This window comes from Azospirillum sp. SYSU D00513, assembly GCF_017356015.1.
Lineage (GTDB): Bacteria > Pseudomonadota > Alphaproteobacteria > Azospirillales > Azospirillaceae > Azospirillum.
Map to the genome: position 1 here is coordinate 55,625 of NZ_JAFIQV010000027.1, position 52,117 is coordinate 107,741.

The 52,117-nt window shown below is 68.3% G+C and carries 43 protein-coding genes and 1 pseudogene (1 of these 44 only partly in view); 19 read left to right on the forward strand and 25 right to left on the reverse strand.

The genetic code is table 11. The annotated features are described in order from the left end of the window. Positions 1-619, forward strand: the 3' portion of a protein-coding gene (locus tag JUB11_RS19785) for a chloride channel protein (RefSeq protein WP_247887178.1). Its footprint begins 1,193 nt before the window's first position; only the last 619 of its 1,812 coding nucleotides appear in the window; its start codon lies off the left edge, out of view; it ends in the stop codon at positions 617-619. A 142-nt stretch (positions 620-761) separates the two neighbouring features. Here the strand turns inward: JUB11_RS19785 and JUB11_RS19790 are convergent, their stop codons facing one another. Then, positions 762-1,616: a polyphosphate kinase gene (locus JUB11_RS19790; protein WP_207460297.1), complete on the reverse strand. Its 855-nt coding sequence runs from the start codon at positions 1,614-1,616 to the stop codon at positions 762-764. Positions 1,617-1,877: 261 nt separating this feature from the next. Here JUB11_RS19790 and JUB11_RS19795 point away from each other — a divergent pair, with 261 nt between their 5' ends. Beyond that, a complete protein-coding gene (locus tag JUB11_RS19795) occupies positions 1,878-5,201 on the forward strand; it encodes a maltotransferase domain-containing protein (protein WP_207460298.1) in 3,324 nt (1,107 codons plus the stop codon). Positions 5,202-5,211: 10 nt separating this feature from the next. Here the strand turns inward: JUB11_RS19795 and JUB11_RS19800 are convergent, their stop codons facing one another. The 6 genes from JUB11_RS19800 to JUB11_RS19825 all read right to left on the reverse strand — a co-directional run bounded on the left by JUB11_RS19800 (position 5,212) and on the right by JUB11_RS19825 (position 9,613). Continuing rightward, positions 5,212-5,580, reverse strand: a complete 369-nt coding sequence (locus JUB11_RS19800; RefSeq protein ID WP_207460299.1) for a hypothetical protein — start codon at positions 5,578-5,580, stop codon at positions 5,212-5,214. Further along, positions 5,561-6,154: a DUF433 domain-containing protein gene (locus JUB11_RS19805; protein WP_207460300.1), complete on the reverse strand. Its 594-nt coding sequence runs from the start codon at positions 6,152-6,154 to the stop codon at positions 5,561-5,563. The genes JUB11_RS19800 and JUB11_RS19805 overlap by 20 nt, the downstream gene beginning before the upstream one ends. 116 nt (positions 6,155-6,270) lie before the next feature. Then, a complete protein-coding gene (locus JUB11_RS19810; RefSeq protein WP_207460301.1) occupies positions 6,271-7,332 on the reverse strand; it encodes a putative zinc-binding peptidase in 1,062 nt (353 codons plus the stop codon). Next, positions 7,329-7,751, reverse strand: coding sequence for a pentapeptide repeat-containing protein (locus JUB11_RS19815; RefSeq protein WP_207460302.1), 423 nt, complete (start codon positions 7,749-7,751; stop codon positions 7,329-7,331). The genes JUB11_RS19810 and JUB11_RS19815 overlap by 4 nt, the downstream gene beginning before the upstream one ends. Positions 7,752-7,909: 158 nt before the next feature. Further along, positions 7,910-8,110 (reverse strand): hypothetical protein, encoded by a 201-nt coding sequence (locus JUB11_RS19820; RefSeq protein ID WP_207460303.1) that lies wholly within the window; start codon positions 8,108-8,110, stop codon positions 7,910-7,912. A gap of 195 nt (positions 8,111-8,305) precedes the next feature. After that, complete coding sequence (locus JUB11_RS19825) at positions 8,306-9,613, reverse strand: DEAD/DEAH box helicase (RefSeq protein ID WP_247887179.1); 1,308 nt, start codon at positions 9,611-9,613, stop codon at positions 8,306-8,308. Positions 9,614-10,055: 442 nt separating this feature from the next. Between JUB11_RS19825 and JUB11_RS19830 the strand changes: the two genes are divergently transcribed. Then, the gene (locus tag JUB11_RS19830; RefSeq protein WP_207460304.1) at positions 10,056-10,331 is read left to right on the forward strand and encodes a hypothetical protein; all 276 of its coding nucleotides are present in this window, start codon (positions 10,056-10,058) and stop codon (positions 10,329-10,331) included. A 21-nt stretch (positions 10,332-10,352) separates the two neighbouring features. Here the strand turns inward: JUB11_RS19830 and JUB11_RS19835 are convergent, their stop codons facing one another. Beyond that, a complete protein-coding gene (locus JUB11_RS19835) occupies positions 10,353-13,109 on the reverse strand; it encodes a PAS domain S-box protein (protein WP_348771470.1) in 2,757 nt (918 codons plus the stop codon). Between the two features lie 386 nt (positions 13,110-13,495). Here JUB11_RS19835 and treS point away from each other — a divergent pair, with 386 nt between their 5' ends. The 3 genes from treS (at position 13,496) to JUB11_RS19850 (ending at position 20,215) form a co-directional block, all read left to right on the forward strand. After that, the gene (gene treS, locus JUB11_RS19840; RefSeq protein WP_207460305.1) at positions 13,496-16,819 is read left to right on the forward strand and encodes a maltose alpha-D-glucosyltransferase; all 3,324 of its coding nucleotides are present in this window, start codon (positions 13,496-13,498) and stop codon (positions 16,817-16,819) included. Between the two features lie 125 nt (positions 16,820-16,944). Continuing rightward, the gene (gene glgB, locus JUB11_RS19845) at positions 16,945-19,206 is read left to right on the forward strand and encodes a 1,4-alpha-glucan branching protein GlgB (RefSeq protein WP_207460306.1); all 2,262 of its coding nucleotides are present in this window, start codon (positions 16,945-16,947) and stop codon (positions 19,204-19,206) included. Positions 19,207-19,789: 583 nt separating this feature from the next. Next, positions 19,790-20,215 carry a rhodanese-like domain-containing protein gene (locus JUB11_RS19850; protein ID WP_207460307.1) on the forward strand — a complete coding sequence of 142 codons (426 nt, stop codon included), beginning with the start codon at positions 19,790-19,792 and terminating at the stop codon, positions 20,213-20,215. Here JUB11_RS19850 and ftrA read toward each other — a convergent pair. After that, positions 20,212-21,318 (reverse strand): transcriptional regulator FtrA, encoded by a 1,107-nt coding sequence (gene ftrA, locus JUB11_RS19855; RefSeq protein WP_348771471.1) that lies wholly within the window; start codon positions 21,316-21,318, stop codon positions 20,212-20,214. The genes JUB11_RS19850 and ftrA overlap by 4 nt on opposite strands. Positions 21,319-21,435: 117 nt before the next feature. Further along, a complete protein-coding gene (locus JUB11_RS19860) occupies positions 21,436-24,405 on the reverse strand; it encodes a PAS domain S-box protein (RefSeq protein WP_207460308.1) in 2,970 nt (989 codons plus the stop codon). A 419-nt stretch (positions 24,406-24,824) separates the two neighbouring features. Between JUB11_RS19860 and JUB11_RS19865 the strand changes: the two genes are divergently transcribed. Then, positions 24,825-26,960, forward strand: coding sequence for a ribonuclease R family protein (locus JUB11_RS19865; protein ID WP_207460309.1), 2,136 nt, complete (start codon positions 24,825-24,827; stop codon positions 26,958-26,960). Between the two features lie 229 nt (positions 26,961-27,189). On the opposite strand, the gene JUB11_RS19870 is transcribed toward JUB11_RS19865, so the two are convergent. Further along, complete coding sequence (locus JUB11_RS19870; protein WP_207460310.1) at positions 27,190-27,399, reverse strand: hypothetical protein; 210 nt, start codon at positions 27,397-27,399, stop codon at positions 27,190-27,192. Between the two features lie 275 nt (positions 27,400-27,674). On the opposite strand from JUB11_RS19870, the gene JUB11_RS19875 reads away from it, so the two are divergent. Beyond that, positions 27,675-28,322: an HAD hydrolase-like protein gene (locus JUB11_RS19875; RefSeq protein WP_207460311.1), complete on the forward strand. Its 648-nt coding sequence runs from the start codon at positions 27,675-27,677 to the stop codon at positions 28,320-28,322. 3 nt (positions 28,323-28,325) lie between these two features. Here JUB11_RS19875 and JUB11_RS19880 read toward each other — a convergent pair whose 3' ends face one another. From JUB11_RS19880 to JUB11_RS19925, 10 genes are all read right to left on the reverse strand, one after another. Beyond that, positions 28,326-28,580, reverse strand: coding sequence for a hypothetical protein (locus tag JUB11_RS19880; RefSeq protein ID WP_207460312.1), 255 nt, complete (start codon positions 28,578-28,580; stop codon positions 28,326-28,328). Positions 28,581-28,619: 39 nt separating this feature from the next. Beyond that, entirely contained in the window at positions 28,620-29,795 is a 1,176-nt protein-coding gene (locus JUB11_RS19885; RefSeq protein WP_207460313.1) for a zinc-dependent alcohol dehydrogenase, read from the reverse strand. A gap of 4 nt (positions 29,796-29,799) precedes the next feature. Then, positions 29,800-30,645, reverse strand: a complete 846-nt coding sequence (locus tag JUB11_RS19890) for an SRPBCC family protein (RefSeq protein WP_207460314.1) — start codon at positions 30,643-30,645, stop codon at positions 29,800-29,802. Next, the gene (locus JUB11_RS19895; RefSeq protein ID WP_207460315.1) at positions 30,645-31,073 is read right to left on the reverse strand and encodes a DUF3775 domain-containing protein; all 429 of its coding nucleotides are present in this window, start codon (positions 31,071-31,073) and stop codon (positions 30,645-30,647) included. Before JUB11_RS19895 ends, JUB11_RS19890 begins: the two co-directional genes overlap by 1 nt. A 123-nt stretch (positions 31,074-31,196) precedes the next feature. Further along, a complete protein-coding gene (locus JUB11_RS19900; protein ID WP_207460316.1) occupies positions 31,197-31,406 on the reverse strand; it encodes a hypothetical protein in 210 nt (69 codons plus the stop codon). 148 nt (positions 31,407-31,554) lie between these two features. Beyond that, positions 31,555-31,932, reverse strand: coding sequence for a hypothetical protein (locus tag JUB11_RS19905; RefSeq protein ID WP_207460317.1), 378 nt, complete (start codon positions 31,930-31,932; stop codon positions 31,555-31,557). Between the two features lie 7 nt (positions 31,933-31,939). Further along, complete coding sequence (locus JUB11_RS19910) at positions 31,940-33,526, reverse strand: GMC family oxidoreductase (RefSeq protein ID WP_207460318.1); 1,587 nt, start codon at positions 33,524-33,526, stop codon at positions 31,940-31,942. A 193-nt stretch (positions 33,527-33,719) separates the two neighbouring features. Continuing rightward, on the reverse strand, positions 33,720-34,451 hold the full coding sequence (locus JUB11_RS19915; protein ID WP_207460319.1) for a ThuA domain-containing protein: 732 nt from the start codon (positions 34,449-34,451) through the stop codon (positions 33,720-33,722). Between the two features lie 358 nt (positions 34,452-34,809). Then, complete coding sequence (locus JUB11_RS19920) at positions 34,810-35,019, reverse strand: hypothetical protein (protein ID WP_207460320.1); 210 nt, start codon at positions 35,017-35,019, stop codon at positions 34,810-34,812. Between the two features lie 130 nt (positions 35,020-35,149). Beyond that, positions 35,150-35,830 carry a hypothetical protein gene (locus tag JUB11_RS19925; protein WP_207460321.1) on the reverse strand — a complete coding sequence of 227 codons (681 nt, stop codon included), beginning with the start codon at positions 35,828-35,830 and terminating at the stop codon, positions 35,150-35,152. 298 nt (positions 35,831-36,128) lie between these two features. Here JUB11_RS19925 and JUB11_RS19930 point away from each other — a divergent pair, with 298 nt between their 5' ends. The 3 genes from JUB11_RS19930 (at position 36,129) to JUB11_RS19940 (ending at position 39,525) form a co-directional block, all read left to right on the forward strand. Beyond that, on the forward strand, positions 36,129-38,186 hold the full coding sequence (locus tag JUB11_RS19930; RefSeq protein ID WP_207460322.1) for an amylo-alpha-1,6-glucosidase: 2,058 nt from the start codon (positions 36,129-36,131) through the stop codon (positions 38,184-38,186). A gap of 530 nt (positions 38,187-38,716) precedes the next feature. Then, positions 38,717-39,025, forward strand: a complete 309-nt coding sequence (locus tag JUB11_RS19935) for a hypothetical protein (protein WP_207460323.1) — start codon at positions 38,717-38,719, stop codon at positions 39,023-39,025. 155 nt (positions 39,026-39,180) lie between these two features. Beyond that, a complete protein-coding gene (locus tag JUB11_RS19940) occupies positions 39,181-39,525 on the forward strand; it encodes a hypothetical protein (protein WP_207460324.1) in 345 nt (114 codons plus the stop codon). Positions 39,526-39,547: 22 nt separating this feature from the next. Here the strand turns inward: JUB11_RS19940 and JUB11_RS19945 are convergent, their stop codons facing one another. Further along, positions 39,548-40,975, reverse strand: coding sequence for a polysaccharide deacetylase family protein (locus tag JUB11_RS19945; protein ID WP_247887180.1), 1,428 nt, complete (start codon positions 40,973-40,975; stop codon positions 39,548-39,550). A 266-nt stretch (positions 40,976-41,241) separates the two neighbouring features. Here JUB11_RS19945 and JUB11_RS19950 point away from each other — a divergent pair, with 266 nt between their 5' ends. Continuing rightward, positions 41,242-41,604 carry a DUF2934 domain-containing protein gene (locus JUB11_RS19950; protein ID WP_247887181.1) on the forward strand — a complete coding sequence of 121 codons (363 nt, stop codon included), beginning with the start codon at positions 41,242-41,244 and terminating at the stop codon, positions 41,602-41,604. Between the two features lie 75 nt (positions 41,605-41,679). Beyond that, on the forward strand, positions 41,680-42,264 hold the full coding sequence (locus JUB11_RS19955; protein WP_207460327.1) for an HPF/RaiA family ribosome-associated protein: 585 nt from the start codon (positions 41,680-41,682) through the stop codon (positions 42,262-42,264). An 83-nt stretch (positions 42,265-42,347) separates the two neighbouring features. Here the strand turns inward: JUB11_RS19955 and JUB11_RS19960 are convergent, their stop codons facing one another. Further along, a complete protein-coding gene (locus JUB11_RS19960; protein ID WP_247887182.1) occupies positions 42,348-43,568 on the reverse strand; it encodes a L,D-transpeptidase family protein in 1,221 nt (406 codons plus the stop codon). Positions 43,569-43,956: 388 nt separating this feature from the next. On the opposite strand from JUB11_RS19960, the gene JUB11_RS19965 reads away from it, so the two are divergent. Then, positions 43,957-44,577, forward strand: coding sequence for a DUF882 domain-containing protein (locus JUB11_RS19965; RefSeq protein WP_207460328.1), 621 nt, complete (start codon positions 43,957-43,959; stop codon positions 44,575-44,577). Between the two features lie 121 nt (positions 44,578-44,698). After that, positions 44,699-45,877: a hypothetical protein gene (locus tag JUB11_RS19970; protein ID WP_207460329.1), complete on the forward strand. Its 1,179-nt coding sequence runs from the start codon at positions 44,699-44,701 to the stop codon at positions 45,875-45,877. Positions 45,878-46,416: 539 nt separating this feature from the next. Here JUB11_RS19970 and JUB11_RS19975 read toward each other — a convergent pair. Both JUB11_RS19975 and JUB11_RS19980 read right to left on the reverse strand, forming a co-directional pair. Further along, a pseudogene (locus tag JUB11_RS19975) lies at positions 46,417-46,668 on the reverse strand (helix-turn-helix transcriptional regulator); the annotation flags it as partial. Between the two features lie 569 nt (positions 46,669-47,237). Next, positions 47,238-47,885, reverse strand: coding sequence for a hypothetical protein (locus tag JUB11_RS19980; RefSeq protein ID WP_247887183.1), 648 nt, complete (start codon positions 47,883-47,885; stop codon positions 47,238-47,240). 163 nt (positions 47,886-48,048) lie between these two features. Between JUB11_RS19980 and JUB11_RS19985 the strand changes: the two genes are divergently transcribed. The 4 genes from JUB11_RS19985 (at position 48,049) to accC (ending at position 51,945) form a co-directional block, all read left to right on the forward strand. Beyond that, positions 48,049-49,512 (forward strand): dynamin family protein, encoded by a 1,464-nt coding sequence (locus JUB11_RS19985; RefSeq protein WP_207460330.1) that lies wholly within the window; start codon positions 48,049-48,051, stop codon positions 49,510-49,512. A 148-nt stretch (positions 49,513-49,660) separates the two neighbouring features. Then, positions 49,661-50,110, forward strand: coding sequence for a type II 3-dehydroquinate dehydratase (gene aroQ, locus JUB11_RS19990; RefSeq protein ID WP_207460331.1), 450 nt, complete (start codon positions 49,661-49,663; stop codon positions 50,108-50,110). A 24-nt stretch (positions 50,111-50,134) separates the two neighbouring features. After that, positions 50,135-50,584 carry an acetyl-CoA carboxylase biotin carboxyl carrier protein gene (gene accB / locus JUB11_RS19995; protein ID WP_207460332.1) on the forward strand — a complete coding sequence of 150 codons (450 nt, stop codon included), beginning with the start codon at positions 50,135-50,137 and terminating at the stop codon, positions 50,582-50,584. 20 nt (positions 50,585-50,604) lie between these two features. Beyond that, positions 50,605-51,945 (forward strand): acetyl-CoA carboxylase biotin carboxylase subunit, encoded by a 1,341-nt coding sequence (gene accC / locus JUB11_RS20000; protein WP_207460345.1) that lies wholly within the window; start codon positions 50,605-50,607, stop codon positions 51,943-51,945. The last annotated feature ends 172 nt before the right edge of the window (positions 51,946-52,117 follow it).

The window sequence follows — 52,117 nt, forward strand, 5'->3', positions numbered from 1 at the left end:
CACCATGGTGCTGCTGGTGCTGGAAGCGACCCAGGACCTGTGGGCGGCGTCCGGCGTGCTGATGGGAGTCGTGATTTCCACCGTCGTGGTGCGGCAGGCCTTCGGCTACTCCTTCGCCACATGGCGCTTCCACCTGCGCGGCGTGCCGATCCGCGGCGCCCACGACATCGGCTGGGTGGCCGAGCTGTCGGCGTTGCGCCTGATGCGTTCCGACGCCAAGACCGCGCCGGAGACGCAGACCATCGAGTCCCTGCGCCGGCTCTACCCGCTGGGCAGCGCCAAGACCGTCTTCGCGGTGGACAACCAGACCGGCTTCGCCGGCATCGTGGACATGGCCGCCGTGCACGACCCGGACATGGACGGCCGGGCGGCCGAGCTGAAGGTCGGCGACCTCGCGCACCATGGCGATGCCTTCCTGCTGCCCGGCGACGACATCCGCAAGATCCTGCGCCGCTTCAGCGAGGCGGAGGTGGAAACCCTGCCGGTCCTGGCCGCGCGCGGCGACCGCCGCATCGTCGGCTATGTCAGCGAGGCCTTCGCGCTGCGCCGCTACAGCCAGGAACTGGAGCGGCGGCGCAGCGAGGAACTGGGCGAGAACAGCCTCTACGGGCGGGATTGATACCGGGTTCGGAAAATTCCGACCTCCGAACCCGGTATAGAGCCGCGACTGCGGCCCCGCGCCCCGCCCCCCGCGCCACGGGGCGCGGAAGTCCTGACCACAGGTCAGGACTTCATGAACATCGTATGAGGAGGGGCGGCCGTCACTCCCCCCGCTTCATGTCGGCGACCGCGCCGATGCGGATGCCCAGAACCTCGGCGGCGGTCTTGGCGAGGGCGAGATCGATGGGGGGCGGGGCGATGGTGACGCCCTCGCGCAGCGTGCGGTTGATGGTTTCCAGCACGTTCAGGCGCGCGTACCACTTGGCGTTGGCCGGGACGGCCGTCCAAGGGGCGTTCGGCGTGGAGGTGTGGTCGAACATGTCCTCGACCGCGGCAACGTATTCGTCCCAGCGCGACCGGTTGCGCAGGTCCTCCTCCGTCAGCTTCCAGCGCTTGTAGGGGTTGGTCAGCCGCTCGCGGAAGCGTTCGAGCTGCTCCTCCGGCGTGATGTGCAGGAACAGCTTGACGATGCGCACCCCGTCGTCGGTCAGCATCTTTTCAAACTGGTTGATCTCGTCGTAGGCGCGCCGCCACTGCTCCTTGGAGGCGAAGCCCTCCACCCGCTCGACCAGCACCCGCCCGTACCAGCTGCGATCGAAGATCGCCAGGGTGCCGGGTGCCGGCAGGCGCGTCCAGAAGCGGTAGAGGTAATGCTTGCCCTGCTCCTCCGCCGTCGGGGCGCTGATCGGCCAGACATGGAAGCCGCGGGCGTCCAGGGGCTCGGTCACGCGGCGGATGCAGCCGCCCTTGCCACCGGCGTCCCAGCCCTCGAACACGATGACCGCACGGCGCTTCTCGTGCCAGTAGGTCTGCTGAATGTGCAGCAGCTCCTTCTGCAGCTTGGCGAGCCGGTCGTCGTACTCGGCGCGGTTCGCAAGCTTGGCGGCGTTCATCTCCATCCGCCCGAGCCGTATGCGGCCGTGCTTCTGGTTCTCGGGGCCGGTGTCGTCTGGCATGCGTCCTCTCTCGTTCATGGTGTAGGGATGGTGCAAGGACCGGGTCGAAGGGACCGCCCGCGAGGGGAGGATGGGGAACCTTCGGCTTTGCGATGGGTTGAGCGCGTGCGCCTCACAGGGTTGCATGCCGGGTCCGGCACCGGTCCCCAACGCAGGTTAGGGGACCGTCGGGAACGGTCAACAGCGAACCCGTCGGGGCATCCCGTTTGCCGACCGTGCGCCTGACGCCGACCAGTCTACCGCCGACCAGAAGGAGCCCCCATGGCCGCCGCCGGACCGCGTATCTACAACCTGTTCCCCCTTCTGATGGGCTCGGTGCGCGACTGGGCCGGGCACCTGCCGCGAATCCAGGAGATGGGATTCGACTGGCTGTTCCTGAACCCGATCCACCAGCCGGGCTTCTCCGGCAGCCTCTACGCCATCAAGGACCATTACCGGCTGCACGACATGTTCCAGGGCGGCGCGCAGGAGCCGCCCGAGGAGCTGCTGCGCGGCTTCGTCCAGGAGGCCGGCCGCCATGGCCAGTCGGTGATGATGGACCTCGTCATCAACCACACCAGCAAGGACGCGCTGCTCGTCGGCGAGCATCCCGACTGGTACCGGCGCGACGAGCGGGGCGAGCTGTACAGCCCGCGCGCGGTGGATCCGAACGACCCCTCCCTGGTCACGGTCTGGGGCGACCTCGCCATGCTCGACTACGGGCGGGCCGAGGCGCGCGGCGCGATGATCGATTACTGGAAGCGCTACATCCGCCATTACATGGGGCTGGGCGTGAAGGGCTTCCGTTGCGACGCCGCCTACCAGGTGGCCGCGGAGATCTGGAAGGAGCTGATCGACGACGCCCGCCGCACGGACCCGGAGGTGAAGTTCTTCGCCGAGACGCTGGGCTGCACGGTGGAGCAGGTGCGCGACCTCTGCGGGGCCGGCTTCGACTTCCTGTTCAACAGCGCCAAATGGTGGGACTTCCGCTCCGACTGGCTGCTCGACCAGTATGAGGAGTTCCGCCGGATCGCCCCCTCCGTCGCCTTCCCGGAAAGCCACGACACCGACCGTCTCGCCGCCGAGGTGGGCAGCCAGGACACCCAGCGGCTCGCCGCCCAGCTCAAGATGCACTACCTGTTCGCGGCCAGCTTCTCCACCGGCGTCATGATGCCCGTGGGCTTCGAATACGGCTTCACCCGCAGGCTCGACGTCGTGAACACGCGGCCGGAGGACTGGGAGGAGCCGAAACTGGACCTCAGCGGCTTCATCGGCAAGGTCAACGCCATGAAGCGCGACACTCCGTCGCTGAACGTGGAGGGGCCGCAGTGGCGTCTGACCGCCCCGCACAACCCGGTCATGGGGCTGGTCCGCACGGTGAACGGCGGGGCGGAGGGGGCTTCGGTCCTGCTGCTGAACCCCGACGAGAACCGCCCGCACCCCGTCGACCCCGGCCCGCTGCTGACCGGGACCGGCGGGCTGTTCGGCGATTTCGAGGATGTGACGCCCGAGGCCGTGCCCCTGGCGCTGGAGCCCGGAGCACCCCTGACCCTGCGCCCCATGGAGCTGCGCGTGTTCCGCGCGCGGGCGGGGCAGGGCAAGCCGATCGAGCTGCGGAGCCGGCCGGACGAGGATCCGGCCAAGCGCGCCTGGATGGACGACGTCGCCTCGGGCCGCATCGTCATCGAGAACCTCCAGCCGGAGCTGGACGCCGGGCGCTATCCCATCAAGCGGGTGGTCGGCGACGTGCTGGAGGTGTCGGCCGACGTCTTCACCGACGGCACCTTCGTGCTGGGCGCCGTCGTTCTCTACCGCCCGGCGGATGAGGAGACGTGGCGCGAGGTGCCCATGACGGCGCTTCCCAACGACGCCTGGACCGCCCGCGTGCCGCTGACGCGCAACATCCGCTACTATTACAGCCTCATGGCCTGGCGCGATGTGTGGGAGAGCTGGCGCGCCGACTTCAAGAAGAAGCACGACGCCAAGATCGACGTCTCGCTGGAACTGATCGAGGGCCGCCGCTTCGTCGAGCAGGCCGTCGCGCTGAACCAGGGCGAGGCGCGCGAGGCGCTGGAGCGCGTGGTCGAGCGGATGAAGGCGCTGGAGGGCGAGGAGCTTGCCGCCTACGCCCTGTCGGACGAGCCGCGCGGCCTGATGGCGAAGTACGGGGAGCGGCAGTATCTCTCGCGCTACGGCCGTGACCTGGAGGTCTACGTCAACCGCACGGCGGCGCGCTATTCCGCCTGGTTCGAGATCTTCCCCCGCTCCGCCTCGCCCGACCCGTCGCGCCCCGGGACCTTCGACGACGTGGTGGGCCTGCTGCCCATGATCCGCGACATGGGCTTCGACGTGCTGTACTTCCCGCCGATCCACCCGATCGGCCGCGCCTTCCGCAAGGGCAAGAACAACACGCTAAACCCCGGCCCGGACGATCCGGGCGTGCCCTACGCCATCGGCGCGGAGGAGGGCGGCCACACCGACATCGACCCGATGATCGGCGACCTGGAGAGCTTCCGGAACCTCGTGAAGGAGTCGCACAAGCACGGGATCGAGATCGCGCTGGACTTCGCCATCCAATGCTCCCCCGACCATCCCTGGGTGAAGGAGCATCCGGAATGGTTCTACTGGCGGCCCGACGGCTCGATCCGCTACGCCGAGAACCCGCCGAAGAAGTACCAGGACATCGTCAACGTCAGTTTCTACCGCGAGTCCTACCCGTCGCTCTGGTACGCGTTGCGCGACGTGGTGCTGTTCTGGTGCCGGGAGGGCGTGCGCATCTTCCGCGTGGACAATCCCCACACCAAGCCCTTCCCCTTCTGGGAATGGATGATCCGCGAGGTGCAGGACCTCTACCCCGACGCGCTGTTCCTGGCCGAGGCCTTCACCCGGCCGAAGCTGATGCGGCGGCTGGCGAAGGTGGGCTTCACCCAGTCCTACAGCTATTTCACCTGGCGCAACACGAAGCAGGAACTGACCGAATACCTGACGGAGCTGACGCAAAGCCCGTCCAAGGAGTACATGCAGCCCAACTTCTTCGCCAACACGCCGGACATCCTGCCGCCGATCCTGGTGCACGGCGGCCGGTCGGCGCACATGTCGCGCGCCGTGCTGGCGGCGACGCTCAGCGGAGTCTACGGCCTCTACACCCCCTACTTCCTGGTCGAGGCCGACCCCTATCCCGGCAAGGAGGAGTACAACAACTCCGAGAAGTACGAGATCCGCCACTGGGACTGGAACAAGCCCGGCAACATCTGCGCCTACGTGAAGAAGCTGAACCAGATCCGGAAGGAAAATCCGGCGCTGCATCAGTTCACCAACCTGCGCTTCTACAACGCCTACGACGACAACATCCTCGTCTACGGCAAGATGACGGAAGCCAAGGACAACATCATCCTGATCGCCGTCAACCTCGACCCGCACAACGGCCACGGCTGCACCTTCGAGGTTCCCTTGTGGGAGCTGGGGCTGCCCGACGTCGCCCATGTCCAGGTGGAGGATCTGCTGAGCGGCGGGCGCTACACCTGGATCGGCAAGATCCAGCACATCTGGCTCGACCCCAACCACAACCCCGCCGCCATCTGGCGCATCCGCCCGCCGGGGGTGTGATGAAGGAGGATCAGAGTGCCAGCTCGTAGCTGAGGAGGTTGAAGTCGGCGTTGAATGAGAACTGGCGGCCGGGGCTGGCCGCCAGTTCCGCAGCGATGACGGGCGTTGCCCTCAACAGAAGATCACGTTGCTGGCTTGCGCGCGTGTCGCCTGGAAAGACGACCATCGGGATGATATCCCGCTGGTCGAACATGATGGCTTCAAAGTCATCGCCGTCCTTCGTCACCAGGACGAAGCCGCCGAGCCTTACAAAGTGGAAGATGTCGAAGTCGGATGCTTCGGGTCCCAAGCCAGGCACCTCGATGCTGCGCTGCGCCGTGTAGACCGATGTCGGGTCCGCGCAGCACTTCGCGATGTTCTCATCGAGGAGGTAGAGCATGTGTCTTCATGCCCCGGCGCTCGATCCTGGGACGTCCACGCTTTGGATAGAGACGGTCGAACAGCAAGGCCAGTTCGATCTGCTCCTCGGTCAGGCCGTACTCCCGAACGATCTCCTCAGGGGGCGTGCCTGACTGCACCATCTGTGCGGCGAGGCGGGGCTTGATGCGCGTGCCCGCGATCACCGGCTCCCCTCCCGCGATACCCTTGGTGATTCGGATGGTGTCCCGAAGCCGCTCCAGGAGATCGAGCTTCGGCGCGACTTCCTGTGCGATTTTCTCGATTGGGACTTGGAAGAAACCCAGTTCCACCAGTGGCTTGCCTTTTTGGTAAGCATCCAGGAAATGCTTGTGCCAGAGGCGCCGGACTTCCGTGCTGATGTGCGTCCGGAAGGGCTTCACGGCCACGAAGTAATACAGCGATGGGCGGGAGATCAGCCTTTCGGCGTTGGATGCTTCGAACACGTTCTGTTCGAATTCGTTGTGCACGGCCTTACTGTCCAGATCGGCCACGTAGGCCGCTTCCGGGACGGTGTACAAGCCGTGAGCAGGGAGGCGTTCGAGAGCGGACGCCATGACGCACCTCCTAAATCAATCCGCGGCCAGGGATCATTTATGCAGCCGGATGGCCAGCGTCAAGGATGCATGCCTCCTTTTGGGCGGTCCAGGCCGTCGGCGATGCTGTGGGGCCGTCAGTGGAAGATCAGGCCATGGATGAAGCGCAGCTTCCCCATGACCGTGGGCGCGAGGACGAAGGGGTAGAGGTCCGGCAGGCCCATGCTGTGGTTCAGGCTGTTGACCGCGTAGGTCAGCGGTAGCCATGCCGCCATCAGGGCGTCGAAGTCGCGCTGCCGGTAGGGGTCGAAGTCGATCGCCATGGAGAGGGCCGGATCGGGTTCGTTCCCGGGCTGGATGCGCATGCCGAAGGCGTGCGCCGTCTCCAGCGTGTCCACGATGTGCAGGTAATGCGCCCAGCTTTCCGCGAAATCCTCCCAGGGATGGGCGCTGGCGTAGCCGCTGACGAAGCGCTGGCTCCAGTCGGCGGGAGGACCCTCGGCATAATGCCTCGCCAGGCTGGCCCCGTAATCCTGCCGCTCGTCGCCGAACAGGTCACGGAAGGCCGCGAGCCAGAGGCCGTTGCGGACCAGCCGGTCCCAATAGTAATGGCCGACCTCGTGCCGGAAATGGCCCAGCAGCGTGCGGTAGGACTCGGCCATGTCCTGGCGGTGGCGCTCCCGTTCGGCGTCGTCCGCCTCGGCGATGTCGATGGTGATCAGGCCCGCGGCGTGGCCCGTGACGATCTGCGCCTGCTCCCGCCCCACCCGTCCCGAGTTGGCCAGGAAATCGAAGGCGAGACCCTGTTCCGGGTCGTCGAACCGGCTGGTCAAGGGAAGACCCAGCCGCAGGAGGCCGTAGACCAGGCGGTGCTTGGCCGTTTCCAGCCGCTGCCAGCGCAGCCGGTTGTCCCAGCGGTCGAGGTCGGGGATCGTGCGGTTGAGCCGGCAGGCCCGGCAGAACGGGTTGGCGTTCCCGGCCGGGATCAGCCAGTTGCAGACGTCATGGACGGCGTTGGCGCAGAAACGCATGGTCCGAGCGGGGTCCGCCAGCGGCTGCCACGCGTCGCCGGCCAGCGGCGCGAGCGCGCTCAGCACCGCGAGGTCCGGGATGTAGCCAAGACGGTGCCCGCAGCGCTCGCAGCGTGTGTTCGCAAAATACACCATCTGGCCGCAATGCTGGCAGCGGAAGATCTTCATGGCCGGGCGCCTTGGCCGGCATCCTCGTCCAGCAGGGCGTGCACCAGCGAGACGCCCTCCAAGTCGGCGCCGGCGAGGTCCGCCCCGCGCAGGTCGGCATGGTCCAGCTTCGCGCCATGCAGGTCGGCGCCGCGGAGATCCGCCCGCCCGAGATTGGCTTCCCACAGCGATGCGCTCGCCAGGCGGGTTCCCCGAAGCGAAGCCTCCCGCAGGTCGGCATGGTCGAGGTTGGCCCCCGCGAGGTCGCTGCCGTCGAGAAGAGCCCCGCGCAGATCGGTCCGCCAGAAGGACCGCCCGACCAGATCGAGGTTGCGCAGATCCGCGCGCGCGCCGTGGGTGCCGCCGGTCGCGGCCCACAGGCGGTGGCTCTCCAGAAGGGACGGCAAGTTGTCCGGGGCGGCGTTCCTGGTTTCGGGCATCGGGGGCTCCTTGGCTGAAGACCGTTCCTCCCTGCACAACAGGGGAAGGCCGCCCTCGGCCCCCGAGCAATGGCAAGGCGGGGAAGGACAATGGCCCGAAACGACGAAAGGGCGGCCGGAGCCGCCCTTTCGGAACACCAAGCGGAGATATGCCGAAGTCAGCCGGCGGCCTTCTCGAGGCTGAGCTTGCCGAGCGCCGCCGCCTGGGGATCGTTGGTGCCGATGACGCCGACATTGTCGCTCGCGGCCGTGACGATGACGGCCTTGGTGTCGGCGGCCTTCACGGCCGGCCAGATCTCCCGCAGCCGGTCAGGAGTTCCCCGGAGTTCGAACGTCTTGCCGGTTTGAAGCTTTGCCATTGGAGCACCCTCGTCGTTGTTCGCTGTTCATTGTACCCGTCGAAGCCTGGGCCGGGATACCGGCTAAAATCAGGACTTCGGCATGCAGTCGCCGCTGGCTGTACTTTATCCCGGCCCGCGCGGTCCAGGGCACGAAGAAAAAAGCGCGCCTCCCGGGGGAGGCGCGCTTTCGTCGGTCGTTACGCTACAATGCGCTTACCAGCGGCCGGCACGGGCCTGGGCCGGCCTGCCCTGGCCACCGTCGCGCTGCCACGGCCTCGCACCGCCGCGGCCACCGGCCGGGCGGCCCGCCGGACGCCCGCTGCCGCCGGTGAAGGGGCGTTGCGGCTCCATGCCGGCGATGGTGTGGATCACCAGCGAGGCGCCGGTGAAGCGCTCGATGCGGGACAGAGTCTCGCGGTCGGCGCGCGAGGCGAAGGACACCGCGATGCCCGAGGCGCCGGCCCGGCCCGTGCGGCCGATGCGGTGGACGTAGTCCTCCGCCGAACGCGGCAGGTCGAAGTTGATGACGTGCGTGATGTCGCGCACGTCGATGCCGCGCGCGGCCACGTCGGTCGCCACCAGCAGGCGGAGCTGACCGGTGCGCAGCCGCTGGAGCGTGCGGTTGCGCTTGGACTGGTCCATGTCGCCGTGCAGGGCGGCGGCGGAGTGGCCCGCGTCGCTCAGCTGCTCGGCCAGCGCGTCGGCGTCGCGCTTGGTCGCGGCGAAGATGATCGCCTTGCCGACCTCTTCCTGGCCGGCGAAGTGCATCAGCAGGCGCCGCTTGTGGTCCATGTCGTCGGTGTGGTGCAGGCGCTGCTCGACATTGATCGCCGTGGCCTGGCTTTCGACGGCGACGCGCTCCGGGTTGCGCAGAAGCTTGCCGGCGAGCTGGGCCATGCGGCGGTCCAGCGTGGCCGTGAACAGCAGCGTCTGGCGATCCGCCTTGCAGGCATCGGCGATGCGCTCGACATCGTCGAGGAAGCCCATGTCGAGCATGCGGTCGGCCTCGTCGAGGATCAGCACCTCGACGGCGCTGAGGTCGATGCGCTGGCGCTCGATGTGGTCGATCAGGCGGCCGGGGGTCGCCACGACGACGTCCACCGGACGCGACAGCATGCGGAGCTGTTCGCGGTAGGGCATGCCGCCGACCACGTCGATGATGTTCATGCGCAGCGGCTTGGCGTACTTGCGCGCCGCCTGGGTGACCTGGCTGGCGAGTTCGCGCGTCGGGGCCAGCACGAGGATGCGCGGGGCGGCGATGCCCAGGCGCGGCAGGTCGGCGACGCGGGTCAGGGCCGGCAGCATGAAGGCCGCGGTCTTGCCGGTGCCGGTCTCGGCGGTGGCGAGAATGTCGCGGCCGGCCAGCGCCGGCGGAATGGCCGCCGCCTGGACGGGCGTCGGGTTGGTGTAGCCGTGTTCCCCGAGGGCCTCGGCGATCTTGGAATGAATGCCGAGTTCGGCGAAGGTCAGCTCGGTAACGGTCAGTTCGGAATCAGAAATGGTCTGTTCGATCAAAGACAAAGGAATGAAACCTTTCCACAGGCATGACGGCGCAAAACGACCCGTGCCCCCGATCGGGGAACGGTCAAGCGCCGGCGATCTCGCCGGGAGGAGGTCGAAAGAGGGAGAGGCGATTTGCTGGGGAACGCGGCAGGATGCCGCATCATGAAACCTGACGCGTCTCGCTCAAGAGACGTTTGAGCCTCCAGCGATCAAGAACTTTCAGATAAGGTATCTTGCCTGAACTTCCAAGTTTATTCGGCATCGGGCGGAAAAATAGATGGAAGGACAGCGGCGGAAAGGCTCCCGCGCCAACTGTTCATTTTTCAAGCAATCCTTTCCCCGCATTCTTTTGCCCGCCGGGATGCGGATGGCCGACCGGCCCCCAATATGCGGGGAACGGCCGACCGCGGACCCGGCCCCCTTCCGGAGCCCGGCCGGGCATGCGGCCGCGGAGACGATCATGACCCACCGCACGGCGACCAGCACCATCACCTTCGCTCACCCCTTCCGGCTGAGCGGTTTCGCCGAGCCCCTGCCGGCCGGCACATACAAGATCGAAACCCATGAGGAGATGATCGACGGCCTCTCCTTCCCGGCCTACCGGCGGGTGGAGACGCTGCTGTTCCTGCCGCCGCCTCCGGGCCAGGCGAACCTGATCCAGGTTGCCGCCATCGACCCGGCCGATCTGGAGGAGGCGCAGCGGCGCGACGGAGAGACCTCGGGCGGACCGGCATAAGCCGCCTTTTTGCGGCGACCCTTAACCGCCGTCCACCATCGCCGCGACCGTGTCGAGGAAGGTGTCGATGGCGACCGGCTTGGCGAGGAGCTGGGTGTTCTCGCCAAGCACCTCCTTCTCCATGGCGGCGTTGTAGGCGTATCCGGTGAGGAAGAGCACCTTCAGCTCCGGGTGGCGCGAACGGGCCATCTCGGCGAGCTGGCGACCGTTGATGCCGGGCAGGCCGACGTCGGTGACCAGGAGGCCGATGCCGCCGTTGGCGTCGAGCGCCTGCATGGCGCCGTTGCCATCTTCGGCCTCCAGCACCGTGTAGCCCTGCTCCTCCAGCGCATCCACCAGCAGCATGCGGATGAGGGACTCGTCCTCCACCACCAGGACCTTGGCCTGGCACGCCGCCCGCCTTGGCGGCTCGGCCGCCGCTGCCGCCGTGGCGGACGTGGAGCCGGTGTCCGCATCCTCCGCCTCGACATAACAGGGCAGGTACAGCCGGACCGTGGTGCCCTTGCCGACCTCGCTCTCCATGCGCACGCGCCCGCCGGACTGGCGGGCGAAGCCGTAGAGCTGGCTCAGCCCCAGCCCCGTGCCCTGGCCGATGGGCTTGGTCGTGAAGAAGGGCTCGAAGGCGCGTTCCAGCACGTCGGGCGGCATGCCGGTGCCGGTGTCGGTCACGCTCAGCGTGACGTAGTCGCCGGGCGCGAGGCCGGGGTCCGTCGCCACCTCCTCCTCGTCCAGCTGGGTGTTGGCGGTGGATATCGTCAGGCGCCCGCCCTCGGGCATGGCGTCACGCGCGTTGATCGACAGGTTCAGCAGCGCGTTCTCGATCTGGTGGGCGTCGGCCCAGGTCGGGCAGATATCCTCGGGAAGGTCCATCTCCACCCGGACCGCCTCGCCGACCGAGCGTTCGATCAGGTCGCGCATGCCGGTCACCAGCGCGTTCAGATCCGTGCGCTCGGGCTTCAGCGGCTGGCGGCGGGAGAAGGCGAGCAGCCGTTGCGTCAGGGCGCTCGCCCGGTCCAGCGCGTTGCGGGCGGCGTTGGCGTATTGCTGCACGTCGGTGCGCCCGGCGGCGAGACGGCGCTCGATCACTTCCAGGCTGCCGCTGATGGCCTGGAGAAGGTTGTTGAAGTCGTGCGCGACGCCGCCCGTGAGCTGGCCGACCGCCTCCATCTTCTGCGACTGGAACAGCGCCTCGCGCGCCTCTTCCAGCGCCTGCTGGGTCTGGCGCCACTCGGTGATGTCGCGCGTGACCTTGGCGAAGCCGACCAGCTCGCCCCCGTCGTCGCGGATGGGGTCGATGACGACCGAAGCCCAGAAGCGGCTGCCGTCCTTGCGGACGCGCCAGCCCTCCGTCTCGAACTTGCCCTCGCGCGCGGCGGTCTTCAGGCCGCGCTGCGGCAGGCCGCCCGTCCGGTCCTCCTCCGTGTAGAAGAGGGAGAAATGCTGGCCGGTGATCTCGTCGGCGCCGTAGCCCTTCATCCGCTCCGCACCGGCGTTCCAGTTCGTGATGCGCCCCTCCGGGTCGAGCAGATAGATGGCGTAGTCGGTGACGCCCTGGACGAGCAGGCGGAAGCGCTGCTCGCTCCGGCTCAGCTCCTCCTGCGCCGCCTTCTTGTCCGTGATGTCGCGCGTGACCTTGGCGTAGCCGATCAGCTCGCCCTTCTCGTCGCGGATGGGATCGATGACGACCGAGGCCCAGAAACGCGTGCCGTCCTTGCGCAGACGCCAGCCCTCCGTCTCGAAGCGACCGTCGGCCAGCGCGGTGGCGAGGCCCCTCTGCGGCAGGCCGTTCGCCCGATCCTCCTCGGGATAGAAACGGGAGAAATGCTGCCCAACGATCTCGTCCTCACGGTAGCCCTTGAAACGCTGCGCGCCCGCGTTCCAGTTCACCACGTTGCCGTTGGGGTCGAGCATGTAGATGGCGTAGTCGGTGACGCCCTGCACCAGAAGACGGAATCGCTCCTCGCTCTGCCGGAGCGCCTCCTCCGCCTTGCGCTTTTCGGTGTTGTCGCGCGTGACCTTGGCGTAGCCGACCAGCCGGCCGGTCTCGTCGCGGATGGGATCGATGACGACCGAGGCCCAGAAGCGCGTGCCGTCCTTGCGCAGACGCCAGCCCTCCGTCTCGAAGCGCCCTTCCGCCAGCGCGGTGGCGAGGCCCCTCTGCGGCAGGCCGTTCGCCCGGTCCTCCTCGGGATAGAAGCGGGAGAAATGCTGCCCGATGATTTCGTCCTCGCTGTAGCCCTTGAAGCGCTGCGCGCCGGCGTTCCAGCTGCTGACGATGCCGTTGGGGTCGAGCATGTAAATGGCGTAGTCGGTGACGCCCTGCACCAGAAGGCGGAAGCGCTGCTCGCTGAGCCGGAGCGCCTCCTCCGCCTTGCGTTTCTCGGTGTTGTCGCGCGTGATCTTCGCGAAGCCGACCAGCGCGCCGTCCTCGTCGCGGATCGTGTCGATCACGGCCGACGCCCAGAAGCGCGTGCCGTCCTTGCGGACGCGCCAGCCCTCCGTCTCGAAGCGGCCGTCGGCGAGCGCCACGGCGAGTGCGCGCTGCGGCAGGCCGGCCTTGCGGTCCTCCGGCGTGAAGAAGCGGGAGAAATGCTGCCCGATGATCTCGTCCGCGCCGTATCCCTTGAAACGCTGCGCCCCCGTGTTCCAGCTGCTGACGATGCCCTGCGGATCGAGCATGTAGATCGCGTAGTCATGGATGCTGTCGATCAGCAGCTGGAACCGCCGTTCACCGGGCAGCGCGCGCAGGCCGGTAGCGGGAGGCTCGACTTTCAGCACAATGAATCTCCGAGGGTACGCGGAACAAAGAGGCCGATACTCCTCCGCGCGCGGTCCGGAGGTCAATTACGCAATGGGTCCTAGCCTTTCCCCCGGTGCGTGCGGAGGCTCGCGAAGGCTTGTGCCGGAGGTGGTGAATCCGCCCGCCGCCCAGCCGAAAGGGAGGGGCTCGGCCTTTGGTCGGATCGGCCGGTGCGAGGTCTGGCGCCGGAGGGCGGATCACGATAGGGGGAATCCGGGGTGGTGATCCGGCGCATCGGCGGGCTAGGGCCTGCCGTTCGGTGCTAACCCCAAGATAATCGCGCGATCTTCCTTCGGTACAGATGTTTCCGACTGACGACCACACGGCGACCCCCCTTGAACAGAGGCGCGAGAGCGCAGACGTCATGATCGATCGGCAGGACCCGCTTTGGTACAAAGACGCGATCATCTACCAGCTGCACGTCAAGGCGTACAACGACGCCAACCATGACGGAATCGGCGATTTCGCCGGGCTGACGCAGAGGCTCGACTACATACAGGAGCTGGGCGTCAACACGGTCTGGCTGCTGCCCTTCTATCCGTCGCCCTTGCGCGACGACGGGTACGACATCGCCGAATACACGGCGGTCAACCCGTCCTATGGAAACCTTGACGACTTCAAGCGTTTCCTGGAGGAGTGCCACAGCCGGGGCCTGCGCGTCATCACGGAGCTGGTGATCAACCACACCTCCGACCAGCATCCCTGGTTCCAGCGCGCCCGCCGGGCGCCGCCGGGCTCGCCCGAGCGCGACTTCTACGTCTGGTCCGACACCGACCAGAAGTACCAGGGCACGCGCATCATCTTCTGCGACACGGAGAAGTCCAACTGGACCTGGGACCCGGAGGCCGGCGCCTATTTCTGGCACCGCTTCTATTCGCACCAGCCGGACCTGAACTTCGACAACCCGAAGGTCCTGGAAGAGGTGCTGAACGTCATGCGCTTCTGGCTGGACATGGGCGTGGACGGGCTCCGTCTCGACGCCGTGCCCTACCTGAAGGAGCGCGAGGGCACCAACAACGAGAACCTGCCGGAAACCCACGACGTCCTGAAGGCCATCCGCGCTGAGATCGACAGGAGCTACGGCGACCGCATGCTGCTGGCCGAGGCGAACCAGTGGCCGGAGGACGTGCTCCCCTATTTCGGCGACCCGGAGAAGGGCGGCGACCAGTGCCACATGGCCTTCCACTTCCCGCTGATGCCGCGCATCTACATGGCGGTCGCGATGGAGGACCGGCACCCGATCGCCGACATCATGCGCCAGACGCCGGAGATCCCGTCGCTCTGCCAGTGGGCCATCTTCCTGCGCAACCATGACGAACTGACGCTGGAGATGGTGACCGACAAGGAGCGGGACTATCTCTGGGACTTCTACGCGGCCGACCGCCGCATGCGCATCAACCAGGGCATCCGCCGGCGGCTTGCCGCGCTGCTCGACAACGACCGCCGCAAGATCGAGCTGCTGAACAGCCTGCTGATGTCGATGCCCGGCACGCCCGTCGTCTATTACGGCGACGAGATCGGCATGGGCGACAACATCTATCTCGGCGACCGCGACGGCGTGCGCACGCCGATGCAATGGTCGCCCGACCGCAACGGCGGCTTCTCCCGCGCGGACCCGGCGCGGCTCTACCTGCCGGCGATCCAGGATCCGATCTACGGATTCCAGGCGCTGAACGTGGAGGCGCAGGCGCGCAGCCCGTCCTCGCTGCTGAACTGGATGCGGCGGCTGATCGCCGTCCGCCAGCAGCGCAAGGAGGTCTTCGGGCGCGGTTCCTTCCGGCTGCTCTATCCGGGCAACCGCAAGGTCCTGGCCTATCTGCGCTGCCTCGACACCGGCGACGGCGCCGACATGGTGCTGTGCGTCGCCAACCTGTCCCGCTCGGCCCAGGCGGTGGAGCTGGACCTGAAGCAGTTCAGGGGCCGCGTGCCGGTGGAGATGATGGGCCGCACGGTCTTCCCGCCGGTCGGCGACCTGCCCTACCTGCTGACCATCCCGGCCTACGGCTTCTACTGGTTCGCGCTGGCCGCCGAGGCGGAGCTGCCGAGCTGGCACGAGACGGCGCCGGAGCCGATGCCCGACCTGCTGACGCTGGTCGTGCGCGAGGGCTGGCATGCCTTTGCCAGCGGCAAGGCCCTGCAGGAGCTGGCGCGCGACGTGCTGTCGGCCTTCCTGCCGCACCAGCGCTGGTTCGGCGCCAAGGACCGCACCATCACCGACATCACCGTCCCCGTCACGGCGCAGCTGCCGGGGCCGGGCGACGGCTACATGCTGACGCGGCTCGACGTCGGGCTGACGGGCGGTGCCGGCGGTGCCGAGACGCAGTCCTACTTCATGCCGCTCGCCATGAGCTGGGAGGAGAACGCCGGCGGCGCCGGCTGGCCGCTGCTGCCCTACACGCTGGCGAAGGTGCGGCGCGGGCCCAGGCCGGGCGCGCTCTACGACGCCGCCCAGGACGACGCCTTCATCCTGACCCTGCTGTCGGGCATGCAGGCGGGGCGGGAACTGCCCGCCGGCGACGGCGCGATCCGCTCCACGCCGACCGCGCGCGGCAAGGAACTCGTCCTGCCGGACGCCCCGGAAGTGCGCCGCATGGGGGTGGAGCAGAGCAACACGTCGGTTCTCGTCGGCGACCTCGCCGTGGTGAAGGTGCTGCGCCGCCTGACCCAGGGCATCCATCCGGAGCTGGAGGTCGGGCGCTTCCTGACGGAGGTCGCGGGTTTCGCCAACACCCCGCCGCTGCTGGGTGCGGTCGAGCATGTCGGCGCCGACGGCGGGGCCACGGTGCTGGCCGTGGCGCACGGCTTCGTCCGCAACCAGGGCGACGGCTGGTCCACGACGGTGGAGGAGCTGGAGCGCACGCTGGACGAGATCCGGCTGGGCGTGGACCTGCCCCAGGAAGAGGGCGAGATGATCGACCGCTTCGCCATCCACATGCAGATGGTGGCGACGCTCGGCCAGCGGACGGCGGAGCTGCACTGCGCCCTGGCGACGAAGAGCGGCGACCCCGCCTTCGAGCCGGAGACGGCCACGGCCGACGACCTGAGGGCCTGGGGCGAGCGCGCCCGCAAGCAGGCCGAGGCCGCCTTCGCCGTGCTGCCGGGCGCCCTGGATCGGGTGCCGGCGGCGCTGCGCCCGGACGTGGAGGAGCTGATCGCCCGGCGCGAGGAGGTGATGGAACGGCTGGCCGGCTTCGAGAGCCTGTCCGTCCCGGTCGTGAAGACGCGCATCCACGGCGACTACCATCTGGGCCAGGTGCTGCGCGCCCAGAACGACTGGTACATCATCGACTTCGAGGGCGAGCCGTCCAAGAGCCTGGAGGAACGCCGCGCCAAGCAGAGTCCTCTGCGCGACGTGGCGGGGATGCTGCGCTCCTTCAACTACGCGGCCTGGGCGGCCGTCTTCCATCTGGACGAGCGCGGCGGCGAGGTCGGCAACGGCGGCCGCGTGCTGGACGCCGCGCGCGACTGGGAGAAGCGCAGCCTCACGGCCTTCTTCGACGCCTACCGGGCGGGCATTGGCGCCTGCGCGAGCTGGCCGCGTGACGAGGCGGCGGCCCAGCGGTTGCTGTCCTTGTTCCTGATGGAGAAGGCGCTCTACGAGATCGGCTACGAGGCCGCCAACCGTCCGGGCTGGCTCGGCATCCCCGTCAAGGGCGTGCTCGGCCTGCTGGACGAGAGCAAGTCCTGAGCCGTCGGGGTTCGGTGTACTTCAAGGCGCGGGGCGTGGGCGGCCGTGGCGTGAGCCATGGCCTCCACCTCCGCGCCGTCGTATGGTCCCAACAAACGTAAGCTTGGCAGCGAGAGGTCAGGGGAATGCAGGTGACGCCCACGAACGATACCCGCGAGGCACCGGCCGCCGACGAAGCGAGGGCCGCGGCGCTCAGGGCCGGGATCGAGGCGATCGTGCGCGCCGACCACGGTGATCCCTTCGGCATCCTGGGCATGCACCAGGAAGGCGAAGGCCGGCCGGTCGAGGTGCGCTGCTTCATGCCCGGCGCGGTCCGCCTCTGGATCGTCGACCGCGCCAGCGGCGACGTGGCCGGCGAGGCGGAGAAGGTCCATGACGAGGGCTTCTTCCTCGCCCGGCTGGACCGGACCCAGCGCTTCGCCTACCGGCTGCGCGTGGAGTTTCCGCTGGCGACGATGGAATTCGAGGACGCCTACCGCTTCGGCACGGTGCTGGGCGAACTGGACATCCATCTGCTGGGCGAGGGCACGCACCTGCGCGCCTACGAGCGGCTGGGCGCCCACCCGCGCGAGATGGACGGGGTGCAGGGCGTCGCCTTCGCCGTCTGGGCGCCGAACGCCCGGCGCGTCGCCGTGGTCGGCGACTTCTGCGAATGGGACGGCCGCCGCCTGCCGATGCGCAAGCGCGTCGAGGCCGGCGTGTGGGAGATCTTCGTGCCGGGCGCCCAGGTCGGGCAGCGCTACAAGTACGAGATCAAGGGGCCGCACGGCGAGATGCTGCCGCTGAAGTCCGACCCCGTCGCCTTCCAGGCGGAGATGCGCCCGGCCACGGCGTCGGTCGTGCATGGCCTTGCCAAGTTCGACTGGCAGGACCAGGAGTGGATGCGCCGCCGCGCCGAGACCTCCTCGCGCGAGGCGCCGATCTCCATCTACGAGGTGCATCTGGGAAGCTGGGCGCGCGTCCCCGAAGAGGACAACCGCTATCTCACCTATGACGAGCTGGCCGCGCGGCTGGTGCCCTACGTCAAGGAGATGGGCTTCACCCACATCGAGATGCTCCCCATCACGGAGCATCCCTTCGACGGCTCCTGGGGCTACCAGCCGATCGGCCTCTACGCGCCGACCAGCCGCCATGGCTCGCCGGAGGATTTCAAGCGCTTCGTGGACACCTGCCACCGCGAGGGCATCGGCGTGCTGCTGGACTGGGTTCCGGCGCACTTCCCGACCGACCCGCACGGGCTGGGCTGGTTCGACGGCACGCATCTGTACGAGCATGCCGACCCGCGCCAGGGCTATCACCAGGACTGGAACACGCTGATCTACAACCTGGGCCGGCGCGAGGTATCGAACTTCCTGCTGGGCAACGCGCTGTTCTGGCTGGACCAGTACCGGCTGGACGGGCTGCGCGTGGACGCCGTGGCCTCGATGCTCTACCTCGACTATTCCCGCAAGGAAGGGGAGTGGATCCCGAACCAGTTCGGCGGGCGCGAGAACCTGGAATCCATCGCCTTCCTCAAGCGCATGAACGAACTGACCTACGGCAGCCACCAGGGCGCGATGACGGTGGCCGAGGAATCCACCGCCTGGCCAGCCGTGTCCAAGCCGACCTACCTCGGCGGCCTTGGCTTCGGCTACAAGTGGAACATGGGGTGGATGCACGACACGCTGAACTTCATGTCGAAGGACCCGGTTCACCGGCGCTACCACCACCACGACATGACCTTCGGCCTGATCTACCAGTTCACCGAGAACTTCGTGCTGCCGCTGAGCCATGACGAGGTGGTGCACGGCAAGGGCTCGCTCATCAACAAGATGCCGGGCGACGACTGGCAGAAGTTCGCCAACCTGCGCGCCTATTACGGCTTCATGTTCGGCCATCCCGGCAAGAAGCTGCTGTTCATGGGCTGCGAGTTCGCCCAGTGGCGCGAGTGGAACCACAACCAGAGCCTCGACTGGCACCTGCTGGACGATCCGATGAACCGGGGCGTGCGCGACCTGATGCGCCGCTTGAACCACGCCTACCGCGAGCTGAAGCCGCTCCACGAGTTCGACTGCGACCCGGCGGGCTTCGAGTGGATCGAGGGCAACGACAGCCAGAACAGCGTCTACGCCTTCCTGCGCAAGGGCCGCGATCCCGAGCATGCCGTCGTCGTGGTCAGCAGCTTCACCCCCATGCCGCGCGAAGGCTACCGGATCGGCGTGCCGCTGCCCGGCACCTACCGTGTGGTGGTCAACACCGACGCCGCCGAGTTCGGCGGCAGCGGCACTCCGCTCGGCGGCGAGGGCGACACCGTGACGGCGGAAGAGGTCACCTGGCACGGCCGCCCCTACTCCCTGAACCTGACCCTGCCGCCGCTGGGGACGGTGTTCCTGGAGCGGGTGGGGTAAGAGCAAGCGTCTGAGGGGCCTTAACGAAAACAGGCACTTATCCGTCACCCCCGCGAAATGCTCTCGGCGAATGCCTTGGCATTCGCCTGCCGCTCCCGCGCAAACAACGTTTGCGCGGGAGCGGGGGTCCAGACTCTCCCACGGCGTTCGCCCTGCGGACTTCTGGATCCCCGCCTTAGCGAAGGCGCTAACTTTGAGGGTTGATCGACCGAAGCAAGGTTCCGATCACCTTCCAGCGTCATCCCCGCGGACGCGGGGATCCAGAGTTTCCAAAGGGTTCGCTACGGGAAGGACTGGATTCCCGCTTTCGCGGGAATGACGAAGAGGGAGGTTGCAGGCTTCGGCAACACAGGCCGATGTGCAAAATTCAGCGCCTTTGCGGGGATGACGGGTAGGTGGGTTTTTTTTCCGCTAAAATCGTGGCCTAACAACGTGCGTCGATATTGCGACCCTATGCAGGGGCGTTTTCTCTCGCCGCGGTTTGGCGGGATTTCGATGCAGGCTGTCCGTCCGGCCACTCACGCGTCCATGCGCCGTTGCGCCATCCTTGCCGTGCATCACGCAAGGCAGGAGGGAGACGGCCATGGCAAGCAATGTGACGGAGATCCCGGCGGCGGCGCCGGAACGGGCGGTGGCGCATTTCGGACGGAAGTTCGAGTTCGAGACGGACTGCTGGGACGTGCATGAATCGATGCGCACGGGCCGGATGGATTTCGTCCTGCTCGACGTGCGGGGGCCGCGCCTCTACGAGGAGGCCCATGTGCCGGGCGCTCTAAACCTGCCGCACGGCAAGATCACCGCCTCGCGCATGGCCGAATGGCCGCCGGAAACACTCTTCGTGGTCTATTGCGCCGGCCCGCACTGCAACGGGGCGGACCGAGGCGCCCTGCGGCTGGCGAGGCTCGGGCGGCCGGTCAAGCTGATGATCGGCGGGATGACCGGCTGGGCGGACGAGGGCTTCGCCTTCGCCCATGGTGCCGAGCCGGGTTCGCTCGCGACACCGGGTTAGGAGGCTTCGCCGAGGAAGGCTGCCCGGTAGCGCGCGGGGGTGACGCCGAGCTTCCGGTGGAAATGGTGGCGCATCGCGGCGGCGTTCGCGAAGCCGGCGGAGGCCGCGATCTCCTCCATCGGCAGGCTCGTTCCCTCCAGCAGCTCGCGGGCGCGGCCGACGCGCTCCCCCGTCAGCCAGTCGGCGGGGGAGGCGCCGGTCGCCTCCTTGAAGCGGCGCAGGAAGGTCCGCTCGCTCATGGCGGCGCGGCGCGCCATCTCCGCGACCGTGTGCTCCGCCGACAGGTCCGCGCGCAGTTCCGCGATGAGCCGGCCGAAATGGCTGCCCTCCCGGTCGGGCAGGGGGCGTTCGATGAACTGGCTCTGCCCGCCGTCGCGGTGCGGCGGGATGACCAGCCGCTTGGCGACCTGGTTGGCGATCCGGGGGCCGTAGTCCCGCCGGACCAGATGCAGGGCGAGGTCGAGCCCGGCGGCGCTGCCCGCCGAGGTCAGGATCGTGCCGTTGTCGATGTAGAGCACGCCCGGTTCGACCCGGATGTCGGGATGGCGCGCCTGGAGCCGGTCCGTGTAGCGCCAGTGCGTCGTCGCCCGCAGCCCCGACAGCAGCCCGGCGGCGGCCAGCACGAAGACGCCAGAGCAGATGGACAGGATGCGCGCACCCCGGCCGTGCGCGCGCCGCAGGGCGTCCAGCAGCTCGGCCGGCGGCGGCTCGTCTGGATGGCGCCAGCCGGGAATGACGATGGTCCCGGCACCCTCCAGCGCCTCCAGCCCGGCGTCGGCGGCCACCGTGATTCCGCCGGTCGCCCGGTACGGCCCGGCGCCGACGCCGCAGACCAGGAACTCGTACCAGCGCTCGCCGAACTCCGGCCGGGGCAGCCCGAACACCTCCACGGCGATGCCGAACTCGAAGGTGCACAGCCCGTCATAGGCCAGAACCGCGATGCGCCGGTTGGGCGGCCCGATTGTGCTTTCAGAGGCCGTGCTTTCGGAGGCCGTGGCTTCGGGGAGCCCGGCGGGGGTTGGGGGCTGGTGGTTCACCTTGGCCTGCGGGGGTCCGGGAATGCGCTCGGCGGAATGATAGGGCAGGGACCCGCCGCCCGCCACCTCCGAGCCGGTTCATAGGTCAGGGCTGTCCGACGGGCGTCTGTAGACGAGGCGCAACCCTTGCGGCGCGCGAAAATGTCGGGGCGCTTCGCCGGCAGGAGATCGATGGCGATATCCTCATGCGCTTGGACTTGGCTGAGCCACCGGGGTGCCGTCCCTCGCGACCGCGCGAAGGGCCGCCATCAGCTCCGCTCGCGAGAAGGGTTTGTGAAGGCGCGGCACGCCGGCCCAGGCCGGCGCGGAAATGTCCTCATAGCCGGAGCAGAACAGCACCGGGACCCCGCGCCAGCGCAGGCTCTCGGCCAGCGCCAGGGAGGACTGGCCGTTCAGGTCGAGGTCCAGCACGGCCGCTTCCAGCTCCGGGTCGTCCGCGAGGTGGCGGGCATCCTCCAGCGACAGGGCAGGGCCGACCACCTGGCAGCCGAAATCCAGAAGGGCCTGCTGGAGTTCCATGGCGATCAGCGCGCTGTCCTCCACCACGAGAACCCGCCGCGGAACGGCCCCGAGCCTCATCTCGGGCTCGAGGACGTCCCGGACCGACGCCATGTGCGGAGTCCAGTGCTTGTCCGGGATCCGCATCTCCAGCGCCAGGCCTTCGGCGCGCCAGTCCAGCACAAGACGCCCGCCCAATTGATCCTCGATGCTGGCGCGCACGAGGGTTGATCCGAAACCGCGTCGCATCGGCGCCGCGACGGACGGTCCTCCCGTTTCCCGCCACGACAGGACAAGATCGCCGGTTTCCGCCGCGACGCGCCATTCCACCGTCAGGAGACCGGCCTTCGCCGAAAGCGAACCGTACTTGGCGGCGTTGGTGGCGAGTTCATGCAGGGCGAGGCCGACCGGAAGGACCGCGTCGGCCGCGAAGGTGGCCGGCGGGCCGGACAGCTGGACCTGGTCCCGGGCGAAGGCGTCGAGTTCCTGTTCGATGAGGGCGGCCAGATCGCTGCCCGCCCACTTGTCGCGGGCCAGCAGGGAATGGGCGCGCGCCATGGCGGTGACCCGCCCCTCGATGGCGGCGACGAACTCCTCCTTCGTGTCCGCCCGGGTGAGACGCACCAGGGACTGCACCACGGCCATCGCGTTCTTGGCGCGATGATCGACCTCGCGCATGAGCAGCCGCTCGCGCTCCTCGGCGGCCCTGCGCGCCGTCACGTCCATGTCCGCGCCGCGGACGACGGTCGTACGGCCATTCCGTTTCTCCTCCGGGCGGCAGCGGGACAGGACCCAGCGCACGCTTCCGTCCGGCCGCACCACCCGGAACTCCAGATCGAGCGGACGGGGATGGTCGAGCAAGCCGAGGATCTGGTCGGTGGTTCCCGCTCTGTCGTCGGGGTGCAGAAGCAGCAGGACGCCCTGGAAGCTGGGCGTCCAGGACTCCGGATCGCAGCCGTAGAGGGCGTAGGTGGCCGGCGACCAATGGACGGTATCGGCCTCGACGTCCCATTCCCAGCTTCCGACCCCGGCGGCCTCCTGGGCGAGCCGCAGCCGTTCCTTGGTCTCCGCGAGCATCGCCGCCGTGCGCTTCTGCTCCTCGACGTCCGTGCAGGTGCCATACCAGCGGATGATCCGGCCATCCTCGCCGCGCATCGGAAGCGCCCGGCCGATGAACCAGCGGTAGCCGCCGTCGCCGGAGCGCAGGCGGTACTCGATTTCGTAGGGCTCGCCCGTCCTCAGTGAATGGCGCCAGACCGTCCAGGTCCTTTCCAGATCGTCGGGGTGCAGGATCTTGCTCCACCCCTCGCCCTTGGTGTCCCCGGAACGGGTGCCGGTGTAGTCGTACCAGCGCGCGTTGTAATATTCATGATAGCCGTCCGGGCGCGTCGTCCAGACCAGCTGCGGCATGGCTTCCGCCAGGGCGCGGAAATGCGCCTCGCTGTCCCGAAGGGCCGCTTCCGACCGCAGCCGCTCGTCCACGTCGAGGAAGGCGCAGACCACGGCGTCCGGCGGTTCGCCGGGAGCGCCCACCGGGGCGGCGCTGACCGACAGGTGCGTGATGCGCCCGTCGCCACGGCGATAGACCTGATCCTCCTGTTCAACCCGCTGGCCGGTCAGCAGCGCCCGCGCGACGGGATAGTCCCCGGGCTGATAGGGACGGCCATCGGCATGGAGCCCGCCATAGGTCGCGTATCCGGAGATCCGGTCGGCCGGCAGAAGCGGATGGCCGAGGATTTCCTCCGCCTGGCGGTTGTAGGACAGGATCTTCCCCGACGGTGCCTGGGCCACGATCAGGCCGACCGGCAGATGTTCGAGAACCTGCTCTAGCCGGGCGCGCTCGATGCGAAGCTCGGCCAGGAGGCGTTCGCGTTCCGTCTCCGCGTTCTTGCGCTCGGTGATGTCCTGGACGGAGAGCACCACCTGCTCGGGCCGGCCGGGCATGGAGGCCGCGTGCAGCCGGACCCACACGCGCGAACCATCGCTCCGGTCATAGGGTTTCTCGAAGGGGTCGGGCTGTTCGCCCCGGCGCAGGCACTGGACCGTCGCCTCGTCGAGATGGACGTACTCGGCCGGCGTGACGGCGCGCCAGTCGGCCTTGCCCCGCTCGAAATCCGCGCGCGTGTAGCCCATCAGCGCCAGCAGGCAGTCGTTCATCGCCAGGGTGGTTCCGCTGTCGATGTCGTAGACGCTCAGGCCGATGGCCTTGGAGTCGAACACGCCGCGAAAGCGCGCTTCCGCCGACTGGATGGCCTTCTCGGCGGCCCTGTGCCGAATCTTGCGCTGCACCTCTTCCAGGGCACGGGACACGGCCGACGGCAGGCGCTGGAGGCGCTGCTTGACGACATAGTCCGTGGCGCCGCGATGCAGCGCATCCACGGCCAGCTCTTCGCCCAGGACGCCCGAGACGAAGATGAAGGGCAGGTCCGGAGCCTGCTCCCTGGCGATCGCCAGGGCGGCGAGGCCATCGAAATCCGGCAACTCGTAATCGGCGAGGATCAGGTCGTGCGCGCGTTCCGCCAATGCCTCGACATAATCGCTCTGTCCAACAACCCTGCGTATCGTGAGTGACGGGCCGAAATCACTCAGGTATTGCGCGACAAGATCCGCATCGATCGAGCTGTCCTCAAGGTGCAGGATGCGGGTGCTTGCCATTTCGGCCTCAAACCTCAAGGAGCTACTTGATCGTGTTTACCCGTTGTATGGGATATCTGCCAGAGAATTGGTGGGCGGGGTGGTTTTGCATATAAGAGCGTGAAAATTCGGCGGAATTACTTGATACGAGAGGTCAGCCGGCTTGGATCGATAATCTTTTTTCATATGAAAAACGGGGTATGCGATCCCTTTCATGTCCAGTGATGACCATCACGATGAAAGTGGGGCGCCGCTCGGATGACGCACGGCTCGGGGCGGCATCTCACGCTCACCTGCCGCACCCCTCCGCGCCTTGTCCGCCGGAGATGACTTGACCCCGTGGCCCGAAAGACCGTTCATGGGCCGCAATGCCCCATAGGGGTCCCTTCGAGCGGAAGATGGCGCGCGGCCCCTTGATGCCTCCGCGCAAGAAAGACGACATGACGGACACCACCCAGCCCCTCCCGACCCGTTCTCCCGGCGACGCCCTGGCCGCCCTTACCGACCGCATCCGGGGGCTGACGAGCCCTGTCCGTCTCGACGCGCTGCGCGAGGAACTCGCCTGGGGCGATGACACGGGCGGGCTGATCCGCGCCCTGCGGCGGCTCGGCCGCGACAAGCTGTGCCTCCTGCACAAGGGGCTGATCTTCCCGTCGGTGATGCTGAGCTATGTGGACGCCACCGTCCTGCACGAGCCGAACGGCCGCTTCTGGGCCGTCACCGACGAAGGCGTCCGCTACGCCATCTCGCCGCGCGAGACGCTCGGCGTCATGGGCGGGGACCGCGTGACCGTCGCGCTGATCCAGCCGAAGGAGGCGGGCCGCACGCCCGACGCCATCCCGCAGCGCGTCCATTCGCGCCTGACCACCGCCGTCTTCGGGCGCGTCGTGGCGGGCGAGGGCGGGCGCCTCGCCTTCGCGCCCGAGCGCCGGACCGAGCCGCTGACCCTGCCGCTGGAGAGTGCGGAGGGGATGAAGGAAGGGGACATCCTCCAGGCCAAGATCGTCGGCACCGGCTTCCTCGGTGCCGGCTGCACCGCCTCGCCGGTGAAGGTCTTCGGGCATGGAACCGACAACGGGATCGAAAGCGAGCTGGCCCGCCGCCTGTGGGGCCTGCCCGGCCCCTTCAAGGCCGTGCCGGCGGTTGCCCCCCAGGAGACCGAGCGCGCCGACCGCCGCGACCTGCCGCTGGCGACCATCGACAGCGCCTCCACGAAGGATTTCGACGACGCGATCTGCGCGGAGGAGACGGCGGATGGCTGGACCCTGACCGTGGCGATCGCCGACGCGGCCGCCTTCGTCACGCCGGGCAGCCCGCTGGACAAGATCGCGCGCGAGCGGCTGACCTCGGTCTACCTGCCGCACAAGACCTGGCCGATGCTGCCGGAGGAGATCTCCAACGGGCTCTGCTCCCTCCTGCTCGGCGAGGAGCGTCCGGCGCTCTGCTGCGAACTGCGCGTGGACCGGAACGGCGCGCTGGCCGGCTACCGCTTCGAGCGGGCTCTGGTCCGGGTCAAGGCGCGGCTGGTCTATGAGGACGTCGCCGCCTTCCTCGACGGGGACGCCGAGCTGAACGCCGACGAAGAGGTCGCTGAGTCGCTGCGCGCCGCGGCTGCGGCGGTGAAGGCTCTGCTGGCCGCGTCCGACCGGCGCCTGGATGTGGGCGGCGACGACCTCCGCCAGATCCTGGGCGAGGACGGCAAGATCGAGCGGATCGAGGTCGAGCCGCGCACCACGGCCCACCGGCTGGTCGAGGAGTGCATGCTCGCGGTCAATCTGAGTGCCGCGCGCCTCTTGGCCGAGGGCGGGCACGCCGCCGTGTTCCGGAACCACGCCACCCCGGACGCCTCCCGCGTCGCGGCCCTGATCGAGGATTTCGCCCGTTGCGGCGTGACGCTCGACCCGGCCGAGGTCTCCACGGCGGACGGTTTGCGCGAGGCGATGATCGACGCGCTGGCCGGCGCCGAGGGCACGCCGGTGCGCGAGAACATCCGCTCCGCCATCCTGCGGGCGCTCGGCCCCGCCTCCTACGCGACCTCGCCCACGGGCCATTTCTCGCTCGGTGAGCCGGCCTATCTGCACGCCACCTCGCCGATTCGGCGCTATGCCGACCTTGTCGTGCACCGGCTGATCGTCGCGATCCTCGCCGGCAAGCCGTCCGGGTCGGGCCATAACCTCAACGACCTGGAAAAGGTCTGCGCCGCCTGCAACGAGCGTTCGCGCGCCGCGTCCGGCGCCGAGGGCGAAGCCCGCAGGCTGCTCGCCGCCGATTTCGCCGTGAGGCTCGGCGGACGCGAGACGGAAGCCGTGCTCGGCGGCATGGATGGCGGCGGCGCCTTCGTGACGCTCCGGCCCGAGGGGCTGCAGAGCCGCCTGCCGAGCCGGATGCTGAAGAGGGCCGGATGGCAGCAGCAGACCGACGGGCCGGGCTGGATCGACGCGGACGGCACCGTCCGCATGCCGGGCGACGCCATCCCGGTCCTGCTGAAGGGCGGCGACATCATCGGCCGGCGCGTGAACGTCGAGCTTCCGGCCCCGCCGGTGGAGGCGCCTCCGGAAGAGGCCGAGCCGGCGTAAGGCCGGGTTCGGAAAATTCCGACCTCCGAACCCGGTATAGGGCCGCGACTGCGGCCCCGCGCCCCGCCCCCCGCGCCACGGAAGTCCTGACCGCAGGTCAGGACTTCATGAAAATCTTATAAGGCCGGAACGGAAAAGGGGCGCTCCGCGAGGAGCGCCCCTTTTTTGCTTCGCCGAGTCGCCGGATCGGCCTTGATGGCCGATCTCCTTCAGGCCGGATCGGCGCCGTTCAGGCGGCGGCGGCCAGCGGCTCGATCATCGCGCTGTAGCCTTCGCGCTGCTCGGTCAGGCTGGCCAGCAGATCCTTCAGGCTGTCGCGGGCGAAGGGGTTCGCCGTCTCCGACAGCTTGCGCTGAACGACCGCGATGAACTCGTCCAGGACGCCCAGGTGAATCTGGGACGCGTTGAAAACCTCGTTCGAGAGGGTGGGCGTCGTCATGGTCGAGAACTCCAGGGTGGCTCGTGTCCGTTGAGACCATTAAGCTCCCAGGACAGTTAACGCGCGGTTAAACGGGGGCGAAGGCTGGCCTCCTCTTGAGTAGTACCACTTTCAATTATTGATGAATGACTTGTCTGATGAGGCTGCACAAAGAAGAAGCGAAGAACTGTAAAGAGAGTTGACGGAACCTTGGCTGCAGGGCAAAGCCTTCGGCCAGGGCCGGCCCGGCCCAACCCACATCCTACTCCCGAAATGACGGAAAACGGACCGGCACCATGGCACGCAGTCTGGCCATCTTCGATTTCGACGGCACGCTCGCCGATTCCTTCCCCTGGTTCGCCGGCGTGCTGAACCAAGTGGCGGAACTCTACGGATTCAGGACGGTGGATGCCGAGGAGGCGGAGGCTCTGCGGGGCTGCAGCTCGCGGGAGATCGTGCGGCGGCTGGGGGTGCCGATGTGGCGGCTGCCCTGGATCGCCCGCCACATGCGGGCGCGGATGGCGCAGGACATCGCGGACATCCGGCTGTTCCCCGGCGTGGACGGACTGCTGCGCCGCCTGTCCGAAGGCGGCGTAACGATTGCCGTCGTGACGTCGAATTCGCGGGAGAATGTCCGGACCGTCCTGGGGCCGGACAACGCGGCGCGGGTGGCGCATCTGGAATGCGGCGCGTCGCTGTTCGGGAAGGCGGCGAAGATCCGGGCGCTGTTGCGCCGGACCGGGGTTCCCGCCGCCGACGCGCTGTGCATCGGCGACGAGACCCGGGACATAGAGGCGGCCCGCGCGGCGGGCCTGCGCTGCGCGGCCGTGTCCTGGGGCTACGCGACGCGGGATGCCCTGCTGGCCCGCGGGCCGGACCTGATGTTCGACCGGCTGGAGGACATCGCCGCGGCGCTTCTGCCCCGGGAGGGAACGCGCGCTTGACGGCTACACGCGCTCGCCGAAGCTTTCCTGGGCGGCGTCGATCACGGCCGGGTGGGCGCGCAGGCAGTCGATGACCGCCTCGCCGTGCCGGTCGTTCATCTCCACCGTCACGAACACGTCCGTGCTGTCGCCGCGTTCCGCGTCGCGTTCCTCGCGGGCGGTCTGCACGGCGTTTCCGAAGCGGTCACGGAGGATGCCGAGGATCTCCGCCTCGACCCCCTGGCCCTTTTCCGCCGGGTAGGCGTAGAGAATGTTCATGTCCCGATCCTTGTCAGAGCGCGCTTCCTCCCCCAACCCTCAGGGGGCGAAAACGACGCGCATGCAGTTGTCGTTCTTCTCCTTGAACATCCGGTAGCCTTCCGGCGCGTCGTCCAGCGACCACTTGTGGGTCAGCAGGTAGGAGGTGTCGAGTTCGCCCCTCTGGATGTGGTCGAACAGGCGCTTGACGTAGCGCTGGCCGTGCTGCTGGCCCATGCGGAAGGTCAGCCCCTTGTTCATGGCCGCCCCCATCGGGAACTTGTCGATCAGGCCGCCATAGACGCCGACGATGGAAAGCGTGCCGCCCTTGCGGCAGCATTCGATCATCTGGCGCAGCACCTTCGGCCGGTCGCTTTCCAGCCGCAGGGCCTGCTTGGTGCGGTCGTACCAGTATTCCGCACCCGTGTCGAAACCGTCCGCCTCCATGCCGACCGCGTCGATGCAGACATCCGGCCCGCGCCCGCCCGTCATGGCCTGGAGCGCGTCGTAGATGTCCACGCGGGTGTAGTCCAGCGGCTCGGCACCGGCCTTCAGCTGCGCCGCCTTCAGCCGGTCCGGGTAGCGGTCGATGGCGATGACCTGCTCCGCCCCCATCAGGTAGGCGGCGCGGATCGCCATCTGGCCGACGCCGCCGCAGCCCCAGACAGCCACCACGTCGCCCGGTTTGATGTTGCCCATCTCGGCGCCCATGTAGCCGGTCGGGGCGGCGTCCGACACGAAGACCGCCTGCTCGTCCGTGACGCCCTCCGGCACGCGGAAGCAGTTGGTGTCGGCAAACGGCACCCGGATGTACTCGGCGTGGCTGCCGGCGTAGCCGCCGAAGGCGTGGCTGTAGCCGAAGATGCCGGCGCAGGCGTGGCCGTAGGTCTTCTCCGTGAACTGCGGGTGCGGGTTGGAGTTGTCGCAGAACGAATATTCCTCGTTCTGGCAGTACTGGCACTTTCCGCAGCCGATGATCGACACGGTGATGACGCGGTCGCCGCGGTTGAGGTTGCGGACTTCCGGTCCCTTTTCGACGATCTCGCCCAGGAACTCGTGGCCGATGATGTCGCCGGGCATCATGGTCGGCACATAGCCGTCCAGGAGATGCAGGTCCGACCCGCAGACCGAGGACAGAATCACCCTCACGATCACGTCGTGCGGGCCGATCAGCTTGGGGTCGGGGACCCGCTCCACGCGCAGGTCGTTGACGCCGTTGTAGCAGAGGGCTTTCATCGTCTCACTTCTCCCCGATCACGGGGCGGTAGGCCCCCCGGCTGCCGCTGGGCTGCCCGTCGATGGTCGCGATCTCGCCCGCCTCCATGAGCTGCTTCATGCGGCGCAAGGCCTCGCGCACCTGCTGTTCCGGCGTCGCTCCGAACATCTTCGCGACGGCCCGGCCGCTCTGGCCGCCCGGCAGATGGTAGGCCATGGTCAGCCGCACCTCCGTTCCGCGGTTGCCGGGGGCCGGCTTGAACATGACCTGCCCCTTGTGCGGAAGCTGGCTGCCCTCCACGGTGTGCCAGGAAATCAGCTCGTTCTCGCGCTCCTGCTCGATCTCGGAGAACCAGTCCAGCCGGACGCCGCCGGGACCCTTGGCCTTCCAGTGGCTGCGCTTCTCGGACTCGATCTCCACCGCCTCCAGATGGTCCATGATCTTCGGCAGGTTGCCGAAGTTGCGCCAGAAGCGGAACAGCCGCTCGGGCTGCGCGGCGATGGTCACCACCGACTGGGTGGTGGTCGGCTCGCGCCGGGCCGACGGAATCAGCCCGGCGACGCCGCCGCCGATCCTGTCCAGGCCGCCTTCGCCCAGCCCTTCGCCGAGGTCGCGCAGCCGCTCCCGGACGGGAGCGGCGACGGGCATCCCGGCCGCGCCGGCGAGGAAGAGCCCCCCGCCGACGGCCGCCAGTGCCATGCCGGCCCAGTCGCCGCGCCGCAGCCCGGCGACGCCGAGCGCCGTGCCGCCGAGCATGGCCGCCCAGCGTTCGACCGTGCCGGCCATCTCGCCATGTTCGTCGTCGGACCGCCCGCCAAGCAGGCGGCCGGGCGCATCGACGACCCGCCCGGCAAAGCTGTCCAGGGACATCACGCCTCCTTCTGCAGAAGATTCATCTCGTAGAGGCCCTTCATCAGGTAATCGTGCAGGTCCACCCGCTCGGCGATGTCCTGATAGTGGGAGGCGTCCGGGGCGCGGCTGGCCTCGTCCAGGGCGCGGTCCCACTCCTTGCCGGCGAAATCGCCGCGCCCGACCATCATCACGGCGCGCAGTTCGCAGCGCTGCTCCGGCGACAGCTCCTCCAGCATCTGCTTGAGCTGGCCGAAGGCGGCCCCGGCGCCGTCCGGCAGGATGCTCAGCGAGTCGAGGTCCGTCGGGTTGCGCGAGCCGCGCTCGTTGCGCTGTTCGCCGAGGTCGATGTTGCGCATGCCCGAAAGGAAACTCTCACGCTCGTTGACCGCCTTGTCGGCGAGGTCGGCGGCCTGTTTCACGGTTGCGACCGAAATCTGCTTCAGCATGGAACCGCACTTCCTTGTTCGTTGATCCTGACATTCGCGGGCGGTGCCCGGCGGGGAGCGTGCTCGGCAGGGCCGGTTTCATGAGGGTCTGCCTCACTGGGGCCTGCCTCACTGGGGCCGGCCTTATTGCGTCCGGTTGCGCGCCTCGTCCGACGCGCCGCGGGAACCGCCCTCGCCGGCGCCGCGCTCGCGGCCCTGGCCGCTCGACTGGTTCTGGCCGGGCTTGTTGCCGAGCGCCTTGTCGGGATTGTCGTGGCCGCTCTTGGCCGCCTTGCCGGGACCGCCGGACATGTGCTTGTCCTGCTCGGTCGTGTTCTTGCCGGTCTTGGTCATGCTGTTCCTCCTTGCGGTGTTTGATCCGCGGCATTGCGGACAACCGCGGAAGTGCGGCCGAGGTTCCGGCAGGCCGGCGGCGCGCACCCGGAGGAGGCGGGAAGCGTGAGGGCAGGGAGTAAGTCTGGGAACGGCGGGGGAGGGCCGGTCACGCCTCCAGCAGCGTTACCATGGCGCAGAGCTGGGATTCCGTGCGCGACAGGAACCAGCCGTGCAGGGAAACGGTGCGGCCGGCTTCGAAGTCGGCGCGGACGGCCGAGGCCACGGCACCACGCAGCCGCTGCATCTCGGCGCGGTCCTGGCCTTCGAAGAGATCCTCCACCAGCCTTTGCGGGTCGAAGTCCGCGGGCTCCGTGTCGAGATAGGCGCGGCCGACGGCGCGCGCGCTCTCATTGCTCGGCAGCAGGTCGGACAGCACTATCGCCCAGTCGCGGCGCGGCGCGGCGGACAGGGGGGCGAGCGGCGTCGCCGCGAAGAGCGTGCCGCCGGCAAGGGCCATAAGGAGGTCGCGGCGATCCAGTTCCATGGCGCACCTACAGGTCCCGTTGCTTGGTTTTCAGGTGATCGGCGAGACGGATCGCCAGGGCGGTGATGGTCAGGGTCGGGTTGGCGTGGCCGTAGGTGGGAAAGACCGAACTGCCGGCGACGTGGAGGTTGGAGATTCCGTGCACCCGCGCGTCGGCATCGACCACCCCGCGGCGCGGGTCGGCGTGCATGCGGGTCGTGCCCATGTGGTGGTAGCTGCTCTCGAACTGGATGTGGGGCCAGTCGTCCTTGTTCTCGGGCGTGCGGTCGGGGAAGACCTGGAGGCGCGCGATGCCGAGCCGGCCGAACTCCTCCGCCAGGATGCGGTTCGATTTCACGATGTTGGCGTAGAAGTCGCCGGGCAGGCGCCAGTCCACCCCGGCCCGCCGCAGGCCGAACCGGTCCTGCTCCTCCACCAGCAGCACGCGGCTTTCCGGGTCCGGCGGCGTCTCGCACCAGTAGCGGGTGGTATAGATGCGGATCTGCGTGTCGAAGGCCCTGTGCCAGGCGCTCTCCGCGAGCTGGTCCAGGTCCCGGACGATGTTCAGGACATGCGTGCCGAACCCGTCCAGCAGTTCGCCGGCCTCGGCCTGCGCCACGAGCGTCTTGAGGGAGCGCGCGCCCTCCGACGCGTCGGTCAGCCGTGCCTCCATCAGGGTCATGGCCCAGTTGGGCATGCATTCCCGGTTCAGCGTCTCCTCGGTCGGCAGGAAGACGCCGCGCACGAGATGGCCCCGCACGCGCGTGTCGCGGCAGTAATATTCGAGGTTGGGATACCCTTCCCCGAACACGGCGAGGCCCGAGCGCCAGACGATGGGATGGTCGCCGAAGTAGCGGCCGACGAGGCCGTGGGCGTTGCCGAGCCCTGCCGCCTGCACGCGGTTGGCGTTCAGCAGGATGCGGGCGTTCTCGATCCCGCCGGTCGCCAGGACATAGTCGCGGGCGACGATCCGCAGGCGCTTGCCCTCCAGCGTCGCGGCGGCGATGCCGGTCACCCGGTCGGGCTCGGCCGGCGTCTCGATGTTCACCGCGTTGGCGTGCAGCAGGACGGTGACGTTCGCCGCCTTTTCCAGCTCGTCCCGGTAGGCCTGGCCGAAGCGGGTCGGCGGGCTGTACTGGTAGATGGCGTTGTTCAGGCGCCCGCTCTCCAGCGCGAAGGGGGCCGGCATTCCGTCCACCCAATCCTCAACCGCGTAGGTCGGGGGGCCGAGTTCGCAGACCTTGTGCGCGCGCTCGTAGAAGGGCCGCATGTGCTCGGCGCCGAAGGGCCAGCCGCTGTGCGGGATGTAGGGCCGCTCGGCGAAATCCAGCGGCTCCAGCGTCCGGCAGAAGCCGGTCCAGTGGTTGGTCGAGCCCCCGAAGAAGCGCAGGCGGCATTGGTCCAGCGGGAAGAACTCTGCGCCGAGGACCGCGCCCTGGCACAGCGCCTGGACCTCGTCCTCCATCTCGAAGGTGCCGCTTTCCATGAGGCAGACGCGGAGCCCGCTGCCGATGAACTCGCGTGCCAGCGTTATGCCCGCGGCACCCGCGCCGACGATGCAGAGATCCGCTTCCAGCCGCTCCCCATCCGAAAGCGATCGCGCGTCGACATACAAGGCACGTCTCTCCTGCTCGCCGCGGAGTGCTGCCTCGCTGCATGCGAGGCCATCCGGCCCGCACGCGGCGAAGCCGCCCAGTGACGATTACCCCTTTTTCGGGCCGTTCGGCCAAGCATCGGATGGGGGCGAGGGAGGCTTATGAGGGGTACCGACATCCGGAGCCGGCCCTACCCCTCTGCCAGGCGGCCCCTCAGCCGAGCGGCTCCAGCGGCTCCCTGCGGCCACGCACCGGCGGCCGGAGATCGGCCGGCGGGGCGGCCCAGCGGACGGCGTTCAGGATCACGCGCTGGATGCGCGGGTCGTGATAGGTCGGGAAGGTTTCATGGCCGGGGCGGAAATAGAAGACGCGGCCCAAGCCGCGCCGCCAGGCGCAGCCGCTGCGGAACACCTCCCCGCCCTTGAACCAGCTGATGAAGACCAGCTCGTCGGGCGGCGGCACGTCGAAGGGCTCGCCGTACATCTCCTCCCGCTCCAGCTCGATCGCGTCGGAGATGCCAGCCGCCACGGGGTGGGCGGGATCGACCACCCACAGCCGTTCCGTCTCGCCGGCCACCCGGTATTTCAGGAAGCAGCCCGTGCCCATCAGCCCCATGAAGGGCTTGGAGAAGTGGCTGGAATGGAGTGCGAGCAGCCCCATGCCGCCGTCCACGACCCGCCGCCGCACGCGCTCGGCCACCGCGTCGGACACCTCCGCGTGCGCCCGGTGGCCCCACCAGACCAGCACGTCGGTCGCCTCCAGCCGCGCCTCGGTCAGCCCATGCTCCGGCTCGTCCAGCGTCGCGGTGGCGACCTCCAGCCCGGCGGCGCGTAGGGGGGCGGCGATGGTCTCGTGCATGCCCCGCGGGTAGATGGCCGCGACGGCCTCGTTGTTGCGCTCGTGGCGGAACTCGTTCCAAACCGTGACACGAGGAGTGTTGTTCATGCGGCTTCGATGTCCCTTTCGCCTCGACTTGGCCCTGCCGTCTTACCGATCGGTCTTCCCGTGGCTCTCGATCCATTCGGCAAGAGCCGCATCAATCCGGCCTTGCCATCCTGGCCCGGTCCACCGGCTTGCCGCTCTATTTGAAATCGGCTTCCCCATAGTCGAAACGGGTGTACTCCCTTTCGAATGCGGGTTTGGAAAACACCTCTACCGCGTCCTCGAAGTCCAATCCCCGGCTGGACAAGGTCGCTGAGCGCCTTTCGGGGGCGCAGCTGATCCCCATGGATCAAGTGTACCCACAAAAAATAAACTTCCAAGCCGGATCCAATGCTGGACGGCACCGGGCGGAAGGGCGCCCTCACCGTTCCCCTTCCGCCTTGCGGACGAGGTCGCGGTGGCGGATGAGGTCGTCGTGGGTGGCGACCTCGCGTCCGTAGGGGTCGAGGACGGAGATCTGCTCGGCTCCGGCGTCCAGGAGGCCCCGTGCCCGCGACAGGGCGGCGATCCAGCAGGGGGAGGATTGGTGCCGGAGTTCGTGCCGGCGGATGTAGAGGAGGGTGTAGGCCATGACCCGCCCAAGATGGGGTCAAACAGGCGCGGAAGCGAGGGGCGGCCTTGTTCCGGACGTGGAAAAGGCCGCCCCGTCGCCGGGGCGGCCCTTCGATTGAGGAATGGAACGTCCGGATGCGGACGTCCGGTCAGAAGCGGTAGCCGATGGAAACCGACAGGACCGGGTAGAAGCGGTAATCCTCGACCTCGTCCTCGATGTCCTGGCGGGCCTGCTCGATGTCCGACGCCAGCAGGGCGCCGACGGTCGCGTTGGTGGCGCGCAGGCTGACGTCGGCCTTGCCCTGGAACATCACGCCGAGGTCGGCGCCGACATGCAGGTTCGGCGAGAAGAGGCTGCCCTTCCAGCCGAGGCCGAGATAGGGGGCCACGCGCCGGAAATCGACCTCGCCCTCGAGGCGTCCGACGGCCGCGGTCGGGTAGTTGGTGCCGTTGACGTTGTAGAAGGCGCCCGACGGCGTGCCGGTCAGGTCGGCTTCGTTGTAGTTCAGGCGCAGGCCGCCGGTGACGTGGAAGCCGCCGCGGAAAGGATAGAGGTCGGCCATCGCGCCGAAGGACTTCAGCGTCAGGTCGCCGTCATAGGTGATGTCCTCGATGTCGAGGGTGCGGCTGAAGCTGAAGGCGTTCACGCCGCCGCGGACGCCGACATAGTCGTTGATCCGGTAGCCGACCTCGGCGCCGAGGCCGAGCGTGCTGATCTGCGGGGCGACGAAGACGCCAATCTGGCTGTCCTGCGCCAGGGCGGCGCTGGTCGAGAGAGCGGTGGCGGCGGCGAAAGCAAGAGCGGCGACGATGCGCATGACGATCCTCATCTGATCCCCTTGGCGGGGATGGAACAACATTTCCGCCGAATAGCATAAACGTCCCTCCTATGACCAATGGCCTGACGCTTTTCCTTTTAGGAGATCTCGAACCGTTGCGGAAACGCAACTTGATGAACTTCAAATGTCACAATCTTGTCTACTAAGGTTGAAGCGAATTCTAAAGGAAGTCTGCGCGCTCGCTTCTCCGGCCGATGTGCCGGCGTGGACCTAGGCATCGACACCTTTCCGGCCGCAAGCCGTTGAAGGGGCACGCTCGGTTTCCTCCTGCCACGAAGGTACGTTGTTCATGGCCGACATCGTCCGCACGATCGGGCGCGCCGTCCTGCAAAGCGCGCCGGACGCCGCCCTCTCACGCGAATGGCTGGTCCCCAATGGTCTGGGCGGCTTCGCCTCGACCACGCTGTCGGGCGCGGTGACCCGCCGGTACCATGGACTGCTCGTGGCCGCCTTGCCGGCGCCGCTCGGCCGGGTGGTGATGCTGAGTCAGCTCGCCGAGCACATCCTGCTCCCCGACGGGACGGAGCTGCCGCTCGGCGGCGAGCGGGACGAGGACTGGCAGACGCCGGAGGCCTGGCGCGGTGCTGTCGCGGAATTCCGGCTGGAGGCGGGGCTGCCCGTCTGGCGCTTCGAGCGGGAGGGGATCCTCGTCGAGAAGCGGATCCTGATGCCCTACCGGCAAAACATGGTCAATGTCACCTACCGCCTGCTGGAGGCGCCGGGGCCGGTGCGGCTGAAGCTGCGGCCGATGCTGGCCTTCCGCCTGCTGGAGGAGGCCGTGGACCGGCCGATGTCCCGCGCCTACCGGGTCACGGCCGAAGGGGCGCGTTACACCGTGTCGGCCGGTGCGGACCTTCCGTCCCTGAACATGACGGTCGTGGGCGGGCCGATGCCCCTGACGCTGGACGGCGGCGACCGGCGGGAGATCTTCTACGATGTCGAGGCGGAGCGCGGTTACGACTCGCGCGGCGCCTTGTGGAGTCCCGGCTATTTCTCGGGCGAGATCGCGCCGGGCCGGTCCTTGACCTTCGTCGCGGCGACGGAGGACTGGCGCCGCATCGAGGCGCTGCCGCCGGACGATGTCCTCGCCTTCGAGACGGAGCGCCGGCGCCGGCTGGTCGGCATGGCGCACCCGAGCCTCCGGACCGGGCCGATGACGGAGCTGGTGCTGGCCGCCGACAGCTTCCTGTTCACCCCGGTCAGCCGCGCGTCCGACATGATGCGCGCCTGGGCGGAGGGCGACGAGGTGCGCACGGTCATCGCCGGCTATCACTGGTTCACCGATTGGGGCCGCGACACCATGATCAGCCTGGAAGGGCTGGCGCTGGTCACCGGCCGGGCGAACGAGGCGCGCTGGATCCTGCGGACCTTCGCCCACTACATCCGCGACGGGCTGATCCCCAACATGTTCCCGGACGGGCGCGACGACGGCCTCTACCACACGGCGGACGCGACCCTCTGGTTCTTCCACGCGGTGAACCGCTACGTCCGGGCGACCGCCGACCGCCACACGTTGCGGCTGCTGCTGCCGAAGCTCGCGGACATCGTGGAGCGCCACCGGGCCGGCACCCGCTTCGGCATCGGGATGGACCCCGCGGACGGGCTCCTGCGCCAGGGGCAGGAGGGATACCAGCTCACCTGGATGGACGCGAAGGTGGATGACTGGGTCGTCACGCCGCGCCGGGGCAAGGCGGTGGAAATCAACGCGCTCTGGTACAACGCCCTGTGCCTGCTCGCCGGCTGGACAGCCGAAGAGCAGGGGGAAGACGCGGCGCGGCCCTACCGCGAGATGGCGGCCCGCGCGCGTGCGTCCTTCAACGCGCGCTTCTGGTGCGAGGCCGCCGGCCATCTCCATGACGTGCTGGACGGGGAAGAGGGCGACGACACAGCCTGCCGGCCCAACCAGATCTTCGCCATAGCGCTCGACCACCCCGTGCTGGACCGCGACCGCTGGGACGCCGTGGTCGGGACCGTCCGCGACCGCCTGCTCACCCCCGTCGGGCTGCGGTCGCTGGCTCCGGGAAGCCGCGACTACAAAGCGAAGTATTTCGGTGACCTGCGCGCGCGCGACGCCGCCTACCATCAGGGAACAGTCTGGGGATGGCTCATCGGGCCGATGGTCGAGGCCTGGCTGAAGCTCCACCCGGAGGACCGCGCCGGCGCGCGCCGCCTTCTGGAGGGCTTCCTGCCCCATCTGGACGAGGCCGGCGTCGGCACCATCAGCGAGGTCTTCGACGCGGAGGCCCCCTTCGCGCCGCGCGGCTGCATCGCCCAGGCCTGGAGCGTGGCCGAGGTTCTGCGCTGCTGGGCACTGACCGAACCGCCGGAGACGGCGGCATCGTCCTAGGTCAAGGCGGGGGAGGGCTCCCTACGGCTCCCTTTCCCGAAAGTCGTAGTCTCGACGGGAATGGGTAGCGGCACCCCAGCCTTTTGCGCCCGTCAGGAACGCCCGTCGTGTCAACAGAACACAGTGCGGCGGAAAAAACACGGTTTAGACGGGCTGCGGCATTTAGCGTTTGACACGTGGGGACACGCCACCTGTGAAGAAAACCGTCTTCTCCTTTGAAATCAATAACTTGCAAGAAAGCCTATTTTTTAGGCAATCATGCCCGGACCCTTGAGTCTCCTTCACCGAATCGGGTGCCGCGATGGCTTGTCAACACACTTATCCACAGAGTCTGTGGAGAGCAGCGCCAGGAAGGGCTTGATCGCCGAAGGACGCAAGACTTTCGGCGTGTGCCGGTCGATGCGGCTAGGTTGTTTGCTTTTTATGAATGGGCGCCCGCCGGGGCTATAGTTTGTCCTGTAAACGACCACGGCGCCCGCGCGGGCTCCCGCCAGGCGGGAGACGGGCCGGCACGGTGAAGGGAGAGTCCGATGCAGGATGTCTATGGGCATGATGTCTATGGAATCCCCAGCCCGCCGTCGCGGCGGGCCGGCGGCGGGCCGGATTCCGAAGCACGCCTCCGGGTTCCGGCCTATGTGGCGCCGGGCTTGGCCGCGGTCATGTCCGCCGCCCTGCTGCTGCATCTGCTGGTCGCGACGGCCTCCCAAATCCGGGGGGACGACCCCGCCGGCATGATGTCCGCCCTGTTCGGCATGGGCTTCGTGCTGCTGGTGCTCCTGCCCTTCACGGTAGGCCTCGCAGCGCGTGCGCGGCTTGCCTGGACGGAAGCGGGCGGCTGAGGCGGTTCCCCGCCGCCGATCCGCTCAGGACGCAAGCGGACGGGAATCGGTTGCCCAAACCCGCGGCCCACGCTTAAATCCGGCGCGCGGCCGAAGGGCCGGGCCGGCCGGGGCGCTTCGACCCGCTGCGGTGTTGGACATGGGGGAGCGGGCCGATGGGACTTTTCGATTTCTTGAAGGTGAGCGTCACCGAAAAGAAGAAGCCGGCCGCGCCAAAGGCCCAGAGCTGCATCGAATTCGACAACAAGACCTTCCCGCTCGGCGCCATCACCACCAAGGGCTTCGTGGCCACGAATTTCGACGGGTCGCTCATCCGCGGGCAGAACGCGCGGGTGACCGTCAAGGTGGACGATGCCTTCGGCCGCTTCTCCTTCGCCTCGACCGTCGGCGTCGCGGACGTCTCGGGCGGCAAGCTGGTGGGCGAATGGAACATGCTGACCCCCGAGGTCGAGAGCGCCATCCGCGCCTATGGGCAAGCCCGCAAGAAGGCCGGCCGCTGACGGCCCCGCCGGGGCCTTTCCGCTAGGGCTTGGCGGCCAGGGCGGCCCCCGGCGCGCCGGAGGGGAGGGCCGCCGCTTCGGCCTTCACCAGCTGCGGCTCCTCGGGCGGCGGCGCAAGACGCTCCATGCGCGCGACCCATTCCGACAGGGTGACGAACTCGCAACCCTTCGCGCGCAGGTCGCCGATGACCCGGGGCAGGGCGGTCAGCGTGGACGGATAGGTCGAATGCATCAGGAGGACGCTGCCGGTGCCGGCGGCGGTCTTCACATGCTGCACGATCTTGTCGGGATCGCGCACCTGCCAGTCGCGGGTGTCGATGTTCCACAGGACCGGGCTCATCCTCTCCTCGCGGGCGATGGACAGCATCTCCGGCGTGTAACGGCCGAAGGGCGGCCGGAAGAGCACCGGTTCGGCGCCGAAACCGCGCAGGATCCGGTTCGCCTCGGCGATCTCATGGCGCTGCGCCTCGGCATCCATGGCCCGCATGTCCTTGTGGGTCAGGCTGTGGTTGCCGATCTCGTGCCCCGCGGCGATGAAGTCGCGGATGACCTCGCCCTGCGCGGCGGCGACGCTCGCCACCGGGAAGTAGGTCGCCCGCACGCCCTCGGCGTTCAGAACGTCCAGGATCTTGCGCGTCACGACGCGGTGCGGCCCGTCGTCGAAAGTCAGGGCGCAGAGCCTCCAGCCCTCGCGCTGCAGGGTGGCCGGCGTGATGTCGAACTTGACGTCGATCACCACCGAGCCGAGCCGCCCCTTGTGCTGGCTCGTCCGTTCGATGGCCTTCATCACCTGGGCATCGTCCTTGCTGTAGGAGTAGGTGCCCTGGCTGGCCTGAAGGTTCGGCCGCACCGCACCGGGCGGGGCCGGGACGGTCACGGTGAGCGGCGCGCCGGCCGGCGGCAATGCCACGGCGCTTTCCACCGCGCGTGCCGGCTCCGGAGCCGCTGCCGGATCCGTGGCGGCCATCGCGGTCTCGGATGGGGCCGCCGGTGCCGGCTCCTTCCGGGCCGACTCGGTTGCTTCCGGCCGGCGCTGCTTGACCACGAGGCAGCTGAAGCCCGCGCCGGTGAGGCGCCGGCAAAGGCTGCGCGCGTCCACGCCGGGCGCCACGGCCGCGCGCAGGACCACCCCGTCCTGCTCCTCGCTTGCCTTCACATCGGGGGTCAGCGAGGCGGCCAGCGCCGGAGCGCGGCGCTGAAGCGACGTCCAGGTCCACCAGGCGTCGCCGTCCTTCTGGAAAAGGCCGAGCTGCAACACCGGGCCGCCGTCGGCCCGCGCCGGGCCGCCCGCCAGGCACCCGATGCCGATGAGGCCGGCGAGCGCCAGCGGCAGGATGCGATGGGTCAGGCCGGCTCGCGGCGGCGGAACGGGGGAACTGCGGAGCGGCGCATGACGGGAAGTCGATCCACGGGAAGTCAGCCCGCCGGAAAGCTGTAGCGCCGTGCTCAAAATGTCTGCTCCCCGCTTTCGGACCCGGCACCGTACCGGAGCCATGCCCCGCCCGTGCCATAGCACCCGGCCTCCACCCTATTCAAATGACATCGGTCGAAGGGAGTAGGAACCGGGCCGCCTGTGCTTTCGCGGTGACGGTCTTTTACCGGCGCGCGCGATCGCCGGCGGGGAACCAAGGGCGCAGGGGCACGGTTAAGCTTGACGAGTTACCGGCACAGCATTGCCGGGCCGACAAAAAGGAGAGGACCCGGATGGCGGAGGACTTGGAAGACCGGATCCGCAAGCGCGCTCACCAGATCTGGGAGCGCGAGGGCCGGCCGGAAGGCCGTTCCGATGACCACTGGAAGCTGGCCAGTGAGGAAATCGCGATCGAGGACAATTACAGGCAGACGCTGCTCCCCAACCCGGCCGGTGGTCCCGACGCGACGGCCGCCCGCACCGAGCCGGTCGAGCCGGCCCTCGCCATGGCCAACCTCGGGGAAATGCCCGGCCTGACCGACCAGGGGGAATCCTTCCGGATTCCCGGGATCGAGGGCAGCGATCCCATGCCCGATCCGCAGGAAGCCGGCGCCCAGGCCACGATCGGCAACCGCGCCCGCCGCAAGACCCGCGGCCGCGGCGCCTGAGCCGTCCGGCGTCCCGAATCAGGCCGGCCCCAAGCCGGCCTTGGCAAAGACCAGCCTTCCAGAGTGAGGAGCCCCATGGACACCAACCTCGAAATCGCCTTTCACAACATGGACACCCAGCCGGAGCTGGAGACCTACATCCGCGAGCGGGCGGAGAAGCTGGAAAAGCTGTACGAGCGGATCGTCGGCATGCGCGTCTCCGTCGAGAACACCCATCGCCAGCACCGCACCGGCAATGTCTATGACGTGCATATCGAGGTGATGGTGCCCGGCACCAACGTCGTGGTCAGCCGCAAGCCGCACAAGGCCAAGGAGCGCTACGCCCACCCCGACGCCCGGACATCGATCCGCGACGCCTTCGAGGCGGCGGAGCGGCAGCTCAAGGAATACAAGCAGAAGATCCGCAACGACGTGAAGGCGCACGACGCCGAGGTGCCGGGCCGGGTGTCGCAGCTCTACCCGAACGAGGACCACGGCTTCATCACGACCAGCACCGGCACGCAGCTTTATTTCCATCGCAACAGCTGCATCAACGTGAACTTCGAGGACCTGAAGTCCGGCGACCCGGTGAAGTACATCGAGGCGACCGGCGACACCGGCCCGACCGCCTCGAAGGTGTGGCTGGCCGCCGGCGCGGACAACGAACTCCACGCCTCCTGACCCATGGCCCGGCCGGAGCCCCGGCCGGCGGCAAGGACGAACGAAAAACCCCTTTCCCGGCGGGAAAGGGGTTTTTTCCGTCATCAGGCCCGCGACGCCTCCGGGGCGGGCGGTTCGGCCCTCTCGTCGATCAGGTCGTAGATGTCCGGGTGCAGGCGGATGGTCCCGCCATTGTCCACCGTCGCCGTCCAGTAGACGAACTGGACGGGCACCGGCTTGCTCAGCTTGACCCATTGCGGCTCGCTCTTGGCCAGCATCTGGTCGATGCGCTCCGGCGAGACCCCCGAGCCGGCGAGCAGGACCTCGGCCATCCGGCGCGCATCCTCCAGCCGGACGCAGCCGGAGCTGACGGTGCGGATGTCGCGGTCGAACAGGCGGGGCTCGTTGGTGCCGTGCAGATAGATGCTGTCCGAATTGGTCAGGTTGAAACGGAAGCGGCCCAGCGCGTTGTGGTCGCCCGGCTGCTGGACGATCCGGACACGGCCCGGCGAGACGTAGGTCCAGTCGATCGTTTCCGGCGCCACGGCCTCTCCGTCCAGATAGACGACCGCCTGGGCGATGCCGGGGCTGCCCTTGGCGCGAAGCAGGGGCAGCTTGTCCTCCTTCATCACGGTCGGCGGCACGGTCCAGGTCGGGTTGACGATGATGTGCGTGATCCGGTCATGGAGCAGCGGCGTCTCGCGCGAGGGGCGGCCGACGATGGCGCGCATGGTCAGCGTCTCGTGGCCGCCCTGCACCAGGGTGGTGGTCTGGCTGGGCAGGTTCACCAGCACGATGGTGTCCGGGGCCGTGTCGCGGAACTGCCGCATCGAGGCGGCGCTGCGCCGCATGATCACCGCGGCTTCGCGGGGCGCGCGGTCGAGCGCGATGCGCGTTCCGCTGCCGACCAGCCCGTCGTCGCGCAAGCCTTGGGAGAGCTGGAAGGAGCGGACGGCGTTCTCCAGCGCGGGGTCGAACAGGTCCGTCCGCTGAGCTTCCGTCAGGAAGCCGAGTTCGATCATGCGCTGCGAGAGCCGCGCGACGCGTTCGCCCGTCATGCCGGGGCGCAGGAGCGGACCGGGTCCGACGCGGGTGACGGCCTGGGCCGGCATCGCGTCCAGCGCCCCGGCCGCCGCGTCCAGCTGGTCGGCCCAGGCGGTGAGCGTGTCGCGGTAGCCGGCCGTGGCGGCGGTTTGCGCCGCCGCGTCATGGCCGGTCCCGGCGATCAGGCCGCAGACGGCCAGCATCGCGAACAGGCGGACCGCCAGCAGCAGCGATGTCAGGGGATTGCTCGCCGAGGGGGCCTTGGTCGCGTGCATGCTCATACTCTTCGTCCTCGTTCCGCGGCGCAGCGCCGCACTCGGTGGGTCCATGTCTCCACGGAGGCTCCACGGGGCCGATCCTATACCCCGGTCGTCCCCCAGGCGAGAGCGTGGCCGTACCGCCACCCCCGGCTGTGCGGGACTGTGGCCTTCCTGCCGCGCTTCCGCTCCTTCCCGAGGAGCAGGGGTTACCGCTTCGACATAAGTCTCGACATAGGAGGAGCCTGTGTTTAATTGGTGAAATTTTGGTTGATTACCCCATCCCTCTCACCTATAGGTCTAACCCTGCATAGGACTTCGAAAGATAGTCCTCCTCCATTCGGGGGAAGGGATTTGCCGGCGAAGGAGGCCGGCAGCATTCGACCGTAGCAACAGGGCGCGAGGGGTGGGAATGCTTTTCGGCATGGGATTCGGCGCGAAGCCGGGCGGGAACACGGGCATCGGGTCCGCCGTCGACATCGATCCGGGGCGCCGCCGCTTCCTGACCTTCGCCGCCGCAGCGACCGTGACGGCGGCCGTTCCGGCTGTCCTCCTTCCCGCCGAGGCCGAGGCGGCCCCCAGGACGGGTGGCATGCGCCGCCTCGCCCTGCACAACATCAACACGCGGGAGAGCTTCGACGGGGTCTATTGGGCTCAGGGCGCCTACCGCGGCGACATGCTCCGCAAGCTCGACGTCCTCCTGCGTGACCACCGCGCCAAGCAGGTGTGCAAGTTCGATCCCCGGCTGTTCGACGTGCTGACGCAGGTGCAGCAGCGGCTCGGCACCGACGAACCCTTCCAGGTCATCTGCGGCTACCGGTCGCGCCGCACCAACGCCATGGCGCGCCGCCGGTCGCGCGGCGTCGCCAAGGAAAGCTACCACACCCGCGGCATGGCCATCGACGTTGCGCTGCCCGGCGTGGACCTGAAGCGGCTGGCCGACGTGGCGCGGGATCTCCAGGCGGGGGGTGTCGGCTACTATCCAAAGAGCGGATTCGTCCACATTGACGTCGGTCCCGTCCGCACCTGGTGAAACCTGCCGGTCACCGGCCCGCTGGCCCAGGGCCGGCGGAGCGACGGATGGCGGAACCAAGACGCTTTCCCTGCGGTTGCTGGGGTGGAACCCAACGCAGCAACAATCCGCACGGGACGCCATGTTTCAGAAGAACGATCTCGGACGGCTTCTCGCCGTCAACTCCGCCCCCGCGGTTTCCATGTTCCTGCCGACTCACACGGCGGGGCGCGAAATCCGGCAGGATTCGATCCGTTTCAAGAACCTGCTCTCCAAGGCCACGGACGCGCTGATCGAAAAGCACGGCCTGCGCCGCCCCGACGCGGAAAGCCTTTTGAAACCCGCCACCTCGATGCTGGACAGCGGCGAGTTCTGGCGCAACCAGGACCGCGGGCTGGCGGTGTTCATCGCCAACGGCATCGTCCAGCGCTACCGCGTTCCGGTCGAGCTGCCGGAGGAGGTGACCGTCAGCAACCGCTTCGCCGTCCGGCCGCTGCTGCCCCTTCTGGCCGATGACGGCAACTTCATGATCCTGACGGCCAGCGCTGGCGTGGCGCGCCTCTATTCGGCCACCCGCTTCGGCATCGCCGAGGAGGAGATCGACCTGCCCAAGGGCGTGGCCGACATACACGCCGAGACGGATTACGACAACACCCTGCACTCCGCGCCCGCCGCGCGGCATGGCGACCGGCGCGGCAGTGCCGTGAAGATGGTCGCGACCTACAATTTCGGCGAGGATCCCGAGGAACTCCGCAAGGCCCACCTGATCAGCTACATCGGGCGGCTCGCCGACGCGGTGGACACCCACCTGCGCAACTCCAACTTCCCCGGTCCGCTGGTCCTCGTCGCCGAGGATGAGATCCAGGGCCACTTCCGCAAGGACACGCACCCGCGCGCCCTGGTCGACCAAGGCGTGTTCGGGAACCCCGACGCGCTCGACGTCGAGGAACTTCATCGCCGCGCCTACGAGGTGGTGAAGCCGCTGTTCGAACAGTCGCGGCTTGCCGCGCTGGAGAAGTTCCGGGCGCTGAACGGCGACGCCGCGACCGCCGAGCGCACCCTGACGCGCATCGAGGACATCGTCCATGCCGCCCGCGAAGGCCGGATCGACACTCTTCTGATGGTCGAGGGCGAGAAGGCCTGGGGCCGTTACAGCGAGGAGTATGACCGCTATTTCCCCCACCTGACCCAGGTCGAGGGCGCGATCGACCTCATGGAATGCGCAGCGACGGAAACGCTGATGCGCGGCGGCCATGTCCATGTGGTCGACCGCGGCGACCTGGCAGCCGACACGGTGGCGGCGGCGATCCTGCGCTTCTGATCCGACGGCCGGGCGGACGCCTCTACCGCCGATGCCCGGACGGCAAAAGCCCCTCTTCCAGTTGGAGGAGGGGCTTTATCATGGCCTCGCGCCAATCAGCCGCGCGTCGGCGCCTTGGTGGCCTTGTAGATGTCGCTCGGGTCCCAGATGGCGCCATGGCGCCGCCGCGACTTGCCAAGCCCGTCGCCGGACGCCGCCTTGACCTTGCGCACGGACGGCGCGGGCCGAGCCTTCTCCTCGGTCATCGTGGCGGCCATGCCCGCCAGAGCCCCGCCCATGCCGCGCGCTCCGTCCCCACCCGCGGACGAGGCAGCGCCAGCCAGATCCCCGGCCGAGTCACTTCCCAGATCGCCTCCCAGGTCACCGATATGCGGCGACAGGCAGGCCAGCAACGCCAGCATCTCGTCCGCGACCGGGGACGGTGCCGCCCGCCACAGCCGCAGCAGCCGCGCCTCGCGCCGGCTGATCACCCCGTCCGCCGGAATGCTCGAGTCCGCGCCGCGTGCCGGACGGGTCGTGGCGTGGGGGTCGTCGTAACTGTCGAAGAAGAAGCTGACCGGAACGTCAAGAACTTGTCCGAGCCGGAACAAGGTTCCCGCCGATATCCGGTTCGATCCCCGCTCGTACTTCTGCACCTGCTGGAACGTCAGCCCTATGGCGTCCCCCAGCTTTTCCTGGCTCATACCCAGGAGGGTGCGGCGCATGCGAACGCGCTGTCCGACATGGGCGTCGACAGACCAGGACTCCGGCGATCCCCGTCGTCCTCTCCTCTGTGCCGATGGCTCATTCATTGCGTCCACACCTTATGCGTCGGTTAATACGAAGGCCGGGTTTGAAATGCGTTTTCACTTTCTTAATGAAACCTTACATCTTCTCTGGCCCATTGCAAGGAAAATAACATCAAATACTGCCTAACCGTGCAGAGATGGCCGCCTCTGCTCCTTTAGGATGGGCTTTTCCTTAACGATAGGGCAGAATGGCTCCCACATTTGAACTTTCGATACAGCACAATTCGTTTCGGAATGGAAACGATATTTGGTATTTCAGGCGCGTTCCGTTGCGAGAACTTTTCGAGTTCCAGTGGTATCCGGTGTTGGGCATTCATGGTTGCAGCGTGCAGCCCCAGTTTCCGCAATTCCGCTGTTCTCCGCAACCATTCTCAGCATACAAACGCATGACGGCGCCCCCCCCTTGCGCTGTGGGCCGATACAGCGCGTCACGCAACGATCAGGCTGGCTCCTGGCTTGGAAGTGGCGTGCCGACGGACATTAACCTCTTGTTAACCAAGAGAGTCTGCGGCTCTGTTTTCATACCGCCATGCGCCGCGTGACCTTGTGTATCAGGCGGAAGCGATGCGGCGTCAGAGGGCGTCCGGCGCCACGTGCCAGGGTCCACCGGGCTGCGCGAACCCTTCGATCTGGTCGCGCAGGTTCTGCACCTGGGAGGGGGTAAGCGCCACGCCATACTCCTCGTTGAAAGCGGCGGCGATCGCGCCGCGCGTTGGCCGGGTGCCGCCCGCCGCCAACCTGCGGTAGACGGTGAATCCCTCGACGTAGCGGTGTACCAAGTCCGGGCGCCCGCGAAGCTGGACGGTCTGGCGCGTTTCCGTGCCGCGCAGAAACGCCGCCAGGCGCCGGGCCGCCTCGTCCGGGGTGATGGCCGGAAGGCGCACGGCCGGCGCCGGCGGGTTGTTGGCTTGGGCAAGGCCCGCCGCGGCGCGGCGGCGGCGCTGGCGTTGGCGTTCGCCGTCACGCAGATGATCGGCGTAGAGCGGGTCGGCCCGCCGGCGCTCGTTGCGTGCTTGGTTGGCCCGCGCCTGACGCCGGGAGCGCAACTCGGCCGGGTCCGTTTCCGGCCCGCGCAGCAGGAACGCCATTTCCTCGGCCGTCAGGCGGAGCGGCGACTCGCCGGCCGGCGCCTTGTCGCCGTTCCCGTCGCCGCCCCCGTCCGTGTCCTGCTCCTCCGGCGCTTGGCCGTGGTCGCCGCCCTGTGCTCCGTCCCTGATCATGTCCGCCACCGGTGCTGTCCCCACGGGTAACAGCCCGGTCCCGCCGCGGGTTGCCCCATGCCCGAACCGGCACCGACCGGCGATTTCCTTCCCCACCGCCGGCCGCGCCCGTGCTAGACAGGGCGCCGCTCGACGACATCACAGAACACGGAACAGCGCCGCCATGACCCCCAGGCAAGCCCTCCAGCAGCGCCTCGCGGCTCTGGAAGCGCACCTGCGCACCGAGAATCCGAACCTGCTTCCGGTCATACCGACCTTCCGGTCCTTCGACCGGTTGCTGGTCGGCCTCGGCCTCCTGCGAAAGGATGAGTCGCTCGCCACGCGCATTCCCTGGTGGCCGATGGTCGCGGTGCTCGGCACCTTCTCGGCGGGCAAATCGACCTTCATGAACGGGTACCTGGGCGCGCCCCTCCAGCGCACCGGCAACCAGGCGGTCGACGACAAGTTCACCGTGATCTGCCATGGGCCGGAGGCGCGGGCCGAAGCGCTGCCGGGCACCGCGCTGAACGCCGACCCGCGCTTTCCCTTCTACCGGATCGCCGACGAGATCGAGAAGGTCGCGGCCGGCGAAGGCAAGCGGATCGACAACTATCTCCAGCTCAAGACGCTGAACAGCGAACGCACGCGCGGCAAGATCTTCATCGATTCGCCGGGCTTCGACGCGGACGACCAACGCCGCTCGGTGCTGCGGCTGGTCGATCACATCGTCGAGCTGTCGGATCTCGTGCTCGTCTTCTTCGACGCGCGCCATCCCGAGCCGGGCGCGATGCAGGACACGCTCCAGCATCTCGTCGCCAAGACGGTGAACCGGGCCGACGCGCGGAAGGTGCTCTATGTCCTGAACCAGGTGGACACGACGGCCAAGGAGGACAATCTCGAGGCCGTGTTCGGCGCCTGGCAGCGCGCCATCGCCCAGGCCGGGCTGGTCAGCGGCCGCTTCTACGCCATCTACGACCAGGCCTCGGCCCCGGTGATCGAGGACGAGGCCAAGCGCGCCCGCTACGAGGCGCGGCGGGACGCCGACCTGAAGGAAATCCACGGGCGCATCGGCGAGGTTGAGGTGTCCCGCGCCTACCGCATCATCGGGCTGGTCGACAGCATCGTGAAGGAGATCGAGGGCGAGCTGGTCCCGCTGCTGACCGGCGCCCTGCAGCGCTGGCGCCGTCTCGTGCTGATCGGCGACGCCGTCTGGGCGGCACTGCTCCTCGTCCTGTTCGGCACCATCGCCTATCTCGCCGGGGGAGAGGCGCTGTCCAACCTCGCCGGCTGGCTGGGCGCGTTCGGTTCGGATCTGTCCGGCGGCTGGCCGGTCGGGCTGATCCTGGCCCTGGTCCTGCTGGCGGGGCTGTTCGGTGCCGGGCACTTCTGGATCCGGGGGCTGATGGCGCAGCGGGTCGCCCGCACCCTGCCGGAGCGCATGGGCGAGGCGGAGCTGAACATCCGCGCCGCCTTCCTGAAGAACACCCGCTTCTTCCGGTCGGTCTTCGCCAAGGCGCCCACGGGCTGGGGCCGGCGCGCCCGCAAGCGCATCTTCGCCGTCCGCGAGGCGCTGGCCGGCCATGTCCAGCGCATCAACGACATCTACACCGACCCCACGGGCCGGCGGGGCAAGGCCGCGGCGGAGTAGGGAGGGGCGGCCGGGGCGGGGGCCTGGGTCGGGACCCGGGTCTCCACGGCGTGGGAAAGCCTCCCGCGCCGGACCGCCGCGGGCATTGCCTCTGGATGGCGGCATGCTATAAGACGCCCGTCTTGATCTGGAACAAGGGGCGCCACCCGTGGCGAACGATGCGTCGGTTCTGGTCCTGAACGGACCCAACCTGAACATGCTGGGCGTGCGCGAGCCGCACATCTATGGTTCGACGACGCTCGACGACCTGGAATCCGCCTGTCAGGAACGCGCCGAACAGCTTGGGCTGATCGTCGATTTCCGGCAGTCGAACCACGAGGGCGAACTGGTTTCCTGGATCCAGCAGGCGCGCACGGAGCATGACGGCATCGTCATCAACGCGGGCGCCTACAGCCACACCTCCGTCGCCATCATGGACGCCCTGATTCTGTCGGAGCTGCCGATCGTCGAGGTGCACATCTCCAACATCTACAAGCGGGAGCCCATCCGCCACCATTCGCACATTTCGGCGGTGGCGACGGGCGTGATCTGCGGGCTCGGCCCTCACGGCTATCTTCTGGCGCTCGACGCGCTGGCGCAGATCCTCGACCGCGACTAAGGATCCAAGGGAACAACGAACACCATGGCGAGCTTCGACATCGACGGCGATCTGGTGCGCAAACTGGCCGATCTCCTGCGCGAGACCGGCCTCAGTGAGATCGAATTCGCCGAGGGCGAGAAGCGCATCCGCGTCACCCGCCCCACGGCCACCCCGACGTTTGCCGTGCAGGCCCCGGCCGCGGCCCCCGTGCCGACGCCGGCCGCCGCGGCCGGCCCGGCGGCGAAGCCCGCCAACCATCCGGGCGCGGTGACCTCGCCCATGGTCGGCACCGCCTACGTGGCGGCGGATCCCGGCGGCACGCCCTTCGTGCGCCCCGGCGACACGGTGAAGGCCGGCCAGACCGTCCTGATCATCGAGGCCATGAAGGTCATGAACCCGATCAAGGCGCCGCGCGGCGGCACCGTGACCGAGGTGCTGGTGTCGGACTCCCAGCCGGTCGAGTTCGGCGAAGTCCTTATGGTCATCGAGTGAGCGGGGTCCATCCCTTGGCGATGTTCGAGAAGGTCCTGATCGCAAACCGCGGCGAGATCGCGCTTCGCATCCACCGCGCCTGCCGCGAGATGGGCATCAAGACCGTGGCGGTGCATTCCACCGCCGACGCCGACGCCATGCACGTCCGCCTCGCGGACGAGAGCGTGTGCATCGGCCCGGCCTCCGCGCGCGAAAGCTACCTGAACGTTCCGGCCATCCTGTCGGCGGCGACGATCACGGGCGCCGACGCGATTCATCCCGGCATCGGCTTCCTCGCCGAGAACGCCCAGTTCGCGGAGATGGTGGAGGAGCACGGCTTCACCTTCATCGGCCCGACCGCGGAGCACATCCGCGTGATGGGCGACAAGGTCACCGCAAAGCGGACGGTGATGGAACAGGGCCTGCCCGTCGTTCCCGGCTCCGACGGGCCGGTGTCCTCGCTGGAGGAGGCGGAGAAGGTCGGCCGCGAGATCGGCTATCCCGTCCTCATCAAGGCGGCGGCCGGCGGCGGCGGCAAGGGCATGAAGGTGGCGCGTTCCGCCGACCAGATGCGGGAGGCCTACCAGCTCGCCCGCGGCGAGGCGCGCGCGGCCTTCGGCAACGACGAAGTCTACATCGAGAAGTATCTCGGCAAGCCCCGTCACATCGAGATCCAGCTTCTCGCCGACACGCACGGCAACTGCCTGCATTTCGGCGAGCGCGACTGCTCGGTGCAGCGCCGCCACCAGAAGGTCATCGAGGAGGCGCCGAGCCCCGCGCTCAACGCCGAGGAGCGGCAGTTCATCGGCGAACTCGCCGCCCGGACCGCCGCCGCGATCGGCTATCGCGGCGTCGGCACGATGGAGTTCCTCTATGAAGAGGGGAAGTTCTACTTCATCGAGATGAACACCCGCCTGCAGGTCGAGCACACGATCACGGAGATGATCACGGGCATCGATCTGGTGCGCGAGCAGATCCGGGTCGCCACCGGCGCGCCGCTCGGCTACGGGCAGGACAGCATCCGCTTCCAGGGCCACGCCATCGAGTGCCGCGTCAACGCGGAGAACCCGGAGACCTTCGTCCCCTCGCCGGGCAAGATCGACGGCTATCATGCGCCGGGCGGGCTCGGCGTGCGGGTCGACTCGGCGCTCTACGATGGCTACCGCGTGCCGCCGCACTATGACAGCCTGATCGCCAAGCTCGTCGTGCACGGCACCACCCGGAACGAGTGCCTGATGCGCCTGCGCCGGACGATCGAGGAGTATGTGATCGGCGGGATCGACACGACCCTGCCCCTGCACGACCGGATCATCGCCGAGCAGGACTTCATCAACGGGAACTACGACATCCACTGGCTTGAAAAGCTGATGGCGAAGGGCTGAAACCGCTCGTTCCGCTTGCGGAACGGTGTCGGCGACAAGCCCTTCCCGGTCGGTAAGGCCCTTCCCCACGCCGGGGAAGGGCCTTTTGATGTGCGCCCAGCATGGGCGTTCTCTTGTGGGTGCAAGTCCCATCGTAAGCTGATCACGGCGAGCGAAGTGAAGCGCAACTGCG

Bases quoted from the DNA above. Each gene is read 5' to 3' on its own strand.
- JUB11_RS19915 (WP_207460319.1), bottom strand. From the start codon at position 34,451: ATGAACAACACTCCTCGTGTCACGGTTTGGAACGAGTTCCGCCACGAG.
- JUB11_RS19880 (WP_207460312.1), bottom strand. From the start codon at position 28,580: ATGAACATTCTCTACGCCTACCCGGCGGAAAAGGGCCAGGGGGTCGAG.
- JUB11_RS19935 (WP_207460323.1), top strand. From the start codon at position 38,717: ATGCAGGATGTCTATGGGCATGATGTCTATGGAATCCCCAGCCCGCCG.
- JUB11_RS19930 (WP_207460322.1), top strand. From the start codon at position 36,129: ATGGCCGACATCGTCCGCACGATCGGGCGCGCCGTCCTGCAAAGCGCG.
- JUB11_RS19955 (WP_207460327.1), top strand. From the start codon at position 41,680: ATGGACACCAACCTCGAAATCGCCTTTCACAACATGGACACCCAGCCG.
- JUB11_RS19815 (WP_207460302.1), bottom strand. From the start codon at position 7,751: ATGCCCGAAACCAGGAACGCCGCCCCGGACAACTTGCCGTCCCTTCTG.
- JUB11_RS19860 (WP_207460308.1), bottom strand. From the start codon at position 24,405: ATGGCAAGCACCCGCATCCTGCACCTTGAGGACAGCTCGATCGATGCG.
- JUB11_RS19800 (WP_207460299.1), bottom strand. From the start codon at position 5,580: ATGCTCTACCTCCTCGATGAGAACATCGCGAAGTGCTGCGCGGACCCG.
- JUB11_RS19940 (WP_207460324.1), top strand. From the start codon at position 39,181: ATGGGACTTTTCGATTTCTTGAAGGTGAGCGTCACCGAAAAGAAGAAG.
- JUB11_RS19980 (WP_247887183.1), bottom strand. From the start codon at position 47,885: ATGATCAGGGACGGAGCACAGGGCGGCGACCACGGCCAAGCGCCGGAG.
- JUB11_RS19875 (WP_207460311.1), top strand. From the start codon at position 27,675: ATGGCACGCAGTCTGGCCATCTTCGATTTCGACGGCACGCTCGCCGAT.
- glgB (WP_207460306.1), top strand. From the start codon at position 16,945: ATGCAGGTGACGCCCACGAACGATACCCGCGAGGCACCGGCCGCCGAC.
- JUB11_RS19830 (WP_207460304.1), top strand. From the start codon at position 10,056: ATGACCCACCGCACGGCGACCAGCACCATCACCTTCGCTCACCCCTTC.
- JUB11_RS19925 (WP_207460321.1), bottom strand. From the start codon at position 35,830: ATGAGGATCGTCATGCGCATCGTCGCCGCTCTTGCTTTCGCCGCCGCC.
- JUB11_RS19805 (WP_207460300.1), bottom strand. From the start codon at position 6,154: ATGGCGTCCGCTCTCGAACGCCTCCCTGCTCACGGCTTGTACACCGTC.
- JUB11_RS19970 (WP_207460329.1), top strand. From the start codon at position 44,699: ATGTTTCAGAAGAACGATCTCGGACGGCTTCTCGCCGTCAACTCCGCC.
- JUB11_RS19905 (WP_207460317.1), bottom strand. From the start codon at position 31,932: ATGGAACTGGATCGCCGCGACCTCCTTATGGCCCTTGCCGGCGGCACG.
- JUB11_RS19895 (WP_207460315.1), bottom strand. From the start codon at position 31,073: ATGCTGAAGCAGATTTCGGTCGCAACCGTGAAACAGGCCGCCGACCTC.
- accC (WP_207460345.1), top strand. From the start codon at position 50,605: ATGTTCGAGAAGGTCCTGATCGCAAACCGCGGCGAGATCGCGCTTCGC.
- JUB11_RS19790 (WP_207460297.1), bottom strand. From the start codon at position 1,616: ATGCCAGACGACACCGGCCCCGAGAACCAGAAGCACGGCCGCATACGG.
- JUB11_RS19850 (WP_207460307.1), top strand. From the start codon at position 19,790: ATGGCAAGCAATGTGACGGAGATCCCGGCGGCGGCGCCGGAACGGGCG.
- JUB11_RS19920 (WP_207460320.1), bottom strand. From the start codon at position 35,019: ATGGCCTACACCCTCCTCTACATCCGCCGGCACGAACTCCGGCACCAA.
- JUB11_RS19865 (WP_207460309.1), top strand. From the start codon at position 24,825: ATGACGGACACCACCCAGCCCCTCCCGACCCGTTCTCCCGGCGACGCC.
- accB (WP_207460332.1), top strand. From the start codon at position 50,135: ATGGCGAGCTTCGACATCGACGGCGATCTGGTGCGCAAACTGGCCGAT.
- JUB11_RS19870 (WP_207460310.1), bottom strand. From the start codon at position 27,399: ATGACGACGCCCACCCTCTCGAACGAGGTTTTCAACGCGTCCCAGATT.
- JUB11_RS19960 (WP_247887182.1), bottom strand. From the start codon at position 43,568: ATGAGCATGCACGCGACCAAGGCCCCCTCGGCGAGCAATCCCCTGACA.
- JUB11_RS19885 (WP_207460313.1), bottom strand. From the start codon at position 29,795: ATGAAAGCCCTCTGCTACAACGGCGTCAACGACCTGCGCGTGGAGCGG.
- JUB11_RS19810 (WP_207460301.1), bottom strand. From the start codon at position 7,332: ATGAAGATCTTCCGCTGCCAGCATTGCGGCCAGATGGTGTATTTTGCG.
- JUB11_RS19965 (WP_207460328.1), top strand. From the start codon at position 43,957: ATGCTTTTCGGCATGGGATTCGGCGCGAAGCCGGGCGGGAACACGGGC.
- JUB11_RS19820 (WP_207460303.1), bottom strand. From the start codon at position 8,110: ATGGCAAAGCTTCAAACCGGCAAGACGTTCGAACTCCGGGGAACTCCT.
- treS (WP_207460305.1), top strand. From the start codon at position 13,496: ATGATCGATCGGCAGGACCCGCTTTGGTACAAAGACGCGATCATCTAC.
- JUB11_RS19985 (WP_207460330.1), top strand. From the start codon at position 48,049: ATGACCCCCAGGCAAGCCCTCCAGCAGCGCCTCGCGGCTCTGGAAGCG.
- JUB11_RS19900 (WP_207460316.1), bottom strand. From the start codon at position 31,406: ATGACCAAGACCGGCAAGAACACGACCGAGCAGGACAAGCACATGTCC.
- JUB11_RS19890 (WP_207460314.1), bottom strand. From the start codon at position 30,645: ATGTCCCTGGACAGCTTTGCCGGGCGGGTCGTCGATGCGCCCGGCCGC.
- JUB11_RS19795 (WP_207460298.1), top strand. From the start codon at position 1,878: ATGGCCGCCGCCGGACCGCGTATCTACAACCTGTTCCCCCTTCTGATG.